Genomic DNA, 54,909 nt, shown 5'->3' on the forward strand with positions numbered 1-54,909 from the left:
ACGGTTTTCTTGATGCTCTTCTTTGCGTAGTAAGCATTTGTCAGCTTGACGATGTCAGTCTTGAGAGCAGTATTGGCGGCCATGGCACGTGTCCTTGTGTCAGAAAGGGATGAGAGGCCGTCTGTCCGGCTCCCACTCCATGCTGCTCCGGTGGCGCGCTCATCGGCGATATGCCGTTTGTCGTAGGTGCCTCAGGCAATACTCAGCCTGCGACCTTACTTGCCGACCGCCTGCCGATTCAGCGCCATCCCCTTCAAAACATTCAACGCCTGCGACAACGCGTAATCCTCGATGGCCAGCTTGCCATCATCGTCGGATGCGTTCTTGTCGTCCTTGGCAGCCTTCTCGTTAACGAGATGATTCGGCAGGTCCGCTTCCGAACCAATCAGCTGCGGCGCCGTGTCGCTCTTGTTCACCGCAAGATCGGCAAGCGGAATATCCGGCTTGATTCCTTCGGCCTGGATGGATGTACCGTTGGGCGTGTAGTAACGCGCGGTAGTGATCTTGACGGCGTGATCCTGATCCAGCGGCAGCACGGTCTGCACCACGCCTTTGCCGAAGGTGCGACGGCCCATGATCAGTGCACGATGGTTGTCTTTCAGTGCGCCGGAAACGATCTCCGCTGCGGAAGCCGTGCCGTTGTCGGTGAGGATCACCATCGGTGCGCCCTTGAGCAGGTCGCCAGGGTGCGCGTCGAAGTTGAGGTTCGCGTCCTGCAGGCGACCCTTCGTCGTCACGATGACGCCGGAGTCGAGGAACGCGTCGGCCACCGCGACGGCGGTGGTGAGCAGGCCGCCCGGATTCGAGCGGAGGTCGAGAACGGCGCCTCGGGGTGCGCCGTTCTTCTTGATGAAGTCGGCGAGCTTCTTGTCCATGTCCGTCGCCGTGTCTTCCTGGAACTGGCTCAGGCGAATATAGACGTAGCCCGGATCGAGCTGGCGCACCTTCACGCTGGTGACGGCGATGCGCTCGCGCACCAGCGGCATGTCGATCGGCTTGTCCGACTTCTCATGCAGGATGGTGAGGGTGATCTTGCTGCCGGGGTCGCCGCGAAGCTTCTTGAACGCTTCGTCGATGTTCTGGCTGTCGACGACCATGCCATCGACCTTGAGGATCGTGTCGCCGGGCTTGATGCCGGCGCGAGAGGCGGGCGTGTCGTCGATCGGCGAGACGATCTTCAGGTTGCCGTCCACCTGGAGCACCTCGATGCCGAGGCCGCCGTACTGACCGGTGGTGTCCTCGTCGAGTTCGTCGAGGCCTTCCTTGTCCAGGTACTCGCTGTGCGGGTCCAGATTCTGCAACATGCCGCTGATCGCGGCCTTCATGATGGTCTTGTTGTCGAGCTTCTCGACGTACGCCTGGCGCACGATCTGGTAGACCCGCGTGAAGTTGCGGATGTCGTCCAGGTCGACGGTGTCGTCCGCTTTGGCGGCCACCGCCGCTGCGGATGTCGAGGACGCTGCAGGAGCATCGGGTTGTTTGAGTGGCTTTTGCTGGGCCTGGGCGGCGGGTATCGCCACCACGGTGCCGAGGGCAAGCGCGAGGGCGAAACGAAGGGGGTGCTGGCGCATGCCTGTCTCCGGGGTCAATGCCGTTTACCGAGCCAGCCGCGCGCATCGATGGGTTTGCCACCCTGGCGCAGCTCGAAATAGGCGCCGTTGTCACCGGCGGGCGCCGCGGCCGTACCGACGGTTTCGCCAGCCTCGACCATGTCGCCCACGCCGTGCAGCAGCGTTTCGTTGTTGCCGTACATACTCATGAAGCCGTTGCCGTGGTTCACGATGATCATCATGCCGTAGCCGCGCAGGAAGTTCGCGAAGACGACGCGGCCACGCGCTACGGCCTTCACTTCGCTGCCGCGCGCCGCGACGATGATCACACCGCTACCGTAGGCGTGCACCGGACCGTTGGTCGGCCAGGGCAGGTTGCCGCGAAGGTTGCCCATGGGTGCGGCGGCAGGCGCGCCCTTCGGCGTGGGAGCGGGCTCGGCGGCCTTGGCCGCTTCGTCGATCACCTTCTGCAGCCGGGCGACCAGGGCATTCATGTCCTGCTCGTTCTGCTTGAGCGCGGCGATGCGCTGGGCCTGGTCCTTGAATTTGGAATCCGCCTCGACCACCAGTTTCTGTTGCTCGCTGCGTTGCTTTTCCAGTTCGCCGGTGCGCTTTTCGCGTTCGGCCCGGGTCGCCTCGAGCTTGTCCTGCTCGGCGGTGATGGCGGTTTCGACCTCCTGCAGGCGGGAAAGATCCGCGAGCAGGCCACGGATGCGCTCGACCCGGTTCTCCTGGAAGTAGCGGGAGTAGGCGAGGGCGCGGGAAATGCGGTTGACGTCTTCGTCGCCGAGAAGGAGTTGGAGGTCGGATCCGCGGCCGAGCGTGTACGTGGCCCGGAGCAGGTCGCTCAGCGCGCCCTTCTGCTGGTCGAGGCCGGCCTGCATCCCGGCCCGTTGGTCGTTCAGTTGGGCGAGGTCGCGCTTGCGCGCTTCCAGCTCCGTGTCCGTTTCACGAACGGCCTTGGCTGCGGCCGAGACCTGCTCGGCCTGCCTGGCCAGGGCGGCATTCGCGCTGTCCCGGGCGTTGGCGGTGTCCCGCTGGTCCTTGGTCAGGCCCTCGATCTCCTTGCGCACCCCGTCGAGCTTCTGCCGGGCGTCGTCCTGCTCGGACCGGGTCTTGGCGTCCTGTGCAGCGAAGGCGGGCGGTAAGGGAGCCGTGGCGAGGAGGATGAGGGTCAGGAGGAGGGGGAGGCGAGGGAGTGGGCGCATCGGGCGATTATTACCTATACGGTGGTGGAGCCGCCTGCCGGCGGTTCGCCGATGAATCGGCTCGTACGGGGCAGGGCCCGGTCCGGCCCATTCGTCGGGTTGCTGGCCTCGCCGTGGCTTGGCAGGAGCCGATTCATCGGCGATGGCTGGTATGGCCCTCAACCCGCCCCGTAGCCCGTTTCCACGAAGTGGTCTAGGCACGCGCGACGTAAGAATTCCGTTCGCTTTCCGTTTGGACGTCTGAACGCTTTGACGCAGCGCGACAAATATGACTAAAGTGGGCCGCAAGCCCCTTCGCGTGCACGTGATGGTCGACCGTTCCAGGTCGCGGGGCCACGTGCTCGCCAGATTTCCCAGCACAACCTTATGCCCCAGGAGGCGGATGGTGAAGCAAGGCACTCCGCGCCTCTACGACGAGGCGTTCGAACACGACAGCTGCGGCTTCGGCATCGTTGCGCAGATAGACGGCCATGCCAGTTCGGCACTGGTCGATACCGCCTTTTCGGCACTCGCCAAACTTTCGCATCGCGGCGGTGTGAACGCGGACGGCATCAGCGGCGACGGCTGCGGCGTACTGATTCGCCGGCCTGTCGAATGGCTGCGCGCGCTCGCGCGGGAATCCGGCATCGCGCTGGCTACGCACTTCGCTGCCGGCGTCGTCTTTCTCGATCCCGAAGGCGACGGCAGTGCTGCCGGCATACTCGAGGCCGAACTCGCCTCCGTGAATCTTCACGTGGCCGGCTGGCGCGATGTCGCCGTCGATACGGCGGCCTGCGGACCGCTGGCGGCCTCGTCCATGCCGCGCGTACGGCAGATTTTCGTCGATGCACCGGGCGACCTCACGACGGCGCAGTTCGAAGCTAAGCTATTCCACGCGCGTCGTCGTGCGGAGCTCGCGCTTGCCGGCGACACGCAGTTCTACGTGGTGTCGCTTTCGGGCGAGGTCGTCGGTTACAAGGCCATGGCTGCTCCGGGGCACCTGCGGGATGTCTACCCCGACCTGAAGCACCCGGCGCTCGTTGCCGACGCCGTGGTCTTCCACCAGCGCTTCTCGACCAATACCTCGCCGCAGTGGCGCCTTGCGCAGCCGTTCCGCCTGCTCGCGCATAACGGCGAAATCAACACCATCCGCGCGAATCGTCGCTGGATGCAGGCCCGCACGTCCGTCATGCGTTCTGAGCTGGTCGACCTCTCGGACATCGGTCCGCTGGTGCGGCAGAGCGGCTCGGACTCCGAGAGCCTCGATAACGCACTCGAAGTGCTGCTCATGGGCGGCATGGACCTGCTCACGGCGATGCGCGTGCTCGTGCCGCCGGCGTATTCGGCGCGCGAAGACATCGACGAAGACCTCGCCGCGTTCTATGAGTACTACGCGTTGCACAGCGAGCCATGGGATGGCCCGGCGGGCCTGGTCATGTGCGACGGCCGCTATGCCGCCTGCACGCTCGACCGCAACGGCTTGCGTCCGGCCCGTTGGGCACTCTCCGACGACAACCATCTCATCGTCGCTTCAGAAGCGGGCCTGTGGGATGTCCCGTCGGCTCGCATCGTTGCCAAGGGACGCCTTGCGCCGGGCGAGATGATCGCCGTGGATTTTCGCGAGCACCGACTCCTGCGTGATGCCGACATCGATGCGATCAATCGCCAGCGCGCGCCGTTCCGCGACTGGCTGCGCGATGGTGTCACCTATCTGGAATCCGATCTCATCGATCCCAGTCTCGCCGCCGAGCCGCTGCCTGCCGAGGAGCTGCGTCGCTACCAGAAGCTCTTCGGCCTCTCGCGCGAAGAATGCGAGTCGGTGCTGAAGGTGCTCGCCGAGACCGAAGCGGAAGCCACCGGCTCCATGGGCGACGACACGCCGATGGCCGTGCTGTCGCGACAGATCCGTCCGTTGTTCGATCGTTTCCGCCAGGGCTTCGCGCAGGTGACCAACCCGCCGATCGACCCCCTGCGCGAGCGCCTGGTCATGTCGCTCGTGACCCAGATCGGGCAGGAGCGGAACATTTTCGATCTCGGTCCCGAGAACGCGAAGCAGATCCTGCTCAATTCGCCGATCCTTTCGCAGCGCAAGCTGCGCCAGATCCTCGCGAACGCGGAGTATGCGGACACGCCGCGTTTCGACCTGATGTACGGCGCCGACGAGACGCTGGAACAGGCGCTTCTGCGTATCTGCGACGCCGTCGAAACGGCCGTGCGCGGCGGCGTGAAGATCGTCTTCCTGAGCGACCGCTATCCGCGTCGCGACCTGCTGCCGATCCACTCCCTGCTGGCGACGGGTGCCGTGCATGCGCGTCTGGTCGATCGTGGCCTGCGATGTCAATGCAACATCATGGTCGAGACGGCGACGCCGCGCGACCCTCACCACTTCGCCTGCCTGCTCGGCTTTGGCGCGACGGCGATCTATCCCTGGCTGGCCTATCAGAGCCTGTTCGACATGGGCCGCAGCGGACACATCCGCAACGGCGAAGGCGCGCCGCGCGAGATCGGTCGCAACTACCGTCGCGGCATCCGCAAGGGCCTGCTGAAGATCCTCTCGAAGATGGGTATCTCCACCGTCGCGGGCTACCGCGGTGCGCAGCTTTTCGAGATCGTCGGCCTGTCGCGCGACGTCGTGGATATCTGCTTCCCCGGCACGCCGTCGCGCATCGGTGGTTCGACCTTCGACGATCTCGAGAAAGAGCAGCGCCTTCTCGCCGCCGAAGCCTGGGATGAAGCGCACGCGCTTCGCGCAGGCGGGCTGTTCAAATACGTGCATGGCGGCGAGTTCCACATGTACAACCCGGACGTGATCGCCAGCCTGCAAGTGGCGGTGCGCACGGGTGACTGGGACGACTACGCGAAATACGCGCACTACGTGGATGCGCGTCCGCCCTCGGCGTTGCGCGACTTGCTCGTGCCACGTGAAGGTACACCTGTCCCGCTCGACGAGGTCGAGCCGGTGGAAAGTATCCTCAAGCGCTTCGACTCGGCCGGTATGTCGCTGGGCGCCTTGTCGCCGGAGGCGCATGAAGCGCTCGCCATCGCGATGAATCGTCTCGGTGCGCGCAGCAATTCCGGCGAGGGTGGTGAAGATCCCGCCCGCTACGGCACCGACCGCGCGTCGAAGATCAAGCAGGTTGCCTCGGGTCGCTTCGGGGTGACGCCGACCTACCTGGTCAATGCCGAAGTGCTGCAGATCAAGATCGCCCAGGGCGCCAAGCCAGGCGAGGGCGGTCAGCTGCCCGGCCACAAGGTGGACGCGACCATCGCCCGCCTGCGTTATGCCAAGCCGGGTATCGGCCTGATTTCACCGCCGCCACATCACGACATCTATTCCATCGAAGATCTTGCCCAGCTCATTCACGACCTCAAGGAAGTGAACCCGAAAGCACTCATCTCGGTGAAACTCGTCTCGCACGCGGGTGTGGGTACCGTCGCCGCCGGTGTCGTGAAGGCCGGCGCGGACCTGATCACGGTGTCGGGCCACGACGGTGGCACGGGTGCAAGCCCGCTCACCTCCATCAAATACGCCGGCACGCCGTGGGAACTCGGTCTCGCCGAAACACAACAGACGCTGCGCCTCAACGACCTGCGTGGCCGTGTTCGCCTGCAAACCGATGGCGGGCTCAAGACCGGGCTGGATGTGATCAAGGCCGCCATGCTCGGTGCGGAGAGCTTCGGCTTCGGCACGGGCCCGATGGTGGCGCTGGGCTGCAAGTACCTGCGTATCTGCCATCTCAACAACTGCGCCACCGGCGTGGCGACGCAGCACCCTGTGCTGCGTCAGAAGCACTTCCTCGGCTTGCCGGACATGGTGATGAACTACTTCCGCTTCGTCGCGGAAGACGTGCGTCGCCATCTCGCGCGCCTCGGTGTGCGCACGCTGGAAGAGCTCGTCGGCCAGAGTGGTCGCCTCGAGCAGCGCGATGGCGTGACGGCCGTACAGGACCGCCTCGACCTCTCGCCTCTCATCGCCGAGGACGGCATGGGCGAGAAGGTCGACTTCGCCTGCACGTTCGCACGTAATCCCATGCGCGATCCCGCCACGCTGGCCAGCCGCATCTCGGCCGATACGCGTGCCGTGGTCGCAGATGCGCTCGGCGGAACGTTCCGCTACGACATCGCGAACACGGACCGCGCCATCGGTGCGCGTCTTTCCGGGGACGTTGCGCGTCGCTGGGGCGATGTCGGCATGGTCGAGAAGCCGGTCCACCTGCACCTGACCGGCTCAGCCGGGCAGAGCCTCGGTGCATGGAACGCTTCCGGCGTGCATATCGACCTGACGGGCGAAGCCAACGATGGTGTGGGCAAGGGGATGGCCGGTGGTCGTCTCGTCATCCGGCCACCGGCGGACTCACCGTTCGCCAGCCAGGAAGCGTCGATCATCGGCAATACCTGCCTCTATGGCGCTACCGGCGGCGAGCTGTTTGCCGCCGGGCAGGCCGGTGAACGTTTCGCCGTGCGCAACTCCGGTGCGCTGGCTGTCGTCGAAGGCGCGGGCGATCATTGCTGCGAGTACATGACCGGCGGCGTCGTCGCGGTGCTGGGTCGCACCGGTCTCAACTTCGGCGCCGGCATGACGGGTGGCTTCGCTTACGTGCTCGACACCGAGCGCAACTTCGTCGACTGCTACAACCACGAACTCGTCGACATCGTGCGCATTTCGCACGAAGGCATGGAACATTACATGCAGCACCTGCGCCAGCTCATCGCCCGCCACGCCGAACTCACCGACTCCGCGTGGGGGCGCAAGGTCCTTGGCGATTTCCGCGGCCTGCTGCAGCGCTTCTGGCTGGTGAAACCGAAAGCCGCCAGCCTCGATGCCCTGGCCGAAGAACTCCGGAGTGCCGCATGAGCGCGAAGGACTTCCGTTTCCTCGAGGTACCCCGGCAGACGCCGCGCACCGTGCCCGTGGCGGTACGCGTGCTCGGCTACGGTGAAATCTCCGGCGAGTTCGCGCCATCGGAAGCGGCGGCGCAATCGGAGCGCTGCATCGATTGCGGCAACCCGTATTGCGAGCACGCCTGTCCGGTGCACAACTACATTCCGAACTGGTTGAAGCTGGTCCAGGACGGCCGCCTGTTCGAAGCCGCGACGCTCATGCACGAAACCAACCCGCTGCCCGAGATCTGCGGCCGCGTGTGCCCGCAGGATCGTCTGTGCGAAGGCGCGTGCACACTGGAGCAGGGTGATTTCGGTGCGGTAACGATCGGCAGTGTTGAAAAATGGGTCACTGACGAAGCGATTCGCCAGGGCTGGCGTCCTGATCTTTCGCGCGTCCGCGAAACCGGTCTGCGTGTCGCCATCGTGGGAGCCGGTCCGGCGGGCCTGTCTTGTGCCGACCGTTTGCGCCGTGCGGGTATCGCCGCGGATGTCTACGACAGCCAGCACGAAATTGGTGGCCTGCTCACCTTCGGTATCCCGCCCTTCAAGCTGGACAAATCCGTCGTGCGCACGCGGCGCATGGTGCTCGAGGGCATGGGCGTGCGTTTCCATCTCGGCGTAGAGATCGGCCGGGACATCGCCTTTGACGAATTGCTCGCCGACTACGATGCCGTGTTCATCGGCACGGGTGCCTACACCTATGTCGATGGCCAGCTCGAGGGGCGCGACCTCGGCGGCGTGCACGATGCGCTGCCCTTCCTCATTGCCAATGTCGAACGCCTGCTGCGCGACGAAGAACCTGCACCGGGCTATGACCTTGCCGGGAAACATGTCGTCGTACTCGGCGGCGGCGACACCGGCATGGACTGCAATCGCACGGCGATCCGCCTCGGCGCCGCTTCGGTCACCTGCGTTTATCGTCGCGACGAATCCAGCATGCCCGGCTCGCGGCGCGAAGTGGGTTACAGCCGTGAGGAAGGCGTGCGCTTCCTGTTCCAGCAGCAGCCCATCGCGCTGGTCGGCGAAGGCGGCAAGGTCACCGCGGTTCGCGTGGTCGAGACACAGCTTGTCGACGATGGCGATGGACGCCCGCGTCCACGCAACGTCGAAGGCAGCGAAACCGACCTGCGTGCCGACGTGGTGATCCAGGCCTTCGGCTTCCAGCCGAGCCCGCCTGACTGGTGCGATGCCTTCGGTGTGGATCGCGATCGCAGTGGTCGCATCGTCGCCGGTGGCGAGGGTCGCTTGCCCTTGCAGACCAGCAATCCACGCATCTTTGCCGGTGGCGATAATGTGCGTGGCGCCGACCTCGTGGTGCGCGCCGTCTATGACGGACGTGAAGCGGCCGGATCGATCGCACTGATGCTGGCGAATGCGAAGCTGGCGTTGAAGGTGGCGGTCTGATCGACCGCCCGGAGCCCGGCCGTTTCTGCAAAACCTTGCGGCAGCGGGTAGGGCACAATAGGTCCATGCTCCTCCGGGCCACTCCCCACCCATGTGCCTGATCGCCTTCGCCTGGCATGTCCATCCGCGCTGGCGGCTGGTGCTTGTCGGCAATCGCGACGAGTTCCACGCGCGTCCGACGGAGCCGCTCGCCCCGTGGGTTGAAGCACCCGATGTGATCGCCGGGCGCGATCTCGAAGCCGGTGGCACCTGGGCAGGCGTGGCGCCGCATGGCCGCGTCAGCGTCATCACCAACGTGCGCGACATGACGGCGGACCACAGCGGGCTGTCGCGTGGGCTGTTGGTGGCGGACTACCTCGGCTCCAACGTGCCCGCCCGCGCCCACGCGATCGAACTGATGTCCAGCGCCAAAGGCTACCGCCCCTTCAACCTGCTGACCTTCGACCACGACGATGCCTATTACCTGGGCAATCATCCGAACGCCCGGGCGCAGCGGGTCGAGCCGGGCGTGCACGGCCTGAGTAATGCGGACTTCAACGCCCCCTGGCCGAAGACGCAGGCCCTGGTCGAGCACCTCACGACCTGGGTGGCCAACGACACGGAGACCGATGTCGATGCGCTATTCCAACTGGTTGCCGACCAGGGTGCGTGGCCGGACGATGTCCTCCCCGATACAGGCGTCGGCATCGAACGCGAGCGATTCCTTTCCAGCGCCTTCATCGTCGGTGAGACCTATGGCACCCGCGCCAGCACGGTCATCCTGGTCGATCACGACGATAGCGCGGTGATCGCGGAGCGCCGCTTCGGCCCCCACGGCGTACCGCAGGGCGAGACCCGCTACGACGTCGCCCGCGCCTGACCGAAGCGGTTGTTGGCGTAGAAGCGAGAGTCTTTTGCCTGAAGGGCGATTGATCCACACCCTGCCAGCCCCGACGATGAGTGGGTCAGACATCGTTCCCCCCTCTTTCGGAGCTTTCCCATGAACATCGATCTCAGCAAGCGCAGCGCCATCGTCAGCGGTTCCACCGCCGGTATCGGTCTGGCCATTGCCACGGGTCTCGCGGCCGCCGGCGCCGAAGTGGTCGTCACCGGTCGTACCCAGGCCCGCGTGGACGAAGCCCTCGCCACCATCCGCAAGGACGTACCCAACGCGAAGCTCAAGGGTGTCGCTGCCGATCTGGGCACGGCCGAGGGCGCCGCCACGCTGATCAAAGCCGTGCCGGAGACCGATATCCTGGTCAACAACCTCGGCATCTTCGAGCCCAAGGGCTTCTTCGACATCGACGACGCGGAGTGGACGCGCTTTTTCGAAGTGAACGTGAACTCGGGCGTGCGCCTCTCGCGTCACTACGCCAAGGGCATGGCCGAGCGCGGCTGGGGCCGCGTGCAGTTCATCTCCAGCGAGTCCGCCGTGCAGGTGCCGGCCGAAATGGTCCACTACGGCGTGACCAAGACGGCGCAGCTGGGTGTCTCGCGCGGCCTGGCCGAGGTGATGTCGGGCACCGGCGTGACGGTTAACGCCATCCTTCCCGGTCCGACCCTGTCCGAGGGCGTCAGCGAATTCTTCGGCAAGATTGCCAAGGACCAGGGCAAGTCGCTGGAAGAGGTCGAGCGTGACTTCATCCAGACCCACCGCCCCACGTCGCTGATCAAGCGCCTTCTGAGCGTTGAGGAAGTGGCCAACGTGTCGGTGTACCTGGCCTCGGAGCAGGCGTCAGGCACGACAGGCGCGGCGATCCGCGTCGACGGCGGCGTGACCCGCTCGATTATCTGAACGCGCGCACCGATCGCCAGGGACGGCGATTGACAATAATGGACGTGATACCTAGATTGCCGCGATAGCCGACCTGGGATCGGCGCACAGGATCAAGGAATGTTCAGTGCTATCGCGGCGTTCGTCATCGCCTGCCTCATGCCGTCCTTCGGGCGGTGGTACGCGAAACGCCGGAAGAAGCGTCAGCCAACCGTACCGTAGAACGGCTCTCGTGCAGCCACGTACTTGTCCAGACGCATCGTCACTGTGGTTGGCTTCAAGCGCGGACCGCGGGCGAAAGTAGCAGGCCAGCACGGTGAAGATCATCGCCTCATGCAGCGGCCGGAAGTCCGCGGTGAACGGGCAGTTGATGAATACGCTGGTGAGGTCGCGGTCGATCCCTCGAGCCATGGTGGCTTACTTCCTGTTCGGCATTTTCCGCGACGTATCCGTCGTCGTCGAGGCGGACGATGGGGCCTTTGGCAGTTCACCGCGCATGTTTCAGCAGCTTCCCCGTCGCACTGGACTACGTCAGGCGCGGAGCTCAATGAGGAACATCTTGTCGCGCACCGGTCTTCGCATCCGTCGCGGAATGATCGGCTTAAGAAAGATCAGTCGAGGGCGCCGTCGACGTAGAACCAACGCCCGCCTTCGCGCACGAAACGGCTGGTCTCGCGCATGCGCTCCGCACTGCCACCGCCCATACGTAGCCGCGCCACGAACGCCACGATCGCCGTGTCCGGCGTCGGGTTTTCGTGGCGCTTCACGCTGAGACCCAGCCACGTCGGTTTGGGCGATTGCGTCGCCAGACCGAGTTCGACAGGTCGTGTGCTTTCGTGCCACGTCGCCAGCAGGTAGTCCTCGAGGCCGAGCACGTAGGCGCTATAACGCGACCGCATCAGCGCTTCGGCCGTCGGTGCCGCTTCACCGGCATGCCAGCGGCCGCAACAGTCCGCGAGGCTGGCGCCGGACCCACAGGGACAGGGTGTGGAGAGGGGCATCGGCAGGGCCACTGATTCGGGGACCGGCATCCTAGCAGGCAGCGGCCTTAGTCGATCTTGCCGGACACGATGAGTGGCGTGAGGTCGTAGCCCATCGCTGTGGCCTGTTTCTTCAATGACTCGAAGGTCGCCCGATCCATGCTGGGTTCGCGCGACAGGATCCAAAGATACTTCCGCCCCGGCTGGCCCACGAGGGCCCATCGGTAGTCGCTATCCAGGGCGAGCACCCAATAATCGGCCCAGACCATCGGCACCCACGACAGCCAGGCCGGGGCGAAGCGCACCTGCAGCTTGCCTCGGGCGAAATTGTCCGGGCGGCGAGCCACGCCATCGCTGGCGATGGTCTTCCCCTCAGCCGTGACGCAGGCGTTGTGTACGGCGACCGTGCCGTCCGGATTCGGCTCGTAGTGGGCGGTGACGTCGCGCTCGCATTTGCGCTGGAACCACATGGGCAGGCGGGCGATCTCGTGCCATGTGCCGGCGTAGCGGGCCAGATCGAGGTCGGGCACGGGCGCAAGGGGAACGGTGGCGACGGCGGTGGACGTGGCCATGGCCAGAGAAAGGGCGACGAAAAGATCGCGCATGGCGGTGCATTCCTGTGGAGCGGATTCCCTACGATGCCCTGCGGCGGTGAACTACAACTAAATCCTACGAGTTCCCGGCCGATAACGAGGTGGAGCCGACCAGAGACACCGCCGCAATGGGCCCCAAATCAACGCCCCGACCCCTATGGACCCGCCTGCGTGAGAACCTCACCTGGCGGCCGAAGGTCCATTTCGACCAGGAGTCAGGCGTTGTCGTGGTTCACTTGGGCCCGTTCCGTACGCGCGAGGTGGCGATGGAGCGGATCCGGCGCATCGAGGCTGGCAACCGGGACAATACGACGGCCGACACGGTGTTTGTGTTCTTCCATATCGACGGTGAGCCCGTGCTGGCGGTATCCGAGCTGGATAGCGGCTTCGCGGCCTTGGTCGCGGTGATGCGCGAGTACTTCCCGGGCATCGAGAAGTGGGAGGAGGGGGTGCCGCCGGCCCGCTTCCAGCTGGCCTCGGTAGAGTTGTGGAAGCGGCCAACGATCGATAGCGACCCGACCGACGACGATCCGCTCAGTCCGCCGCAGGCCTGACCCGGACGAGCAGGGCCGTGGCGTCTGCTGCTAGCGTGAGCTCGCCGACGCCACGCACGCTGTCGCCGGCATGCACGGGCCGCGTCGCGTTGCCATCGATATGCGCTTCGCCCCGCGCCAGATAGACCAGGGCGGTCTCGCTGTCGAGCGTCAACGTCATGGGCCCGCGCATCACCTCGATGACGCCCCGCATCGCACCACGACGCACCATCAGATTGAAATCTCGCGTCGCGCCGCCGGCCAGTACGACCTCGACGGCTGCCTCACCCGCGAAGGCAAACGGCAGGCAAGGCGTCGTCAACGCATGCTCGCGATCGTCATCCAGCCTCATCGTGAAGCCATCGCCCTCGAGCAGCACGATGGTCCGATCGATACCCGGAAAACGCGAGAACGGCGATGCCGTGTCGACGTCCGCAATGCTCACGCGCCAGACGAAGTCATCCATCGTCGCGCCGCCTGGTTCAACCGCGATCTCACGCGTGATACCCAGGCCGTTCTTCCACGGTACGGCCTTCAGCGCGGCAAAGGGAATGATGGTCATGCGACGCGCTCGATGTTGCGGGCGAACGGCGGCAGGGCGCGAAGCATGCCCGTGCCGTAGCGTTTGGTAATGACGCGGCGATCCAGCAGCACGATACGCCCGGTATCGGTCTCGGTACGGATCAGGCGGCCGCAATACTGGGTGAGGATGCGCGTGGCATCCGGCACGCTCACTTCGATGAAGGGATTGCGCCCGCGCGACTCCAGCCACTCCGCATACGTCGCGCCCACCGGGTCGGTGGGTACGGCGAAGGGCAACTGCGTCACGACCACGGTCTCGCAGAGCTTGCCCGGCAGGTCGAGACCTTCGCCGAACGAGGCGAGGCCGAACAGGGTGCTGCCCTTGCCGGCTTCGATGTCTTCACGGTGCTCGGCGATGAGTTGCGCCTTCGACAGCGAGCCCTGCGCGCGTACCTTGCGCACGAACTCGATCGGCAGGATCTGCAGCACGCGATCGAGCTTGGCACGAGAGGTGAACAGCACGAGGTTGCCAGCGTCCCAGTCGAGGTTCTTCGCCAGCCAGCCTGACACTTCGCGCGCATGGCCTTCGCGATCGTCCGGCATGGCGGTGAGTGCGGGCACGGTGAGCGTGGCCTGCCTTTCCAGGTCGAAGGGCGAGGGCAGGCTGAGCGTGAGGGCGTCGTTGGGCAGGCCGACCGAATCGGCGAAGCCGCGGAAGTTGCCACCCGCGCTCAGCGTGGCCGAGGTCATCACCACGGCCGAGGCGTTGTCCCAGAGCACGGTGCGCAGCAGGCCACCGGCCGACACCGCGGAAGCATGGCAGACGAGCTGCTGCTCGGGCGTCATCGTGACCCAGCGAGCAAGCGGTGGCGCGTTCTCGCGATCGTCGGTGGACCACGCATACCAGGTGCGTACCTGGCGATCGAGGCGCTCCAGCGCCACGCCGAGTTCGCGCGACAGCGCTTCCTGGGTCGGACCACCGGCCTCCATTTCCACCACGGTACGGCGGACCGTGCGCAGCCAGCGCTGGATGTCCTTGGTCACCAGGTGCAGATGCTCGGCGTGCATCTTCCAGTTCTCCGGAAGTTGGCCGAGCGAGGCACGGAACACGGGTTCGGTTTCGCTGGACGATGGCGTCCACGACATGCGGATCTCGCGCTCGATTTCCTCGAGCGCGCCGGACATCGTCACCAGCTTCTCGTCGCCCGCTTCGAGCGAGAGGTTGCCGATGCTTTCCTTGTCGGTCAGCGAATACGCGGCGTGGATCTGATTCTGCAGGCGGCCGATGCGACGCACGGCCGTGGCCAGATGCACGTCGGCGGCGCCACGGTCGATCGCCTTGGCGGGCACGTGGTGTGCCTCATCAAAAATGTAGAGGGTCTCTTCCGGCTTGGGCAGGATCACGCCGCCGAAGGTGTCTTCGTCCCGCGGCATCGTCAGGTCGGCAAGCACGAGGTCCTGGTTGGCGACCACGATATCGGCCTCACCGATGAGCCGGCGGGCGACGAAGAACGGGCAGACCGCGAAAGCACCGCACTTGCGACCCGTGCAGCCGCCCGCGCTCGTGGTCACCATGCCGCGCACCAGGTCCGACAGCGGCTCGGGGCTGGTGTCGATATCGCCATTCCACTCGCGCGATTCGAAGGCCTGGCTGAGTTTCGCCACGGCCTTGGTATCGCGCTCCGCCGGCGGACGTGCCCAAAGCGCGACGTCGGCGTCGAACTCGAAGCCCCCCTGGGCCGTCGGCTCCGCACCGGCCATGCGCAGATTGCGCGGGCACAGGTAACGGGCGCGGCCCTTGGCCAGGGCGATCTTCGCCTCGACACCGCAAAGCGTCAGGTACTGGGGAATGTCACGCTGGACCAGCTGTTCCTGCAAGGCCACCGTGGCGGTGGCGATCACCAGCTTCTTCTTCTGGGCGCGAGCGACCTCCAGGCCGGCGATGAGGTAGGCCATGGACTTACCGGTACCGGTCGGCGCCTCGATCACGGCCGCGCCGCCGGGCTCCGCCAGTGCCTTGGCCACCTCGGCGATCATCTTCAGCTGCGAGGCACGCCCGCGGAACCCCGCAAGGCCGTCCTTCAGCCGCGTATACGCCGCGCGGATCGCGGCTTTGGTGTCGTCGGTGAGCATAACCGACCAAGGTTACCTCATACCCGTCTCACCTCACGACGCTCAGGCGTGTCGGTTGATGCCGACGGGAGGCACCGGGGTACCAGCGACAAGGCCGGCGACGACGTAGGTGTGTTCTTCCCATGTGCCGTCGGCTTGCTGGACATGGATTTCGACCGGGCGACCCAGGCTGTCGGACAGTCCGGGGGCCAGCGCCTCTGCGGCGGCGATCGCCATGGGCTGCGAGGCGTAACGGCCGAGGGGCATGGAGGCACGGCGTACGATCCACGGTCCCTGTGTCGATTCGCTGTACGGAATAAACAGTTGGGCGGAGCTCGAAGCCATGGGAACCCTCGCTATCGGTGGGAAGACCTGAGATGGGTAGACCTGACGAAACGCGCCCCGGGGCGCTGAGTCCACGCTACGCCGCCCCGCCGAAAAAACCCGTTAACCCTTGTCGCGCAAGGTCTTGCGGGCGACTTCCTTGCGCCGGAAACAATACGGGGCATGCGAGTTGATCAGGCCGGTGGCCTCCAGCCAGGCGAACACGATGGTCGGCCCGACGAAGGTGAAACCGCGCTGGCGCAGGGCCTTCGAGATGTCCGCCGAGAGAGGGCTGTTCGGCGGCACCGGGCCTTCCCAGGCGATCGGCGCGCCACCCACGACATCCCAGCAGAACCGGGAAAAATCCTCGCCCGCATCGCGCATGGCGAGGTAGGCCTTCGCGTTGTTGATCGCAGCGCCGATCTTGCTGCGTGAGCGGATGATCCCGGCGTCGCCGAGCAAGCGGGCGACATCGTCGGCGCCATAGGCGGCCACGCGCTCCGGATCGAAGCCGTCGAAGGCCCGTCGGAACCCGTCCCGGCGAGCGAGGATGGTGCGCCACGACAGGCCGGCCTGGAAGCCGTCGAGGATCAGCTTCTCCCATAGCTTGCGTCCGTCGCGCTCAGGCACGCCCCACTCGGTGTCGTGGTAGGCGCGCATGAGCTCGTCGGACTCGCCCCAGGCACAGCGGGTCTTGCCATCGGTCATGCGTTGAAACCGAGGTAATCCAGTTTGCCGATAGCCACGCCGTTATTGCGGAGGATGTCGTACGCGGTCGTCACGTGGAAAAAGAAATTGGGGATGGCGAAGGTCAGCAGGTACGACGCGGCGGTAAAGCTGTGTTCGGTGTCCTTGAACTTGCGCGTCAGGGGGCGCGTTTCGCCGGCCTCGATGACGGCACGGTCCACCGATTCGATCCAGGCCACCGTGCTGTCGATACGTTTGCGCAGATCGGCGAAGGTGGTCTCGTTGTCGTCGAAGGACGGCGGCTGCACCTCGCCGATACGGGCGATGGCGAACTTGGCCGTGTCGCTGGCGCGCTGCACCTGACCGGCAAGGGTCAGCATGTCCGGGGCGAGACGGGCGTCGATGAACCGGGCGCCATCAGGCTGGGCCTCGGCCTTGTCCAGCAGTTCGGCCAGCACGCGGAAACCACGGATGAAGACAGGTACTGACGCGTCGTAAGCGGAAATGGTCATGGCGGGCAGGGCCTCTGGGTTGGGCAATCCGCTTCGATCTGGGGGTGGCAAGGGCATCCGACAAGGCAGGCAGTCTTCGCCCAATCGGTCTACCATCGGCCGCCTTACCCATCGATCCGCGGGTCCCCATGTCGCCAGTCCAAGCCACGACTTCCTCACCCGATGCCATTGTCTCGGTGCGCGGGTTATCCAAGTACTACAAGAGCGGCCTTCGGGCGCTCAACAAGGTGGACCTCGAGATCCGCCGTGGCGAGATCTTCGCCCTGCTCGGCCCTAACGGTGCCGGTAAAACCACGCTCATCAGCATTATCTGCGGCATCGCCAATGGTAGCGAAGGCAGTGTGCATGTCGATGGCCACGACATCGTGCGCGACTACCGCGCGGCGCGTGGCCTGATCGGCCTGGTGCCGCAGGAGTTGTCCACCGACGCCTTCGAGACGGTCTGGGCCACCGTGAAGTTCAGTCGCGGCCTGTTCGGCAAGGCGCCGAACCCGGTGCATCTGGAACGCATCCTGCGCGACCTGTCGCTGTGGGAAAAGAAGGATTCGAAAATCATGGCGCTCTCCGGCGGCATGAAACGACGCGTCCTGATCGCCAAGGCGCTCGCCCACGAACCGCGCGTGTTATTCCTCGACGAACCGACGGCGGGTGTCGATGTGGAACTGCGTCACGACATGTGGGAGATGGTTCGTCGCCTGCGCGAGTCGGGCGTCACCATCATCCTCACGACGCACTACATCGAAGAAGCCGAGCAGATGGCCGACCGCATCGGTGTCATCAATCGCGGCGAGATCGTGCTGGTGGAAGAGAAGCACACGCTGATGCAGAAGCTGGGCAAGAAGCAGCTCACGCTGTCCTTGCAGAGCCCGCTCGAATCCGTACCGGAAGGCCTGCGCGAATGGCCGCTGGAACTGTCAGGCGACGGCCAGTGCCTCACCTATACCTTCGATACGCAGGGCAACGACACCGGTATCGCGATGCTGTTGCGCAAGCTGGGCGAGCTTGGTATCGACTTCAAGGACCTGCACTCGAGCGAGAGTTCGCTTGAGGATATTTTCGTTAGCCTGGTGAGGGGCGGCGTATGAACATCCATGCGATCCGTGCCATCTATCGCTTCGAAATGGCTCGCACCTTCCGCACGCTGATGCAAAGCATCGCGTCGCCCGTGCTGTCGACGTCGCTGTACTTCGTGGTCTTCGGCGCGGCGATCGGTTCGCGCATGGGCGCAATCGGCGGGGTCAGCTATGGCGCCTTCATCATTCCCGGCCTGATCATGCTGTCGTTGCTCAACGAGAGCATTTCCAACGCATCGTTCGGCATCTACATGCCGAAGTGGGCCGGTACGATCTACGAGCTGTTGTCGGCGCCCGTGTCGTATGTGGAAGTGGTGATCGGTTACGTGGGTGCGGCGGCGACCAAGTCGGTGATCCTCGGCCTGCTTATCCTGCTGACGGCGCGTTTCTTCGTCGCCTACGAAATCCAGCACCCGTTCTGGATGCTCGCCTTCCTGATCCTTACCGCGGTGACCTTCAGCCTGTTCGGTTTCATCATCGGCCTCTGGGCGGACGACTTCCAGAAACTGCAGGTGGTGCCGTTGATGGTGATCACGCCGCTCACCTTCCTCGGTGGCAGCTTCTATTCGATCAACATGCTGCCGCCCGTGTGGCAGAAGATCACGCTGTTCAACCCGGTGGTGTACCTGGTCAACGGCTTCCGATGGAGCTTCTACGGACAGGCCGACGTGAACGTGCTGGTGAGCGCCGGTGCGACGGTAGGCTTCCTGCTGGTCTGCCTCGGCGTGGTCTGGTGGATCTTCCGCACCGGCTGGAAGCTGAAGGCATAAACAAAATGTAGGAGCCGATTCATCGGCGATCCCGCGGTTGCGGGGAAGGGTGCCGCTAGCACCCAATCGCCGATGAATCGGCTCCTACAAGGAGCACGAGCGGACGCTTTACGGCTTGCCGATGAAGTCGCTCTTGCCCAGCACGACGCCGACGCCGCGCAGGATGGCGTACGCCGTGGTGCTGTGGAAGTACACGTTCGGCAGGACGAAGCCCAGCAGGTAATCCTGGCCGCGGAACGTCTGTTCGCCGCTACGCGACTTCAGAACCACCACGCGCTCTTCGCTGCCATCGATCTGCGCCGGGGTGTACGCCTGAAGCTGCGCGATCACCGTGGCGATGCGCGTCTGCAGTTCCTCGAAGGTGGTCTCGTTGTCTTCCATCTTCGGCGGCTCGACGCCGGCGAGGCGGGCGCCTGCACCCTTGGCCATGTCCGTGGCGATCTGCACCTGGCGGATCAGCGGGAACATGTCGGGGGTGATGCGCGTGTGCAGCAGCACGTCCGGTGCGATGTTGCGCTCGGCGGCGTGGGCAGCACCCTTGCCGAGAATGGCGGAGAGGTTGTTCAGTGCGCGCACGAGGACGGGCACGCAGGTCTGGTACATGGAAATGGACATGGAGGGACTCTTGTCGTGGGTAGCGGCCGGTTGGCCGCGGCGGCGTAGTTTGCGGGTTCGTTGGCGGCGCGTCGACGGGGTCTACGGGTACGATGTCGCCATGAGTCCTCCCGAACCGAATGAAGGCCCCCGCAGGTCCCTGCTCAGGCTGATCCGGCTGGGTCGGGCCCAGGCCGCGCTGGACCGCCTCGCCCGCGACATGCCCCTGCACCGTCGCGTGAGCCAGGGCCTGATGATGGCGGTGAAGGTGCTGGCGGCATCTCTGCTGGCGTACGCCATCGGCCACGCATTGCACACGGAGCAGGCCTTCTGGGCGGCGATCACCGCGATTGCAGTGACCCAACCCAACTTCGGCGACACCCGTGGCGCCGCGCGTGACCGCTGCCTCGGCACCGCCATCGGTGCGGCCGCGGGCCTACTCGGCCTGTGGATCGGCGGCCCCGGCGAGATACTCTCCTATGCACTGGCCGTGGGTCTGGTGACGCTGGCCTGTTGGACCGCCGGCGCGGGTCCTGCGGCACGCCTGGGCGGCATCACCGCGACCATCGTCCTGCTCGTGCCCAGCCAGGGGCCGTCGTGGGAAATCGCGTTCTATCGTGTCGGCGAAGTGGTGCTCGGAACGCTATGCGCGATCGCCATCGGCTGGCTTGCCTCATTCATTGAAACGCGTGTCATGCGTGACCAGGAGAAAGCGCCCGATGCTCAGGCCTAAACACCGCGAACACCACCGGCTGGATCGCATCGGCTGGCTGCGCGCCGCGGTACTCGGCGCGAACGACGGCATCCTGTCGACGGCGAGCCTGCTCGTCGGCGTGGCGTCGGCGCAGGCGACGTCGGGCAGCGTGTTGCTCGCTGGCGTTGCCGGACTCGTTGCCGGCGCGATGTCGATGGCGGCGGGTGAATACGTCTCCGTGCGTTCGCAGGCAGACAGCGAACAAGCGGAGCTGGACTTGGAGTCGCGCGAACTGCTCGAGGATCCCACCGGCGAACACAAGGAGCTCACCGAGATTTACGTGCGACGTGGCCTCGAACGGACGCTGGCTCACGAGGTGGCGGAACAACTGATGCGTCACAACGCCCTGGAAGCCCACGCGCGCGACGAACTCGGGCTTTCCGTTACGACGGCGGCGAAGCCACTTCAGGCGGCAGCAGCCTCGGCGGTGAGTTTCGCGGCGGGCGCCATCCTGCCGATTCTTGCGGCGGTGTGGTCACCCAGGGAGCGACTGGCGCTGATCACCGTCGGCGTGTCGCTCCTCGCACTCGCGTTTCTCGGTGCGATCTCCGCGCGGCTTGGCGGCGCGAACCTGCCACGCAGCGTCGCGCGTATCGTCTTCTGGGGTGCGCTGGCGATGGCTTCATCGGCCGTTGTCGGCCGACTCTTCGACGCGGCGGTCTGAGCGGTCTTAACCCGAGACGCAGCGGTTGCGGCCACCGTTCTTCGCCGTGTACAGGGCGAGGTCGGCGCGATCGAACACGGTCTGCGGCGTGTCGCCCGGCTGGAACTGGGCCAGGCCGATGGAGGCAGTCACACGCACCGGCTGGCGGCTGGCGTGGAAAGCGAGGTGCTGGATCTTGCCGCGCAGGCGTTCGCAAACCTGCATGGATTCGGCCTCGTCCGCACCATCGAACAGCACGATGAACTCCTCGCCACCGTAACGCGCGACGAAGTCGCAGGGACGCACGTGCTTGAGCAGCGCCTGGCCGATGATCCGCAGCACGGCATCGCCGGCGGTGTGGCCGTAGGTATCGTTGATGCTCTTGAAGTGATCGATGTCGATGGCCGCGATGCTTAGCGGACGCGTCGTGGTCTGCCAGCTTTCGAAAGCGGCCTCGATGCGCTTCTCGTAAGCGAGGCGGTTGGGCATGCCGATCATGGTGTCGGTCTGCGCCAGTTCGTGCTCGCGTTCCAACGAACGCTGCAAGGTGTTGCGTTCGGTTTCCAGTTGCTCGATACGCTGGCGCATGCGTTCGGCGCGGTCGCGGTACGCGGTGAGACGCGACCCTTCGCGGTCGCGGAACTCGCTGAAGCACTGCGCAATGGTTTCCAGACAGCTGTTCACCCGCTCGCGCAGGTCGTGCACGTCGTCGTATTCGAGCGCGGCCTCGCTGAGCAGGCGCATCTCGTGGGCGACCGATGCATCCAGCGCCTGGCCATTGGCTTCGCCGGTGGACTGGTCGGCCAGTTCGCGCGACATGTACTGGCTGAGTTCGTCGAGCCGGCTGGTGACGTGGCGAAGCACGCCTTGCAGGGCATCGATCTCGCGCTGGAGGCCGAGGCGCTGTTCGTTGATGAGATCGGCAAGGCGATCGCCGCAGGTGGCGAGGGCGACCAGGTCGCCCGCATCGGCCACGTCGTGGCGCAGTTCGTTGGCACGGTCAGCCAGGCGTGGCAGCACGATGATGCGATCGACCAGGCGACTCAGCGCGGACTGCACCGACGAACCATGCTCCGTGCGCGTCGGGCGGGTGATCGCGATCGAACGTTCAGCGAGCGTGCCGCGCGGGCGGGCGCCCAGGTTGTTCATCGCCTCGGTCAGGCCGTTGACAAGGGGCTCGAGGGTCATCGCGTCCATCGGGCCCTGCAGGGCACCGGACAGACGTTCGATGTGGGGATCGACCTGGTCATGGGCGCCGTGCGCCGCGCGACCGAGACAACCGACGAGCTGGCGCAGCAGGGACTCGGCGGTCCGCCACTGTGCTTCTTCACGGCTCAACCGATCGACGGCCTCGTGATACTTGCTTTCCCAGACCTGGTTGTCCAAACGCACGCCCCAACGGTCGCGTTAACTGCCGAATACGTGCGCCATACTACGAGAAATCACGGGGGTTAGCTCGGCAATTCGGCGTTCGGCCCGGTGGTTCGCTCAACCGGTGCGGACCGAAAATCCTCGCGCTTGAGCCGGGGCGCCACGATGGGCACCGTCAGCATGGTGCTCGCCACCGCCATGAGCAGCAGAGCGGTGAAGGTTTCGCTGGTGATGATGTGGCGGTCGAGCAGCACGTTGACGAAGATAATCATGATCAATGCCTTCGTCTGCAGCAGCCACCCGACGGTCCATGCGTCGCCGCGCTTCCAGCCGAGCAGTTTTCCTGCCACACCCACCCCCGCGAGTTTGCCCACCACGGAAGCCACCAGCAACAACGCCGCGGCGACGAACACCGCGGTGCCGCCGAACTGCCAGTTCGTGCGCAGGCCGGTGGAAAGAAAATAGACGGGCATGACGACGAGTAATACGTTGTGCCGAAGCCCGTCGAGGCGTTCGAGGCTGAACCACTCGCGCTCCATGACGGCTCCGGCGAGGAACGCACCGACCATGAAATGCAGGCCGCACCAGTCGGCGCCATAGCCACAGGCAGCGAGCCAGACGAGGCCGATGAAGTAGCGGTCCATCTCCGTCACGCGTGCCATGAGGCGACGGAAGAGCCACGCCGCCACGGCGAAGATGGCCAGGAAGGCGAGCTGGTGACCGACGCGCTGCCAGTCCAGCAGGATGATCGCGAGAACGGCCCAGATAGCGAGGTCGTCGAGGCTGGCATAGCGCAGTACGCGCTGGCCAAGCGGCTCGCGCAGGATGCCCATCTTCTCCATCAGTAGGATGAGAATGGGCAAAGCAGTCACCGCGCAGGCCATGCCGATGCCGAGGACAAATTGCCACGTGCTCGCCGACTCGCCCATCCAGCCTGCCCGCCACGCCAGCATGCCGATGGCGGCAAGGCAGCCGGTGAGCAGTGGCGCACCCAGGGCGAACGCGGCCGTCGTGCCGCATTCTCGGCGTTGCTTCCATACCTCGCGCAGATCCAGCTCGATACCGGCGATCCAGACGAAGATCATCACCGCCCACCAGGCGATGCCGTTGAGCGCCGCGATCACCGGCGGCGCGAACACGGTCGCGTAGTAGCCGGGAAAGATTTTTCCGAGCACCCCAGGCCCGAGCAGAATGCCGGTGAGGATCTGCACCACCACCAGCGGTGCCCAGTAGTCGGTTCGAAACACGCGCCAGATCAGATACGGCACGCCAAGGATGATCGTCATCGCGATCAAGAACAGTTCCGTCGTGCTCATTCGCTCTCCCCAAGCCCCGGCAGAGCGTACAGGACCGCACACTCTTACGAACACCACCCCAGCTCACCGGCGGCCGGCCGGGCACGCGCCGATTTATCGGCGATGGCTGCTCGCCGCCTCGCTCAACGATAACCGCAACGCCCGCGCCATCGGCTCGACGTCCCCCTCCACCACCGTCCACACCGTCGCCCCCTCCAGCCGCGCGATCGCATCCCCCGCCAGCTCGCGCGCACGCGCCTCACCCACCGACGGTGCCAGCAATGCCGCCAGCCTGTCGCGCTGTCCGGTGAAGAACCCACGCACCGCTTTCGCCGCGTCCGGGGTATCGGGTCCCGATGCGCCATAGGCCAGATGCAAGCCGACGCAGCGGGTCTCCGCCGACAAGCCACGGGCGATCCGTTCCAGCACCACGCCATAGGCGGCGAGAGGATCGGCTTCCGGCAGGTCAACGAACAGTTCGTCATTGGTCAGGGTGAGTACTTCGGGTACCAGGGCTTCCTTGGTCGGGAAGCGCGTGTACAGGCTGGCCTTCTTCAGGCCGACCTTCGTGGCGAGGTCCTGCATGGAAGCGCCGTCGTAGCCGTGATGTCGAAACAGCTCCCGTGCCTCGCGCACGATCGAACCCAGGCTTGCTTTCATCGAATCTTCCTCATAAACTACCGACCGGTCGGATCTATTTTAACAGATCGGCCCTCGAAGTTCATTCCCCCCGGAGACCCGCCATGAATGCTCCCGCTCCCGTCCTTCCGACCGTCCGCTACCGCAGCCAGGCCGTCGGCAACGTCGATGTCTTCTACCGGGAGGCCGGCCCGGCCGACGCTCCGGTGATCCTGCTCCTGCACGGGTTTCCGACCTCCGGCCACATGTTCCGCGACCTGATTCCGCTGCTGGCCGACCGCTACCGTGTGATCGCCCCTGACCTTCCGGGCTACGGCCAGACGAAGGCCCCGAAGCGGGGCGACTTCGACTACACGTTCGACAACCTGGCGCAGGTCGTCGGTGGCTTCGTCGATGCGATCGGCCTGACCAGCTACGCGCTCTATATCTTCGACTACGGCGCGCCAACCGGCCTGCGCCTGGCACTCGCCCACCCGGAGCGGGTCACCGCGATCATCACGCAGAACGGCAATGCGTACCTCGACGGCTTCAGCGCGGGCTGGGAGTCGTGGCAGCGTTACTGGCGCGAGCCCACGCCGGCAAACCGGGAGGCCACCCGCGACGCGCTTGCGCCGGAAACCATTCGCGACATCCAGTACGGCACGGGCACCGATCTGAGCCGGTTGTCGCCGGATGGCTACACGCTGGATATCGCCTATATGGGCCGCCCCGGCGCCGACGAGATCCAGCTCGACCTGATCCTCGACTACCGCAGCAACGTCGCGCTCTACCCGGATTTCCAGGCGTATTTTCGCGCGCACCAGCCGCCGCTACTGGCCGTGTGGGGCAAGCACGATCCGTTTTTCATTCCGCCCGGCGCCGAGGCCTATAAGCGTGACCTGCCGGAGGCAGAGGTGCACTTCCTCGACACGGGGCACTTCGCACTGGAGACCCATGCGAACGAGATCGCCGGTTACATCCGTGACTTCCTCGGTCGCAAGCTGAAAGCCTGAGGTAGGTCGCCGCCGTCGCCTTCACATCGGCGGCTGCGAGAGTTCCTTCGCATTGAGATAGCCGTCATTGTTCCGGTCCAGTTTGTGGAACTGGTGGATCAGGTTGCGCTGGAACGCGTCGAGATGGATCGGCCGGGCGCCGGGCCGCATGGGCCCGTCGTTCGCGTCGATCACGCCGTCTCCGTTCACATCCATGCGCAGGAAGCCCTGGCTCATGTAGCGAACGTACTCCGCCTCGTCGATCCGGCCGTCACCGTTCGCATCCATCCGCTGGAGGTATTCAGCGGGAGTGCGCGGATAGTCCTGGGCGGATACCGCGCTGGCGAAGAGCGTGAAAGCCACGAAGGCGTATGGACGTCGATTCATGGGGCGGGAGTCTGCGCGATCGCCCCGCGTTTGTCGCCTCATGCGTCGTGGGAGTACCTTTGGCTTCTTACCCTCCAGCCAAGGGAACGCCGATGATCTACGACAGCATTCTCGACACGATCGGCCGCACGCCGATCGTCCGCCTTCATCGCCTGGCGCCTTCGCACGTCACGCTCTACGCCAAGGTCGAGTCGTTCAATCCGGGTGGCTCGGTCAAAGATCGCCTGGCCATCGCGGTCATCCTCGATGCCGAACAGAAAGGCCTGCTAAAACCCGGCGACACGGTCGTCGAGGCTACCTCGGGAAACACCGGCGTCGCCCTGGCCATGGTCTGTGCGGCGAAGGGCTACAAGTTCGTCGCAACCATGGCGGACAGCTTCTCAGTCGAGCGTCGCAAGCTGATGCGCGCCTATGGCGCCCGGGTGATCCTGACCCCCGCCGCCGAACGGGGTAGCGGGATGGTCCGCCGGGCCGAGGAACTTGCCGCGAAGCACGGCTGGTTCCTGCCGAGGCAGTTCGCCAACCCGGCCAATCCGGCATACCACCGCAGCACCACCGCGTCCGAGATCCTGCAGGACTTCGCCGGCCGTCGCCTCGATGCCTTCGTCACGGGCTGGGGCACCGGCGGCACGCTCACCGGCGTCGGCGAGATGCTCAAGCTGGCCCGTCCCGACACGAAAATCGTCGTCTCCGAACCAACGGCCGCGCCGCTGCTTGCCGACAAACCCTGGTCGCCACACAAGATCCAGGGCTGGACGCCGGACTTCGTGCCCGAGGTCCTCAATAGGAAGGTCTTCGACAGCAATATCCCGGTAGACGAGGTCGTGGCCCGCGACACCGCGCGCCGGCTGGCGAAAGAAGAGGGTCTGTTCGTCGGTGTTTCGGCGGGTGCCACGGTGGCCGCCGCGCTCGCTTTTGCCGAAGGCGCTGCCAAAGACAGCGTCATCCTGGCCATGCTGCCGGACACGGGTGAGCGCTACCTGTCGACCTTCCTGTTCGAGGGCGTGGAAGAAGGGTCCGACACCGAATGGCTCGAAAGCCTCGGGTGATCGCCCGGTCGCAGCGGCGGTCCCGTTAATCGCTCCGAACGGGATCGCTGCATTGCCATCACATCGTGGTCGTCACGGTAGTCGCCTGAATTGAAGAGGAGACCCCCATGACCTTTTTGCGCCGCAAGACCATCAGCGAGGAGCTCCTCGCGCAAGCCCGGCAACTCTCGCAAGACTACACACCCCGCGATGCTTACGATCTGGCGCGGGGTTACGCGCGTGACTACGCCGGACGTGCCGGCACGCTGGCCAGCCAAGCGTTGACGACGACCAAAGCGCTGGCCATTAGTGGCCGGGCCGGAAGGAACCGTATGAGACTGGGCATCGCCATCGGTGTCGGTCTTGGCGTGAGTGCGCTCGCCACGGCATGGTTGCTCGCCCGCCGGAAGGCACTTACGCAGGACGAGTACGACGAGCACGACCCCACGCGTTACCGCCCCACCAACGCGAGCGGCGATGCACTCGATGGCACGGGCGAGGACAACCCCGTGCCAGGCGAGACGGGACTGTACTGAGACCGTCGCTTCCGGATTCAGGCGGCCGCAGCAGGCCGCCTGCGCAACACGGCCAACGGCTGCGCCCACGTCGCTCCCGGCCGCCGCTTGCTCGTCACCAGCGTCAGATCCGATGGCTGGAACACATTGACGTTATGCGTGGCCGGCGTGGTCAGGATGTACTGGGCTCGCGTGGATTTGAGGAACGCACCCACCTTGTCGATGTTGAAGATATCCAGATGCGCGAAGGGTTCGTCGATGAAGACGAAGCCGCCGGGACGATCTTCGTCGCGCATCAGCGCCACCAGCAACAGCAGCGATTTCATCACCTGCTGGCCGCCGGACGCCTCGCCGTCGTCCATGCCGATCCAGCCCTTCTTGTCGAACTCGAAGCGCACATGCAACGCCGCCGACGCGAGCGTGAGGTCGTCGTTGCTCAACTCCGGGAGCTCGACGTCCACGCCGATGCCCGCCAGTTCGGCGAGTACCTTGAGGTTCTTTGCGTAGCGCCGGACCGTGTTGCGCAGGACCTGGATGTACGCGCCACGTGCTTCGTGCGTGATACGCGAGGCGCGCTCAAGGTGGATGCGGCGCTTCTCGAGATCGAGCTTGAGACCGTCGTGGTCAGTCCACAGCTTCTCGCGCAGCGCGACGACACTGGCATCCTGCTCCCAATGGCCTTCCTCGAGACGACGCTCGATGCGTTCGATCTCGCGGCGCACGGAAGAAGGCGATTCGTAGCGTTCGCGCAACGCGGCCATGGCGGCGCGACTGCGGTGGGCGAGGCCGACATGCGCGCGTTTGGCACGGAAGGCCTTGAGGCGATCGATCTGGTCGTTGCGCAGCTGATGGTGTTGGCGCACGGCATCGGCAAGCTGGTTCTGCACGACCCGCTGTTCGCGGGCGGCGTTGTCACGTGCGTTGGACGTTTTCAGTCGTCTGTCGCGCACGGCCTCGTAGTGGTTCTCGGCAGCCACATGGCTGTCCGCCGTGCGCTGCACGTCTTCTCGCAGGCGCATCTGCTGCTCATGCGCTTCGCTGAATTCGTCGGCGCGGTCGGCGAGCTGGCTGCTTGCACTGGCACCGCGAAGCACGCCTTCGGCATCGGTCGCGCGGGCCAGGGTTTCCTTGCGTTCGCTCGCGATGTCGCGAAGGCGGCTTTCGATCTCGCGCAGCTTCGCCTCGCCATCGCGCAACTGTCGGTCACGCGCGCCGGCACCGAAGTACATATCGTCGACACCGAGGTGTCGGCCGCCGCGACGTTCGCGGAAGTAACCCTGCGGGGTGATCCAGTCCTGCTCGCGCCCGAACGCCGAACCGTCGGCGATATCCTCTACGCGGCGTATGCGATCGAGGTTGCGCAGGAGCCAATCCGGCGCCGCGGCGGAGAACTCGACGACCTCGAGAAGGGAGCCACGCGCGGCCTTCTCCGCGGGTGCGCGATCGGCCACGACGAAGTGCTTGTAGCGATGCTGCTCACCGAGCTTCCAGGCCTTCTCGCGGTCGCGCGGATCGTCGAGCAGGACCACATGGCGATAGCCCGCCAGCACCGCTTCCACGGCCGGCTGCCAGCGCGGTTCGACGATCTCGACAATCTCGCTGAGCATGCTGTGACGGATGCCCGCGCCTTCGAGTGCGCGGCGGAAGTCGGCCTCGAAATCGGGCGTGTAGCGGCGGCCGCTACGCCATGCCGAGAGCTGGCTGGTGAGCGTGGTCAGCTGCTGGCGAAGCGTGGTCTCTTCGCCTTGAAGCGCATTGACACGTGCGCGGGCATCGCGTGCCACATCGGCCAGGCGCTCGTGATCGGCGCCGCCTTGCGCGGCGACCATCTCACGCAGGCGTAGCTCCTGCTTGATCAGAAGATCGTTCTGGGCGAGCTCGGCGCGAGCGGCATCGAGGCTCTTCTGGGTCTGTTGCCGGGCGAGATCGGCCTCGTGCTGCTCGCCGCGAAGGGTCTCTCCACCCGCATCGAACTCACCGAGCTGGCGCGTGAGTTCGGCATCGCGCGCTTCGAGTTCGCCGACACGACGCTTGACGCCGGTCAGCGGGGGTCGCGCACCGCGGATGCCGGCGCCAAGCTCGGCGAGCTCGGTTCTCGGCAGGATGTCGGCAACCAGGTCGACGCGCTCGCTCTTGAGTGCATTCCATTCCTGGAACGAACGCGCGCGGGCCTCGGCTTCCTGCAGGCTTACGCCGATGAGGGAAAGCTGGTGCTCGAGGCCGTGCTGTTCGCGGTCGGCCTCGTTCTGCTCGTTGCGCGCACGCTGGTAGTCGTCGAGCACGGCCTTGTCGCCGAAGACATCGAAGACCAGGTCCAACAGTGCTTTCGGTGGCATCTGGCAGAGCTTGTCCGTCGCACCCTGTTCGAGGGTGAGCACGCGACGGATGGCCTGTGACAAGCCGGCGCCTTCGAGACGCACGCGATACTCGCGCAGTCCCAGGAAGTCGTTGCGGGCCTCGATTTCCTCCACGCTGACATCGCCGCCGACCACGGCATAGTGTCGCGTCCACTCGCCACCTTTCTTCTGAATGCGGCAGGCTAGGGTGACCTCACGGTCCATCAGCGGGAAGAAAGGGCGCTCGCCGCTCGGCCCCGGCGTGTTGCCGACACGGGCGCGCAGCCAGGCGAAGGGCTTGCCGTTGTGGCGCAGGTAGCTCTTGTAGTCGCGATTGCCCGCGCAGTCGATGGTGAGCAGGGTGCGCAACGCATCGAGCAGGGTCGTCTTGCCGGAGCCATTCGGCCCGACGACGGTGACGATGTTCGTGTCCAGCGGGAGGACAAAGCGCTGCCAGTAATCCCAGTGGACGACCTCGAGGCTGCGGAAATCAAACATCGGCGTTTTCCTCGATTTCGTCCATGGGCTCTTCGTCGTCGTCCAGGTCGTGCACCGGAGCGGACGGCGGGCGCGATGCGGCTTCCGCCAGCAGGTCGCCGAGAGCGCCATCGAGGATCCGCCGTGCGGTGCGCTCGTAATCGAAGGCGAGGTCGAGAAGCGGACCTTCGGCGACCTCACCCTTGCGGCGGATGATGAAGCCGAGTCGATTGAGCGTACCCAGGTTGAAACCGACGCGTGTCTTGCCGCCGAGCTTCTCGCCGAAGTCGGCGAGCAGGGTGCGCTCGGCGATCACCGGCGACACCGTAGGGTCTCGCGGAATAGGCTTCTGCTCGGCGAACATCTGGCTCTGCGATGCGGCGGCTTCGACATCCTGGCGCTCGACCTGGCGCTGCCGCTTCGGCAACACGATCAACGCCCAGATGACGACGAGCAGCGCGACACCGTCGCGGTCCAGCTGCAAGGTGTTGGATATCCAGCTGTCGCTGCCACCGAAGACGGCGCGCTCGCTCTTCCTTGCCACGGCAAGGCCGATGTAGGCGGCATAGGGATGTTCGCGGAGTTCGAGCCCGACCGACTCAAGCCGGCGGTCGAGTTCCTCGCGAAAGGCTTCGTCAAGCAGGGCTTTGCGAGCCTGCACGTCGTCGCGCGGTAACCAGCGCTGGGCGAGCAGCCGGGTAACCAGGGTGGCGGTTTCATCATGCATCGGTGGTGTCCTTCGCGACGGTTCGCGGACGCAGGCGTCCTGCGCTCACCAGCGCGATCTGTGGCAGGTCGGTTTCGATCAGGGTCGGTTCGATCTCGAGCGCGAGGGGCAGGCGCGCAAGATCGGCCGTGCCGCCTTCGAGTGCCGCCGATTCGGGGTCGCCGAGCAGGCCGAGCAGGGAAAGGCGATACGCGGACAAGGCATAGTCGTCGCCGATCAGCGTATCGGCGAGTTCGCGCGGGCTCACGATGGCAGCGAGCTCGGCATGCCAGTCTTCGAGGAAACGCAGGTCTTCCTCATCCATCGGCAGATCGGCGGTGTCCGGTGGTTGTTCGGCGCCAGGGAGTGCCGTGCTTTCGGCGGCGAGACGTTCGCGCTCGAGCAGTTCGAATTCCGCCACGTCCAGGGCGATCTGGTCGTGGATGAAGGACGCCGGCAAGGGCATCAGCAGCTGACCGTCCTCGAAGGCGGCGAGTGCGTCGACATCCAGCGCGCGCAGCCAGCCGACGAGGTCGGACGAGGACAGGCCCGTACGTCCGAGGTGCACGCGGTGCTGGTCGATCTTGTTGAGTTCGCGCTGGAAGATACCGGCCTGGCGCAGCAGGGCACTCTGCGCACGACCCACGGCCTGGGCGAGCCGATGCGCCGCCGGTTCCAGTTCCTCCTTCTCGGTGATGCCGGCAACGACTTCGGTGCCTTTCTCGACCCACGTCCAGACTGAATCCAGGCGTTCGGCGGCGCGGCGGATCCGGTGTTCGGAACCCGAGAGAACGGCGCGATCGAAGTCTTCCTTCAGTTCGCTCAGGCGCGACAACAGGTGACCGAGCTCGTCCACCGACACACGGCCGACGGCCTGACCCGCGGCGAGCTGCGCCGTGAGGTAACCGAGGCCGTCGTCATCGTCGTTCTCGAACTCCAGCATGACGGCGAGCGCGGCCAGTGCCTTGCGACCGAGGGGGCCGACGCGATAGCGCTGTGTTTCACCGTCATAGACGAGAAGCTCGTGATCCTTCAGTCGCTGGACCACGGTTTCCAGTTTCACCGCGTCGACAAAGGCGAGATGGTCGCGAATCTCCTGCGGCGTCCACTCCGGGGCATGCGAGCGTGCGCCGAGTGTGCGCAACACCAGCAGGCGCAGCAGCACCTGGGCCTCGCTGCCGTGGAACAGGGCGGAAAACGCACGCAGCAGGCCTCGCCCGCGCAACAGCGGGAAGACGGCAGGAAGGTCCTCGGCGACGAAGCCGTCGCGGAAGAGATCCTGCAGGCGTTCGTCGTGGAGGGTGGTGTCGGTCGGTCCGCTCAACGTCAGCGACGGTCGACGCCGACGAAGCGAAGAAACTCGCCTCGTGTGCGGGGATCTTCGCGGAAGCTGCCCAGCATCTGGCTGGTCACCATGGAGACGCCACGCTTGTGCACGCCGCGGGTGGTCATGCACTCATGGCTGGCATCGATGACCACACCGACGCCGCGGGGGCGCAGGGTGTCTTCGATGCAGTGAGCAATCTGCGCGGTGAGCTTTTCCTGCACCTGGAAGCGGCGGGCGAAGCCGTCGACGACGCGGGCGAGCTTGCTGATGCCGACGACGCGGTCGGTCGGCACGTAGCCGACGTGGGCGCGACCGATGATCGGGGCCATGTGGTGTTCGCAGTGGCTTTCGAACTCGATATCGCGAAGGACGATCATCTCGTCGTAGCCTTCGACTTCCTTGAAGGTGCGGCGCAGGTATTCGGCGGGGTCTTCGTCGTAACCCTTGAACCAGTCCGAGTAGGCCTTGACCACGCGCTTGGGCGTATCCAGCAGGCCCTCGCGCTTGGGATCCTCACCCGCCCAGATCAGGAGCGTGCGTACCGCTTCTTCGGCCTGTTCACGGGTGACCGGACGGGACTTGGCGTCGTCGCTCATCGGGAGGGATTCCTTGGGCTGCAAACGCTCATTATAAGGAATGTAGGAGCCGATTCATCGGCGATGGGTGCTCGCGGCCATCAGTCCTCGGACTGATCGGGCGTGGCGTCGGCCTCGGTGTCGTCGAGATCGGCCGGCAGCTCCAGTAAGGCTTGTGACTGGTCGCCGGTCAGCGACTCGACGCCGCGAAGCTTGCGCTCGATGGCGCGTGTCCGGGTGCCGGCGCTGTCGATGCTGTTGCGCACCGTATCCAGCTGCTTGCGGGTCTTTTCCAGCACTGTGCCGAACTTGCTGAACTCGTTCTTGACCGCGCCCAGCACCTGCCACACCTCGGACGACCGCTTTTCGATCGCCAGGGTACGAAAGCCCATTTGCAGGCTGTTGAGCAGGGCGGTGAGCGTGGTGGGACCGGCGATGGTGACCCGGTAGTCGCGCTGTAACTGATCGGACAGCCCTGGTCGACGGATTACCTCGGCATAGAGGCCTTCCGTGGGCAGGAACAGGATGGCGAAGTCGGTGGTGTGCGGCGGAGCCACGTATTTGGTGTGGATTCGTTTGGCCTCTTCACGCACACGCAGTTCGAGCGCTTTGCCGGCGACGAGAACCCCTTCGGCATCCGCGGCGTCCTGGAAGTCGAGCAGGCGCTGGTAGTCCTCGATCGGGTACTTGGCGTCGATGGGCAGCCAGACAGGGGTGCCGTCTTCGGTGCCGGGCAGGCGGATGGCATATTCGACTCGGTCGGCGGAGCCGGGAACCGTGGCGACGTTAGCGGCGTACTGCTCCGCCACCAGGATCTGTTCGAGCAGGGCGCCGAGCTGGACTTCGCCGAAGGTGCCGCGAGTCTTCACGTTCGTCAGCACGCGCTTCAGGTCGCCGACGCCCGCGGCCAGGGCCTGCATCTCGCCGAGGCCGCGCTGGACGGCTTCAAGGCGCTCGGAAACGAGCTGGAAGGACTGCCCCAGGCGGGTTTCCAGGGTGGACTGCAGCTTCTCGTCCACGGTGGCGCGCATCTGTTCGAGCTTGGCCGCGTTGTCCTGCTGGATGGCCGCCAGGCGGGCCTCCAGGGTGGCGCGGATCTCGCCGAGACGCTTCTCGTTGTCGGTGGTCAGGGCGGTGAAGCGCTGGTCGAGCAGTTCGCCGAAGTGCTTGAGCGTGAGCGCGGATTCTTCGCGGGTCTTGCGTGAGTCATCGGCCAGGCCCTGGCGCAGCGACTGCAGGCCGGTATCGGTGCGCTCGGTCAGCTGGTCGAGGCGGCGTCCGAAGCCTTCGATGCGCTCGTGCTGCCGCTCGGCGGCCAGCTGCATCTGCTCCTGAACGTGCGCGCGGAACTGGTTGAAGCTCTCGCCGAGCTCGCCACGGCCGGCACGCTGTTCGTCGCGCAGCACGCCTTCGAGCCGGCGGGTGTCTTCGCGCAGGGCGTCGAGGCGGCCGGCGTTGCCGTCGTCGTGTTTTCCGCGGGAAAGCAGGACGAGAAGAAGAGCGATGCAGGCAATGGCCAGCACCAGGAGGACAATGAGGAGGATGCTTTCGAGCGTCATGGGGCGAGAGGGTACACCGGCTTGTGTGGGAGCCGGCTATGCCGGCGATGGGCGCTGCGGCTAAACCGCTCCGTTGGCTTTTCGCCGCTGAAGCGGCTCCCACATGGCTGCGATCGCCGATGAATCGGCCCTACAGAGGGTAGGGCAGTCTCGCGCCGGACCGTCTCAGAGTTCGCGATTGCCCACGATGACGACATCCGCCGGGCGCTTCGCGAACAGGCCCACGGCGACGACGCCGACGATCTGGTTCAGCGTGGCCTCGAGTTCCACGGGTTGGGTGATGTGCCAGTTGTGCACATCGAGGATCCAGTTGCCGTTATCGGTGACGACACCATCGCGCCACACCGGCTGACCGCCGAGGGCCACGATCTCGCGGGCCACCAGGCTGCGCGCCATCGGAATCACCTCGACCGGCAGGGGAAACTTGCCGAGGACGTCCACCTGTTTGGTGGAGTCGATGATGCAGACGAACTTGTCGGACGCGGCAGCCACGATCTTCTCGCGAGTGAGTGCCGCACCACCGCCCTTGATCAGGCGCCTCTGCGGATCACACTCGTCGGCCCCGTCGACATAGAGGTCGAGGCGGCCAGCGGCATTGAGATCGAGGACATCGAAGCCGAGTTTGCGCAGGCGATCGCTGGAGGCTTCCGAGCTGGATACCGCGGCCTTGATCTTGTCGCGGAAGGGCGCGAGCGCGTCGATGAAGAAGTTCACCGTGGAGCCGGTGCCCACGCCGATGATGCCGCCCTTGAACGTGCCGTTTTCGACGTAACGATGCACCGCAGTCTCGGCGGCAAGGCGCTTTTCGTTGTCCTGGCTCATGGCTTTTCCAGCGTAAGGATGAAATCCCAGTCGCTCTTGGCGACCGGCATGACCGACAGCCGGTTGCCTTTGCGCACCAGCGGCATGTCGGCGAGTTCGTCGCGGTTCTTCAGTTCTTCGAGCGAAATCGTGCGTGCGAGCTTGCGCTCGAACTTCACGTCGATAAGCATCCATCGAGGTTCCTCGCGGGTCGCTTTCTCGTCGTAATACTTCGATTTCTTGTTGAACTGGCTCTCGTCCGGATAGGCCGGTGAAGCGACGGACGCTATGCCGACGATGCCGGGGACATCCGTGTTCGAGTGGTAGAAGAAAATTTTGTCGCCGACCTTCATGCCGTCGCGCATGAAGTTGCGCGCCTGATAGTTGCGAACGCCATCCCAGGGTTCGCTGCCTTTACGCTTCAGGTCGTCGATGGAAAAAGCATCCGGCTCGGATTTCATGAGCCAGTAATTCATAGGGCGTTGCCCGTGCAGTCGATCAGCTCTTTGTCGGTCGCGATGTAGTCGAGCGAGATGTCCCACTCGGCGGTCGTGATCGCGTCCAGTTCCTGGAAGTGGTAGCCGACGCCGACCAGCAGGGGCTGCGCCGGGCGTTGCTGGCCGTGCAGGAACTCGAAGCTGCGGTCGTAGTAGCCGCCACCGAAGCCGAGGCGATTGCCCTTGCGATCGAAACCCAGCAGGGGTACCAGCACGAGGTCCAGCTTGTTCGCCTCGACGATGCGCTCGGAGGCCTTCGGCTCGGGAATGCCCATGTCGTTGGATTCGACGTCCTCGCCCGTGGTCCACGGGGCGAAGGTCAGGCGGCGCTTGCCACCCGATTTGGTCACGATCGGCAGGTAAAAGGTCTGGCCGCGCTCGGCGAGCGGCGCAATGGCCATGTTGAGCGGGAGCTCGCCACCGGTCGCCCAGTAGCCCGCGACGTGCTTGTCGGTGAGGAATTCGGGCAGCTGTTCCAGCGAATGGCGCAGGCCCTGGGCCGCCGCAACGCGCTCGGCCGGCTTCAGCTGGCGTCGGCGCTGGACGAGGTCGGCTCGAAGTTCGCGTCTCTCGGGAAGCTTTGACATGGGGGGCTCAGCTGAACGGCACGGTCGAAGGTTGCCGTCGAGCCGCCCCAGCCGGTGCCGCGACAGGGGCGCTGACCGGCCCTGCGGCCGATCGGCTGATTAAGGAGAGGCGTTCTCCGCGATGCCGCTGCGCACCAAACGACCTTGATCCAAAGGATCAGGTGGGAGAGCCACGCAGCATTTAGGCTTTCCGCACGAAGGCGGACATGCACAACAGCCACGAATAGCCGACCCGGGGTCGTATGTAGGAACAAGGCAAATGTAAAGTGCGCTGGCGAACACCGCAGGGAACGCCTGCCGCTATTTTACCGGTGCGTCGAGCAGACCATCAAGCTTCTTGCGAAGGGAAGCCAATCCGTCGGTCAGCACCTGTTCCTGCGACTCGTGCTCCTTTCTGAGCGAAAGCAGCTCGTGGGCGATGCTGACGGCCGTCAGGACGGCGATCCGGTCGAAACCGGGGGCCTTGGCATTGGCTTTGAGCTCGCGCATCTTGCCGTCGAGAAACTGGGCGGCGGCGATCAAACCGGCCCGTTCCTCCGGCGCGCACGCGATATGGAACTCGCGGTCGAGGAGGCGGAGGGATACCGGTTCGCTGGCGGTGGCATTCATGTGACAGATCAGCCCGTGTTCTCGAGCGCCTTGAGGCGCTGGATCATCGCTTCGACGCGGCCGCGCGCCTGTTCGTTGCGCGCCATGAGTCCCGCCCGTTCGTTGGCCAGCTGTTCCTGGCTATGCCGCAGGCTGCGGTTTTCCTCGTTAAGGCGGCGAACGGTATCGACGAGCCGGTCGAGCGTCGCGCTCAGGGCTTCCACTTCGGTCTTGAAGGCGTCCGGGTTCGTCATGCGCGGACTATAACAGGACGTTCGCGCTTGTCGGCAGGGGGTGATGGCACCTGTATTAGACTGCGTAGCAAAGTTATCGAGGAGTACCCCCATGTCCGCCAATCAGACCGTCGATCCCGAAGAGATCGCCGAACTCATCGGGCGCTGCAAGCTGGCCATGTCGGTGAGCGAATTCCATGGCGCCCTGGTGGGTTACATCAGCGCCGGTGGCCGTTTCCCTCACGGGTCGGTGCTGGCGGCGCTCGAACTCGAGCCCGACCAGGCACCTACGGCGGAAGAGCAGGCCATGCTCACCCGGCTCCGTCACCAGACCGAAGAATGGCTTGCCGACCTCGACCTGACCTTTTCGCCCTGGTTACCCGACGACGACGCGCCGATCCACGAGCGTGCGGAGGGTCTGAGCGAGTGGGCCGAGGGCTTCCTCGGCGGTTTCGGCCTGGGCGGTTCGCCCGAAACCAACAAAAGCATGAGCGAAGAAGCGCGTGAAGTGCTTACCGACATGGCGGGTATCGCCACGACGGAGTTCGAGTTCGACAAGGACGATGACGTCAACGACGAAAACCTGACCGAAATCGAAGAGTACGTCCGCACCGGTGCCCTGCTGTTGCACGCCGAATTCAGTCGCGTATCACGACCGGCCAGCGACACCCTGCATTGATCGCGCCCGCGGAGTACGCCCGGCGCCGCCGGGAGCTGATGCGCATGGCGGGCGAAGATTCGGTACTGATCCTCGCCGCCGCTCCCGAGCGCATGCGCAACGCCGATGCCCCGTGGCCGTACCGGCAGGACTCCGATTTTCACTACCTCACCGGCTTCGGCGAACCCGAAGCCGTGCTTGCCCTGTTGCCGGGCCGGGCCCATGGCGAAACCGTGCTGTTCTGCCGGGAACGCGACGCCGAGCGCGAGCGCTGGGACGGGGAGCGCATGGGCACGGATCGTGCCGCACGCGAACTTCGCCTCGATGACGCCTTTCCCATCGACGACATCGACGACATCCTGCCCGGGATGATCGAGGGCAGGGCGCGGGTGTACTGCCACTTCGGCCAGGAGCCGGATTTCGACGCCCGCCTGCTTGGGTGGATCCGCCGGCTGCGTACCGCGCGTGGCGGCGGCGTCGTGCCGAAAGACCTGGTCGCGCTGGGGCATTTGCTGCACGACCTGCGCCTGTTCAAGTCGCGCGACGAACTCGCCCTGATGCGACGCGCTGGCGAAGTCGCCGGCGCGGCCCACATCGCCGCCATGGCGTTGGCACGCCCCGGGGCAGCCGAATACGAAATCGAAGGCGAGATCCTTCGCAGCATCCGCAGCCAGGGCGCGGTGCCGGCGTTCCCGCCGACCGTCGCCGGTGGCGCCAACGCCTGCATCATGCATTACCAGGCGAATCGGGCCACGCTCAAGGACGGCGAGCTGCTCCTGATCGATGCCGGCGCCGAGGTGGACTGCTACGCCTCGGACATCACGCGTACGTTCCCGGTCGGTGGGCGTTTCACCCCGGCCCAGCGCGCGCTCTACGACATCGTCCACGAGGCGCAGCTCGCCGCGATCGACGCGGTGCGCCCGGGGCTCTCGTTCGGCGCGGCACACGACGCCGCTGTCCGCGTTATCGCCGAAGGCCTCTGCGCCGTCGGCATCCTCAAGGGCGGCGCCGACCGGGCCATCGCCGAGGGAAGCTACAAAACCTACTTCCCTAGCAAGACCGGCCACTGGCTCGGTCTCGACGTGCACGACGTGGGTGATTACCGCATTGACGGCGAGCCGCGCGTGCTCGAGGAAGGCATGGTCGTCACCGTCGAACCCGGCATCTATGTCCCGCCGAACGACAAGGCCGTCGACGAGCGCTGGCGCGGCATCGGCATTCGCATCGAGGATGACGTGGCCGTGACCAAGGGTGCACCGGACGTGCTGACCGCGATGGTCCCCAAATCCCCCGGCGCCCTGGAGCGCTGAAGGCACCGTCCCCCTGGCGTCTCTATGCCCGGTAGGAGCCGATTCATCGGCGAATCGGGTGCTCGCGGCAACCCGGCCCGCTACCGCGGGATCGCCGATGAATCGGCTCCTACTCAAGCGGGGTTCGGCTCTTCAGACCTTGAGGTAAATGCCGCGCTTGTCCATCCAGCGGACGACCAGCCACCAGATGGCGACGAAGACCACGCCCCAGGCGGCCGAAGGCGCATAGGGGCCGAAGAGCGGCGTCATCCAGGAAGCGAAGGCCCACTGGTACAGGGGCGCGGTGACCCCGAGCGCGATCAACAGGTAGACCATCAGCCCGGAGCCCGCATAAGCGGCGATCGCATTGACACCGAAAGCGCGTCCTGGAGGTTTCCAGCCGCGCAGGTCGACCAGTACGTGAAAAAGGGCCAGCAACGCGAAGGACCACCCGCCTGTCCACAGCACGTAGCTCGGCGTCCACAGGTTCTTGTTGAACGGCCACAGCGGCTGCAGCAACCAGCCCGTCACGGCGCAGATGACGGCGGCGATAATCAGCCAACGCGTATCGCCTGCGCGAAGCCACGCCCCTGCACGCATGCCAAGCAGCGTGGTCGCCAGCGCGGGTAGCGTAGCCAACAGGCCTTCGGGATCGTGGCCGCGCCCCGTGGCGGGGTCGGTGATGTAGACGAAGTGTCCGAACACGGTCGTATCGACGCGGCTCACGACGTTGATCCAGGGATCGAGCGAGCCCCCGGCCAACAGCAACACCCCGTGCCCCACCAGGAGCGCGATGCCGATGGCATCCCGCGTGCGCGGCCGCGTATCAACGGCGAGCAACGCCGCCGCGGCGAAACAGATGCCGATCCGTTGGAGCACGCCGGGAATCCGCAGATGCGCCTCCGGGATCGCAACCCACGCCATGAGGTTCAACAGCAGGCCCAATCCGACGATGCGCGCAGCGCGGCGCAACGCCGCATGCCGAATCGGTGCACGTTCCGCACCGGCCTCGATGCGTGGCACGATGGCCAACGAGACCGACACACCCACGATGAAGAGAAAAAGGGGAAAAACGAGGTCGGTCGGCGTGCAGCCGTTCCACTCGGCGTGCTCCAGAGGCCACCACACATGGCCCCAATCGCCCGGATCGTTGACCAGAAGCATCGCCGCAACCGTCATTCCACGTATGACATCGACTGAGGCATAGCGCACTTTATTCAAGGACATCCCGGGGATAGGCTTAGGCTGGAAGAGGAAACCGAAGGATACGCGGTCAGCCGGTTGCGACAATCGGCCATGGATCGCGCTCGTCGTCCCGGGCATACGATGTCCGGCAGATGGTCAGGGAATCGAGGGAGTCGCACCGATGGTTGTGGAGGTTGCACCCGGGCGCCGCCGCTGGCGCGACAAGAAGCCCCTGCCGAGGCTGGCCCTCGAGCTGTCGTTGATCGTCGTCGCCAAGCTCGCCCTGCTCATGCTCATCTGGTACGTGGCCATCCGGCCGTTACCCCGCGCGGACGTCTCGCCCGCCGGTGTCGGAAGGATGCTCGCGCCCGCTTCCGCCTCTACCCAGGGATCCCAGCCATGATCGTCGACCCCGATGTCGTCGGCCTGTCGCGCCTGCAGTTCGCACTGACGGCGCTGTATCACTTCCTCTTCGTCCCGCTCACGCTCGGTCTCGCTTTCATGCTCGCCATCATGGAGAGCGTGTATGTGATGACCCGCCGCGAAGTATGGAAACGCATGACCCAGTTCTGGGGCGTGCTGTTCGGCATCAACTTCGCTATGGGCGTGGCCACGGGCGTGACCATGGAGTTCCAGTTCGGGACGAACTGGGCGTACTACTCGCATTACGTCGGTGACATCTTCGGCGCGCCGCTGGCCATCGAAGGGATGATGGCCTTCTTCCTCGAGGGCACGCTGGTCGGGTTGTTCTTCTTCGGCTGGGATCGCATCTCGCCGCTGAAACACATGCTGGTGACCTGGTTCCTCGCGTTGGCGACTAGCCTCTCCGCGCTGTGGATTCTCATCGCCAATGCGTGGATGCAGAACCCGGTCGGTGCCGCGTTCAATCCACAGACCATGCGCATGGAGGTCACTTCGTTCAAGGAAGTGATCTTCAATCCCGTCGCGCAATCCAAGTTCGTGCACACGGTGAGCGCGGGTTACACGATGGGTGCCATGTTCGTGCTGTCGATCAGTGCGTGGTATCTCTTGCGCGGCCGTAATGTGGATTTCGCCAAGCGCTCGATGACGGTGGCCGCCAGCTTTGGTCTCGCCGCCTCGCTGTCGGTCGTCGTGCTGGGCGACGAGTCCGGTTACACCGTTTCCGAGAACCAGAAGATGAAGATGGCCGCGATCGAGGCCATGTGGGAGACCGAGCCGGCGCCGGCCTCGTTTACCCTTTTCGGCATACCGGATACGAAGGCGCGAGAGACGCACGCTGCCATTCGCGTGCCCTGGGTCATGGGCCTGATCGGCACGCGTTCCATCGATCAGCCGATCCCCGGTATCGCCGCGCTGGTCGACGACGCGAAGATTCGCATCGCGGACGGTATAAAGGCCTATGACGCCATGCTCGTGTTGCGAGAGAACAAGGGCGACGAGCAGGCGAAGGCCATTCTCGCCGCGCATGACAAGGACATGGGCTACGCGCTTCTTCTGAAGCGCTTCATGGACGATCCACGAAAGGCCACGCCAGCGGATATCCAGAAGGCGGCCGATAGCACCATCCCGAATGTGCCCGTGCTGTTCTGGTCGTTCCGCATCATGGTGGCCTGCGGCATGTACTTCATTTTCCTGTTCGCTTATGCGTTCTGGCGTTCCACCCAGCGGCGCCTCGACGGCCGCGGATTCCTGAAGGTGGCGCTATGGAGCCTGCCACTGCCGTGGGTCGCTGCGGAACTGGGATGGATTGTCGCCGAGTACGGGCGGCAGCCGTGGGCGATCGAAGGCGTCCTGCCGACGGCGCTGGGTGCTTCTTCGCTGACGGCGGGGCAGGTCTGGATTTCGCTCGGCGGGTTCGTGTTGTTCTACACGGCGCTGGCGTTTGTCGATGGCTACCTGATGCTCAAGTTCGCCCGCAAGGGACCGGACGGCCTCGGCATGTGGCCGAAGCGACCGGACGCCATTCCCGTCACCGCGCAGACGGTCTGAGGAGAACGCCATGTTCGATTACGAAACACTGCGGGTGATCTGGTGGGCGCTCATCGGCATCCTGCTGATCGGCTTTGCGATCATGGACGGCTTCGACTTCGGGGTGGCCGCCTTGCTGCGCATCCTTGGCCGTGATGAGCACGAGCGAATCGTTCTGCTGGAGACTATCGAGCCTACCTGGGAAGGTAACCAGGTGTGGTTCATTCTTGGCGGCGGTGCGGTGTTCGCCGCGTGGCCGCTGCTTTATGCAGCGTCGTTCTCCGGCCTGTACGTGGCGATGTTCGTCCTGCTTGTCGCCTTCATCATTCGTCCGGTCGGCTTCAATTTTCGCGAGAAGGTGGACGATCCGCGTTGGCGGGCTGTGTGGGATACCTGCCTGATCGCATCGGGTGTGATCGTTATGCTGGTCTGCGGGGTGGCCTTCGGTAACCTGTTCCTCGGCCTTCCTTTCCACTACGACGGCGATCTGCGGATGACGTGGGACGGCAGCTTCTTCCAGCTGTTCCGGCCGTTCGCGCTGCTTTCCGGGCTGGTGAGTCTCAGCATGCTGCTCGCGCACGGTGCGAGCTGGGCGGCGATGAAGGCCGATCACGTGATCGCGGAACGCGCGGCGAAGGTCTCGCGCATGGCTTCCGCGGTGTACATCGTGCTGTTCGTGCTCGCAGGCATCTGGCTGGCTTACGGCATTCCGGGCTACGCCGTCTCCGGGCCGGTGGTGACGGACGCCATGTCCAATCCGATGAACAAGCAGGTTGCCGTGGGCGGGACCTGGTTCGCCAGTTACCTCATGCATCCGTACTTCTGGGCAGGTCCTGTCGTTGCCTTCATCGGCGCCCTCGGCTTGCAGCTATTCGTCGGAAAGCGCGGCTTCAAGGGTTTCTTCTGCAGTTGCCTTGCAGTAGCCGGCACCATTCTCTCCGCGGGGTTCGCACTGTTCCCCTTCCTCATGCCCTCGGCAGCCGACCCGACCTCGAGCCTCACGGTATGGGATGCGTCGTCCAGCCGCGGCACGCTGCTGATCATGCTCGGTGTCACCGTCGTCTTCATTCCGCTGATCCTGCTCTACACCGGCTGGGTCTACCGCGTCATGCGCGGCCGGGTCACCCTCGAACACGTGCGCAAGTCGCACAGCATGTACTGAAGGAGCAATAGAGCCATGTGGTATTTCGCCTGGATACTAGGCCTCGGCCTGGCCGCCGCCTTCGGCATCCTCAACGCGATGTGGTACGAGGTGCATTCGGATGACGAGGCGGCGATGAAGCGCGATCCAATGCCCAAACACGAGGGGCCGTGACCAGCCGAAGCCCGCTTCGCAATGAACATCGCTACCCTCAGCCTGGTCTTCCCGGTGATCCTCGGCATCCACAACGCGGAGGAATACCTGCGCTACGGCGATTTCGTTCGCGACTACCACGGCCGTGTCGCTGCCCGATTCCTGGGCCGCCCCGTCATTCGCAACGCTGGTGTGCTTCTTACGCTGGTCGCCGCGGTCGTCTGTCTTCTCGCCTGCTTATCTCAGAACGAGGTGTTCACCGAGATCTTCGTGGTGGCGACATTTGCGCTCACGTTGAACGCGCTAGGTCACATCGTCATGTCGCTCAGGCGGAGGTCAATCACGCCCGGAACCGTTTCTGCGGTCCTTCTGGTGCTTCCCTACTCTGTCTTGGTAATCATCGTGCTTCGCGCGTCGTCTGACACATCGTGGGGCTCCATACTTCGCATGGCGGGGTTTGGGATGCTGCTGATTCCGCTTGCTGTCGCCGTGTTCTTGCTGCTTGGCTATGCCACGTGGCTGCTTCAGCGGCGACTCCGCGGCGAGGCAGAGGCGTGAGGTACCCCGCTCGGTAGGAGCCGATTCATCGGCGATCCCGCGGCAGCGGGGCAGTGTGCAGCGAGCACCCAATCGCCGATGAATCGGCTCCTACAGAAGCGACGGCAGGCAGCGTCAGATTAGCGCGAAGGCATCGCGCGTCAGGTTCTCGGGCTCATCGGTGGTGCAAACCACGTCGTCTTCGATGCGGATGCCGCCGTACTTGCGAAACGCGTCGACCTTGGCCCAGTCGATGTCGTTGGAGAACGGCTTGTTCTTCAGCTCGGCCAGCAGCATGTCGATGAAGTAGATGCCCGGCTCGATGGTGACCACCATGCCGGCCTCGAGGTTGCGCGTGAGGCGCAGGTAGGGATGGCCCTCCGGCTTGGCGATGGTGCCACCGGTTTCGCCGGCGGCGAAGCCGGCCACGTCGTGCACCTGCAGGCCGATGCCGTGGCCGAGGCCGTGCGGGAAGAACGCGGAGGAGACGCCGGACTCGACGGCACTTTCCGCGCTCATGCGAATGAAGCCATGTTCGCGCAGCACGCCGGCCAGCACGTGGTGGGCATGCACGTGCAGTTCGGGGTAGCTCTGGCCTGCGCGCACCTTCGACACGAACGACTGCTCTGCCGCATCGACCGAATCGATCAGCGCCTGGAACTCACCGAAGTTCTTGCCGGCATACGTACGCGTGATGTCGCTCGCGTAGCCGGAGGCACTCGCGCCCGCGTCGATCAGGAAGGAGCGGCTTTCGGCCGGCGCCTTGCGATCGAAGTTGGTGTAATGCAGCACGGCACCGTGCTCGTTGAGTCCGACGATGCTGGCATACGGCAGTTCCGCATCGATCTGGCCGACGGCCTTCAGGTAGGCGAAGTGAATGCCGAGTTCGCTCTCGCCGTTGCGGAACGCCTGCTCGGCTGCGCGGTGACCCCGCGTGCCGCGGCGGCTGGCTTCGCGCATCAGTTCGATTTCGTAGGGCGTCTTGAACGCGCGGTGATAGTGCAGGTGGTCTATCACCGCCGGCGGATTGTTCGCGCAGACCTCGTCCAGCGCGCAGTACTGGTCGCCGATGATCGCCGAGCGGGCGAGCGACTGCGGCAGTTCGGCGATCGCATCGGCCGGCTTGCGCACGACGACGATGTCGAAATGATCGACCCAGTAGCCCGACGGTGCCTCCGGCACCACGTGCCAGTAATCGCGCGGCTGCAGGAAGATCAGCTTGGGCTTCTCGCCCGGCGTGTAGACCAGCCAGCTGCCCGGCGCGTCGACCAGCGGCAGCCAGTGCTTGAAATGAGGATTGGCGATAAAGGGGTAGTCCTGGTCGTCCAGGAACTTGGTGATCGGTCGGCCGGCCGGGACGACAAGGTGGTCGAAACCGCCGCGCGCCAGCGCGGTGTCGGTGCGCTCACGCAGGGTGGCGAGGTGCTGCGGGTAGAGCGCGGCCAGCGCGTCGTTCATCGTCGATCTCCGGGGCAGGGGAATGGGGCAAACGCCAATGGTGCGCCTCGACGACCCGGTAGCCAAGCCTTGGCAGGAGCCGATTCATCGGCGATGGGTGCTCGCGGCGACCTGGCCTGCTGCCGCGGGATCGCCGATGAATCGGCTCCTACAGGGGTCGAGCGGCGGCGCCACGGCCCCTGGCGGCGGTGCCGGGGCCCGGCGGCACTACGCCTTGGCGTAGACCACGGCGAAATCGCCGGCCACGTCGCCCAGGCGCTGGCGCAGCAGGGTGGCGGAGTGGTCGTGGTCGCCGTCGGTCAGGCTGCGCAGATGCGCGCCGTACAGGGTGATGGCGAAGTGGCCCACGGCGAAATCATGGGCGGGGGAGCGCCACAGCGTGAGCGGCGTCCAGGCGGCGCAACCCGGGCAGGCTACGTAGGCGGAGTTGGGCGCGTCGCACCACACCGCGAGGGCTTCTTCCAGCGCTTCGCTGCCCTCGTCACCCGGGGCCAGGGGCTGACGGCATTCCGGGCAGCGGATGGTGAAACTGCCGTCGTAGCGGCAGAAAATGCCGTTTTCCGGGCCGCCCTCGATCAGATGCGAACCGCCGTGTTCATCGTCCCGCCAGCGGTGGCTGCTGGCATGCAGGCCGATGGCATAGACGCCGGTTTCCTCGGTCAGGCGTTCGTCGAGCACGCGAAAACGCGGCTCGCTTTCCACTTCGTAGACCGACGAGATCGTGCCGTCGCCGACCAGCCGCAGGTAAAGGCCGGTCGCGGCGGCCGCGGCGTCGTCGCGTTCAAGGTCGGTGTCGACCAAAATAGTAGTGGCATCGCTCATGGTGGGCGATGGTGATCCCCTGTGCGGTGCGTCGTAAAGCATGGTCGCGACCTCCCGTTCAGTCCGGCGGCGGACCGATCCATTCGTCGATAGCGCGAACGTCGTCGTCGCTGGCCGCCACGATGCGGTAGCCAGCCCAGAATTGCCCGGCGGAAGCGGCGGGTTCGTGCCACTGCTCCTGGATACCGATCTCGACCCGGTGTTCGCGGTGCTGGGCGTCCGGCAGGGTGAAGCTCACCTGATGCACGGCGCCGCTACGTGGGGCCTGCGTCGCCAGCACCATCATGCCGGTGGCGGAAAGATTGCCGAGTTGGCCGATCACCCGCTCGGTCATGCCGTCCACGATGGGCATGGGCGAGGTGACCCGCTTGCGCGGCGCGCGGCGTTGTTCGAATTCGCGGCTCATGCGTGGCCTGCCATGCGTGCTTCGTGCAGCCCGTCACGGCGCAGGCTGCGCGCCACGGCCTGCCAGGCGCGATCGATGAAGGACATGCGCTGTTCCCGCCATTCGCGAGCCTCGCCCGTCGCGATAAGGCGGGCCAGGCGCGTGAGGTCGATATCGTCGGTGCGGCTACCGCGTTGGTTGACGAACAGGCAACGCCCGGTGGTGGGTGAGAACCAGGCCAGCTTGCGCCGGCTGAGGTTGCCGTCCTCGTGGACGAACTCGAACCAGGTGCCGAAGCGCAGCGTGACGAAGCCGTCGTACACGGCCCGCGCGGCGGAATCGAGCGGCGTTGGTTCGACCGGCTTCACCGGCTCGCCGTGAGCCGTGCCTTCGCCCAGCCTCGGGCGCTGTTTCAGGCGCAGGGCGACATCGGTCGGGGTGAGTGCATCGTCGGTCTGCGTGGCCGGGCTTTCGAACAGGCCGGCAGCCACCTGGGCGGCTTCGGAGGGATGCATGCCCAGGTGTTCGAGACCACGTTCCACCTCCACGCGCAGCTTCTGCACGTCGGCGATAGGGCGGCGCCCAAGGAGCTGATCGGTCACACCCAGGCAGTGGAGGAAGGCTTCGCCCGTCTCGCCGCCACGAAGAATGTGCAGGGCGAGCACGTCCGCCCAGGTCCGTTCCAGCAGGATGCGCAGGACACCGCGTGGCGCCGCACCGCTGCCAAGTCGCTCGCCCATGATCTCGGCGGCGCGCTGGCGCGCGCGCTCCAGGCGGTCGCGACCTTCCATCGCTTCGATCTGCCGGCGCTCGGCCACGTGTGCCTTGCGCGACAGCTGGGTGATCTGTTGCTCGATCTCCGAACGCCAGGCGGGATCGATCACCTGGGCGTGGCTGGCCTCGACCACCAGGCGTTCGAGCCGATCGATCAGTGCCGCGTCCGGTTCGCCTTCGGCCGGATCGAGCCAGTGGTGAGCGGCCTCGCTGACGGTATCGAGCAGCTGGCGTGCCGGATGTTCAGGGCGGTCGAAGAAGCCGCGGTCGTTCACGGCCGCTCGGAGCATCGGCCACTGGAGGCCGCCGAGCACGGCGCGACCCGGGCTCGCGGTGCCGAGTTGCTGGCCGAGGTTCTGGAACAGCATGGCCGTCAGTTCCACCGTATCGCCCTGCTCGAGGGTGAGTTCGGCGGGCGGCGAGCCGACGGGCCGGCCACGATTGAGCTGGCTGAGCAGTTCGTCGCGCAACGCCTGGGCGCTGCGGATCTCCCTGTGTGCGGCGTCGGCGACTTCGGAGACATGGCCCTGCAAGGCGAAGAGCGCGGTCTGCAACTCGTCCTCGGAGACCAGCCGGTCGGGCGCGAAGCCGGCACCGCGACCCTGGGTGGCCACGCGGCTGGCCAGCAGGTCGCGCAGGCTTTCGAGCACGCCGATGTGACCTTCACTGGTGGCGCTGACCGGTGCGGCTTCGTGACTGCTGCCGCCCGCGCCCGTGCCGCCCTGGACACTGCTGCCCGTGGTGGCCGCCGGCGCCGATGCGTCTCCCGGCCGCCCGCGACGCTCCGCCGCCGGTGGCGCGGAGACGCGAACGTTCGGGTAGACGCGGAAACCGGGAAGGATGCCGCGCGTCCGGTAATGCTCGTTGAGCGCGCCGTAAAACGCTTCGCTATGGCCGAGCACATGGGTGTCGACGGCGTGGAACAGCAATAACCGATGCGCACTGGTCAACGGCAACGGTGCGACCGCCGCCTCCAGGGCAGCGGTGAGCGCACGCGGACCAGCCGGCAACGCCTCACCTTCCAGCGGCGGGGTACCCGCAAGCACGGCCATGCGGTAACCCAGTTCGAACAGGCTGCTGGCGCTACGCGCTTCACCGCGTGCGGCCATGCTGCTCAGCGCATCCGTCTGCTCCTGCTCTTCGGGATCCACCAGGCTCAGGTTCATGCCCAGGCCGAGGTGTTCGCCCGTGGCGGATTTACCGTCGACGTTTTCGCCCAGATGACGGAAGCGCTCGGACAGGTGCGCGGCAAAGCGTTGGCGAAATGCCGGCCCCTCACGCTCGACGATGTTCCGGCTTTCGAAACATTCCTGCTGCTCGAGGTGATTACGGGTGTTCTCGGCCGTGGCGAACAGGCGCTGGTTGAAATCGCGCAGGGATTCACGCAGGGGCATGTCCAGCCACGTCAGGCACAGCGACAGACCCTGCTGCGCCTCGCGCTCCGCGCGTGGCGACAAAGCAATGGGGGCCTGACCCATTCTGCCGTGTGGGGGCTGCATTCCTGTGCTCATCTAGTTGGTTTCTCCCCTGCCTGATGCCGAGTTTAGGCGTCCGAACCCTATGGGCGCCAGCGGGATGCCGGTCGGCTTACGGCTTAGAGCGGATGGACTAGGGGCGGAAACGGCAGCAATCAGCTCATGAACGCTTCGATCACGTTGTTGAGGAAGCGTTGGCCCAGCGCCGTGGTCCGCAGCACGGCCGGATCGTCGACCAGCCAGCCACGTGCGATGGAGGCGGCCCGGGCCGGAGCGATCGCCTCCGCGGACAGGCCCGTCCGCTCGGTGAAGTCCGCCGCGGGCACGCCATCGATCAGGCGCAGAGCATTGAGCATGTACTCGAAAGGCAGGTCGTCCGTGCCGACGAGGTTATCGCCACCGATCCGGCCTGGTTGACCGGAGGAGGCGAGGTAAGCCGCGGGCAGGCGGGTCTTCCAGCGGCGATGGACGCCGGTGGCGTCCGTGATCTTGCCGTGGGCTCCGGCGCCGATACCGAGGTAGTCGCCGAAACGCCAGTAATTCAGGTTGTGCGCGCATCGGCGACCGGGCGCCGCATAGGCTGAGACTTCGTACTGGCCGTAACCGCCCTCGGCCAGGCTCGCTTCACATGCCTCCTGGATCGCCCACGCCGCGTCGTCGTCGGGTAGCGGGGGAGGATTCGCGGCGAAGGCCGTGTTCGGTTCCAGCGTGAGCTGGTAATGCGAGATATGCGTTGGCACCAGCGCCATGGCCCGCCGCACGTCGTCGAGCGCGCCCTCGAGCGTCTGTTCCGGCAAGGCATACATCAGGTCGATATTGATGTTGTCGATGCCGGCGTCCCTGGCCTGTCGCACGGCATCTTCCGCCTCGTGGGCGGAGTGGATACGACCCAGGCGATGCAGTTTGTCGTTGTCGAAGCTCTGCACGCCGAACGAAATGCGGTTCACGCCGGCGGCGAGATAGCCGTCGAAACGCCCGTGTTCGACCGTGCCGGGATTCGTCTCCAGGGTGATTTCCGCGTGGGTGGCGAAGGCCAACCGTCGCCGGGCGCCGTCGAGAAAGCGGCCGACCAGCTCGGGCGCGAACAGGCTCGGCGTGCCGCCACCAAAGAAGACGGTCTCGACCGGACGCCCGCCGATGGCCTCGCCGAAATCGCGCAGGTCGGCATCGAGATCCGCCAGCAACACGTCCACATACTCGGCATAGGCGGGCGTACCGCGGACACCATGCGAATTGAAGTCGCAGTACGGGCATTTGCGCACGCACCAAGGCATGTGGACGTATAACGACAGCGGCGGCGGGACGAGAATCATGACAGCTCGGCGAAGCGCGCCTTGAGCACCTCGAGCGCCTGGCCGCGATGGCTCAGGCGATTTTTAAGGGCGGGATCCAGCTCGGCGGCGCCTAGGTCGTGACCGGCGGGAAGGAACAACGGGTCGTAACCGAAACCGCCTTCGCCTCGCGGCGCTTCGAGGATGCGGCCGGGCCAGCGTCCTTCGGCGATGAGCGGCGCCGGATCATCGGCGTGGCGGAGCACCACCAGCACGGCGATAAAATACGCACCGCGTTTTTCCGTCGGCACGCCGGCGAGCTCGTGCAGCAGTTTGGCATTGTTCGCTGCGCTGTCGCCGTGCTTGCCCGCATAGCGAGCGGCATAGAGACCGGGCGCGCCGCCCAGGAAATCCACGCAGATGCCCGAGTCGTCGGCCAGCGCGGGCATACCTGTCACGCGCGCCGCGTGGCGCGCCTTGATCAGTGCGTTCTCGACGAAGGTCAGCCCGGTTTCCTCGGCGTCGCTGACGCCCAGCGCCGTCTGCGGCACGAGCTGCACACCGCTGCCGGCGAGCAGTTGTTCCAGCTCGACCACCTTGCCCGCATTACCTGAAGCCAGTACGAGGCGCATCGCTCAGAGCCCCTCGGCCGCGAATTCAGGCGCGTAGTCCACGCGTCCGCGATAGCCGGTCAGGCCATCGATCGTAAGCGGCAGCACCTGGAAGGCATTGCCGCCTTCGTAGGCATCGCGCAGGTCGTGCGCGGAGGCCTTGGCGAAGCCGAACTGGGTGTAATAAGCGGGCGAGCCGAGAACGAAGACCGCGCGCGCATCCTGCACGAAGCAGGCCCCGATCCCTTCTTCCACCAGGTCATGGCCGATGCCCTGGCGCTGATGGTCCGGATGCACCGCGACCGGCGCCAGGCCGAGCGACTTGCCGTCGTCGCCTTCTTCGATCGTCACGGGGGAGAACAGCACGTGGCCGACCACGGTGTCTTCCTCATCCACGGCGACCAGTGAAATCGAAGCGCGACCAGCCGCGACCAGCCGGCGGACCAGGTCGGCCTCGGCATCGCGCCCGAAAGCGACGCGATGGATCTCGACGATGGCGTCCAGATCGGCGGCCGTGGCGGGGCGAACGTCTGTCACGGCATGCTCTCCAAGGCAGCGCGCTGGGCGATGACCAGATCGTTGATGCCCTTGGCGGCCAGGTCCATCAGCGCGTCCATTTCCTCACGACGGAAGGCGTGGCCTTCGGCCGTGCCCTGCACTTCGATGAAGCCACCACCATCGTTCATGACGACGTTCATGTCGGTATCGCAGTTGGAGTCCTCGGCGTAGTCGAGGTCGAGCACAGGCACGCCGTTATAGATGCCGACGGAAACCGCCGCGATGGCACCGAGGATGGGATTGCGCTTGATGGCGTTGCGCTTGGTCAGCGTGGATACGGCATCCACGAGCGCCACATAGGCGCCCGTGATGGCTGCCGTGCGGGTGCCGCCATCGGCCTGGATCACGTCGCAATCGAGCGTGATGACCCGCTCGCCGAGGGCAGCGCGGTCCACGCAGGCACGGAGGGAGCGGCCGATCAGGCGCTGGATCTCCATGGTGCGGCCGCCCTGGCCACCTCGGGCGGCTTCGCGCTGGGTGCGGTCCGTGGTGGCGCGGGGCAGCATGCCGTACTCGGCCGTGACCCAGCCCTCACCCTTGCCGCGCAGCCACGGTGGGACGCGCTCTTCGACCGAGGCGGTGCACAGCACCTTGGTGTCCCCGAAGGACACCAGAACGGACCCTTCCGCATGGCGGGTGTAGTGACGTTCGATGCTGACGGCGCGCAGCTGGTCGGCGGCGCGGCCGCTCGGACGGGAAAAAGTCATGGATAACCTGATTTGGGCGCGGACGGTGGGTCAGTTTACCATTGCGGTCTTCCCCGCCGCGTAAGCGAGCCATCCATGATCCGCAGCATGACCGCGTACGCCTCCGCCGAGAGCGCTGGCCCCTCCGGCACCCTCACCTGCGAACTGCGCACCGTGAATCACCGCTACCTCGAGATCAGCCCCCGGCTGCCCGAGGAGCTGCGCAGCTTCGAAAGCGCCCTGCGCGAGCGGATCGGTGCCCATCTGTCCCGCGGCAAAGTCGATCTCACGGTGCGCCTGCGCAGCGAATCCGGGGCCAGCGATGGCCTGCAGGTCAACGCCCAGATGCTCGCCCGGCTCTCCGAGCTGGCGCTGGACCTCGAGCAGCGCTTCCCGCGCATGTCAATCGATTTCACCGACCTGCTCCGTTTCCCCGGCGTGCTGCGCCAGGCGGAAACGGATGCCGACGCCCTCCAGGTCGCCCTGATCGAGGTGCTCGACCGGGCGCTGGTCGCCCTCAACGACACCCGGGGCCGCGAAGGCACCAAGCTGGGCGAGCTGCTGGTCGAACGCCTGAACGGCATCGAGAAGATTGTCGGCGATGTACGTGGATGGCTGCCCGAGATCCAGGCCGCCCTGCGCGCACGCCTCGAAGGCCGGTTGGCCGATATGCGCCAGCCCGTGGAGCCAGGTCGCCTCGAGCAGGAGCTCGTGCTTCAGATCACCCGCATCGACGTGGACGAGGAACTCGACCGCCTGGCCACGCACATCTCGGAAGCCCGCCGCGTGCTGGCGCTGAAGGAGCCCGTGGGTCGCCGCCTGGACTTCCTCATGCAGGAGTTCAACCGCGAGGCCAATACGCTGGGTTCGAAGTCCGTGGATTCGCGTACGACCAATGCCGCCGTCGAACTGAAGGTGCTGATCGAGCAGATGCGCGAGCAGGTTCAGAACATCGAGTAACGATCGGGAGCCGCTTCTAGTCGAAGCGGTGCACGAACCCCACCTGGAAGCCGCCCGGCAACATGCTGAGGATGAAGGGCGAGTTCCGGCGTGAAGACCAGATGCCGAAGCCGGTGCCGATCGCCGCGCCCGCGAGTACGTCGGTTTGCCAGTGACCCCGGGTCTTCATGCGCGCGACCATGTCGTAGGCAGGAAGCAGGGCGAGGGCGTAGACCATGGGGTTGTCTTCGCCGTAGCGGACGATGAACGGCGTGACGGCCGCCGAGATGAGGGTCACTTCGCCGCTCGGGAAGCTGTTGTTCTTCTTTCCACTGGAAAAGAACTTGTCCGGGTCATCCGTCTCGGAAGGACGTTGTCGCCGGAAGCCCAGCTTGAGCACGTCCGTCGTCGCACTGGCCAGGACCACCGAATCCACCGAGCGCCAGAGCGTGTCGCCAAACTCGCTGTTGTCGCCCAGTAGCAGGGCGCCGCCGAAAACCGTTACGGCAGTCGCGCCCGCGAGGATCTTCTGGTTGCTTCGTTTCCATATACCGCTGTTGTCGTAATGGAGACGATGATCGATCCCTAGTGGCCCACCGCCGGCGGTTGCGGAGGCGGATGCGGTCAATGTGAACAGGAATACCCACGTTTTCAGTGCCATGGCCCCGTCTCCCCGAGAAGTCGGCTGACACGCCGACTTAACAGGAGTCTAGGCATACAAGCTTACGGATACCTGATCTATTATCCGGCCCATGACCACATCACAGTCCTACCCCATTGGCACGCCCGGGCAACCCTGGGGCGCTCCCGAAGTCGCCGGCTGGCGTTCGCGCCAGGTAAAAAGCCGTAGCTACGCCGACGATGTCGTGACAGCAATCGACGCGCTGCGTCACCGCTTCGACGTCAGTGGTTACGGCGTGCTGGATTACGTGGAAGGGCAGTATCCCTTGCTCGCGATCCGGAGCCGGGAATGGCGCGATGACCTTCCCGTTCTACTGGTAACGGGCGGCGTGCATGGGTACGAGACCAGCGGTGTCGAGGGTGCGCTTCAGTTCGTACGCGACCACGCCGACGACTATGCCGGCCGCGCCAATGTGCTGGTGCTGCCGTGCGTCAGCCCCTGGGCCTACGAGCGCGTCCAGCGCTGGAATCCGGACGCCATCGATCCGAACCGCAATTTTCGCGAAGACAGTCCGGCCGCCGAATCGGCAGCGTTGGTAGGTCTTCTGGCACCACTTGCCAATAAGGTGCTCGTGCATATCGACCTGCATGAAACCACCGACTCGGACGAGTCGGAATTCCGCCCGGCGGTCGCGGCGCGTGATGGCAAGGAATACGAGCCCGGCGAGATTCCGGACGGATTTTACCTCGTAGACGATTCGTTCAATCGCCAGCCAGAGTTCCAGGAGACGGTTATCGAAGCCGTGGCGAAGGTCACCCATATCGCGCCTGCGGATGAGCACGGTGAGATCATCGGATCACCGGTCGTTGCGCACGGCGTCATCGAATACGACCTGAAGAAGCTGGGTCTGTGCGCTGGCATCACCAATGCGCGTTACGTCACGACGACCGAGGTCTATCCGGACAGTCCTCGCGCTACACCGCAGCAGTGCAACGATGCACAGGTGGCGGCGGTGCGGGCGGCGTTCGATTACGCCCTGGCGTATCCGGAAGGCTAATCCGTTCCGGTGACAACGGGAGGCCGCCGGCCGGTCGCGTCGCTCCTCGCCCGGGAGCGCGATGCGACATCGGGCTCGATCGCACGGGCGGCGGCAGGCCTGACACGCCCTTTCAGTACGTCATGCTCGATCCGGCGCACTACTTCGGCTCCGTTCGCAGCAAATGCCCCCGCGCCCATCGTGCGTTCCACATACTCCCTCGCGTTCTCGCCGAAGACTTTCAGCATCTCCGGGCGCGCGATGAAGCCCCGTATCGCCGCGCCGATGCCGCTGACGATATCGCCTCCGAGCAGCGCGCCGGTTCGACCGGGCTGGACACTTCGGCGCAGCTCGCCCACCGGCGTCGCGACGATCGGTAAACCTGCCGCCATGGCCTCATGCGCCCCGATGCACATGCCCTCGTAAACGGAAGGCTGAACGTACAGGTGCAGGCTTTGCAGGTAGGCAGGAATGTCGGAAACCCAGCCGACCAGCCTGACCTTGTCCTGCAAGGCGAGCGACGTAATAAGGTTCTGCAGATCGTCGCGAAGCGGTCCGTCGCCCGCAATCGATACGTCGAGCCGATCGTAGA

At 65.4% G+C, this 54,909-nt stretch carries 58 protein-coding genes and 1 other RNA gene (2 of these 59 cut by a window edge); 21 read left to right on the forward strand and 38 right to left on the reverse strand.

The features are described from left to right. From HB634_RS16250 to HB634_RS16260, 3 genes are all read right to left on the reverse strand, one after another. On the reverse strand, positions 1–83 hold the 5' portion of the coding sequence (locus tag HB634_RS16250) for a hypothetical protein (RefSeq protein ID WP_213949319.1). The gene continues 223 nt to the left of window position 1, outside the view; the window shows 83 of its 306 coding nt (coding positions 1–83); it begins with the start codon at positions 81–83; its stop codon lies off the left edge, out of view. Positions 84–215: 132 nt separating this feature from the next. After that, complete coding sequence (locus HB634_RS16255) at positions 216–1,571, reverse strand: S41 family peptidase (RefSeq protein ID WP_063571188.1); 1,356 nt, start codon at positions 1,569–1,571, stop codon at positions 216–218. A 14-nt stretch (positions 1,572–1,585) separates the two neighbouring features. Continuing rightward, complete coding sequence (locus HB634_RS16260; protein WP_213949321.1) at positions 1,586–2,758, reverse strand: peptidoglycan DD-metalloendopeptidase family protein; 1,173 nt, start codon at positions 2,756–2,758, stop codon at positions 1,586–1,588. 382 nt (positions 2,759–3,140) lie between these two features. Here HB634_RS16260 and gltB point away from each other — a divergent pair, with 382 nt between their 5' ends. The 4 genes from gltB (at position 3,141) to HB634_RS16280 (ending at position 10,799) form a co-directional block, all read left to right on the forward strand. Further along, the gene (gene gltB, locus HB634_RS16265; RefSeq protein WP_213949323.1) at positions 3,141–7,592 is read left to right on the forward strand and encodes a glutamate synthase large subunit; all 4,452 of its coding nucleotides are present in this window, start codon (positions 3,141–3,143) and stop codon (positions 7,590–7,592) included. Next, on the forward strand, positions 7,589–9,025 hold the full coding sequence (locus HB634_RS16270) for a glutamate synthase subunit beta (RefSeq protein ID WP_213949326.1): 1,437 nt from the start codon (positions 7,589–7,591) through the stop codon (positions 9,023–9,025). The genes gltB and HB634_RS16270 overlap by 4 nt, the downstream gene beginning before the upstream one ends. A 91-nt stretch (positions 9,026–9,116) precedes the next feature. Then, on the forward strand, positions 9,117–9,884 hold the full coding sequence (locus HB634_RS16275; protein WP_213949328.1) for an NRDE family protein: 768 nt from the start codon (positions 9,117–9,119) through the stop codon (positions 9,882–9,884). A 120-nt stretch (positions 9,885–10,004) separates the two neighbouring features. Then, positions 10,005–10,799 (forward strand): SDR family oxidoreductase, encoded by a 795-nt coding sequence (locus HB634_RS16280; RefSeq protein WP_107915744.1) that lies wholly within the window; start codon positions 10,005–10,007, stop codon positions 10,797–10,799. Positions 10,800–10,850: 51 nt separating this feature from the next. Here HB634_RS16280 and HB634_RS16285 read toward each other — a convergent pair whose 3' ends face one another. From HB634_RS16285 to HB634_RS16295, 3 genes are all read right to left on the reverse strand, one after another. Then, positions 10,851–11,189, reverse strand: coding sequence for a hypothetical protein (locus HB634_RS16285; protein ID WP_213949330.1), 339 nt, complete (start codon positions 11,187–11,189; stop codon positions 10,851–10,853). Between the two features lie 200 nt (positions 11,190–11,389). Beyond that, entirely contained in the window at positions 11,390–11,779 is a 390-nt protein-coding gene (locus HB634_RS16290) for a YchJ family metal-binding protein (protein WP_213949332.1), read from the reverse strand. A 47-nt stretch (positions 11,780–11,826) separates the two neighbouring features. Then, complete coding sequence (locus tag HB634_RS16295; protein ID WP_213949334.1) at positions 11,827–12,363, reverse strand: lipocalin family protein; 537 nt, start codon at positions 12,361–12,363, stop codon at positions 11,827–11,829. A 215-nt stretch (positions 12,364–12,578) separates the two neighbouring features. Between HB634_RS16295 and HB634_RS16300 the strand changes: the two genes are divergently transcribed. After that, on the forward strand, positions 12,579–12,905 hold the full coding sequence (locus tag HB634_RS16300) for a hypothetical protein (protein WP_213949336.1): 327 nt from the start codon (positions 12,579–12,581) through the stop codon (positions 12,903–12,905). Here the strand turns inward: HB634_RS16300 and HB634_RS16305 are convergent. The 5 genes from HB634_RS16305 to HB634_RS16325 all read right to left on the reverse strand — a co-directional run bounded on the left by HB634_RS16305 (position 12,886) and on the right by HB634_RS16325 (position 17,041). Continuing rightward, on the reverse strand, positions 12,886–13,446 hold the full coding sequence (locus tag HB634_RS16305) for a HutD family protein (protein WP_213949338.1): 561 nt from the start codon (positions 13,444–13,446) through the stop codon (positions 12,886–12,888). The genes HB634_RS16300 and HB634_RS16305 overlap by 20 nt on opposite strands. Then, the gene (gene dinG, locus HB634_RS16310; RefSeq protein WP_063573846.1) at positions 13,443–15,539 is read right to left on the reverse strand and encodes an ATP-dependent DNA helicase DinG; all 2,097 of its coding nucleotides are present in this window, start codon (positions 15,537–15,539) and stop codon (positions 13,443–13,445) included. Before dinG ends, HB634_RS16305 begins: the two co-directional genes overlap by 4 nt. Positions 15,540–15,581: 42 nt before the next feature. Further along, positions 15,582–15,863, reverse strand: a complete 282-nt coding sequence (locus HB634_RS16315; protein ID WP_213949340.1) for a DUF2188 domain-containing protein — start codon at positions 15,861–15,863, stop codon at positions 15,582–15,584. A 102-nt stretch (positions 15,864–15,965) separates the two neighbouring features. Continuing rightward, a complete protein-coding gene (locus HB634_RS16320; RefSeq protein ID WP_213949342.1) occupies positions 15,966–16,550 on the reverse strand; it encodes a DNA-3-methyladenine glycosylase I in 585 nt (194 codons plus the stop codon). Then, positions 16,547–17,041, reverse strand: a complete 495-nt coding sequence (locus HB634_RS16325; RefSeq protein WP_213949344.1) for a DUF1993 domain-containing protein — start codon at positions 17,039–17,041, stop codon at positions 16,547–16,549. Before HB634_RS16325 ends, HB634_RS16320 begins: the two co-directional genes overlap by 4 nt. A gap of 128 nt (positions 17,042–17,169) precedes the next feature. Between HB634_RS16325 and HB634_RS16330 the strand changes: the two genes are divergently transcribed. After that, a complete protein-coding gene (locus tag HB634_RS16330; RefSeq protein WP_063572863.1) occupies positions 17,170–18,126 on the forward strand; it encodes an ABC transporter ATP-binding protein in 957 nt (318 codons plus the stop codon). Next, positions 18,123–18,884: an ABC transporter permease gene (locus HB634_RS16335; RefSeq protein ID WP_063572864.1), complete on the forward strand. Its 762-nt coding sequence runs from the start codon at positions 18,123–18,125 to the stop codon at positions 18,882–18,884. Before HB634_RS16330 ends, HB634_RS16335 begins: the two co-directional genes overlap by 4 nt. Before the next feature lie 108 nt (positions 18,885–18,992). On the opposite strand, the gene HB634_RS16340 is transcribed toward HB634_RS16335, so the two are convergent. Then, the gene (locus HB634_RS16340; RefSeq protein ID WP_063572865.1) at positions 18,993–19,499 is read right to left on the reverse strand and encodes a DUF1993 domain-containing protein; all 507 of its coding nucleotides are present in this window, start codon (positions 19,497–19,499) and stop codon (positions 18,993–18,995) included. 100 nt (positions 19,500–19,599) lie between these two features. On the opposite strand from HB634_RS16340, the gene HB634_RS16345 reads away from it, so the two are divergent. Then, positions 19,600–20,211 (forward strand): FUSC family protein, encoded by a 612-nt coding sequence (locus HB634_RS16345; RefSeq protein ID WP_082879194.1) that lies wholly within the window; start codon positions 19,600–19,602, stop codon positions 20,209–20,211. Further along, positions 20,198–20,896: a VIT family protein gene (locus tag HB634_RS16350; protein ID WP_063572866.1), complete on the forward strand. Its 699-nt coding sequence runs from the start codon at positions 20,198–20,200 to the stop codon at positions 20,894–20,896. The genes HB634_RS16345 and HB634_RS16350 overlap by 14 nt, the downstream gene beginning before the upstream one ends. Before the next feature lie 6 nt (positions 20,897–20,902). Here the strand turns inward: HB634_RS16350 and HB634_RS16355 are convergent, their stop codons facing one another. The 3 genes from HB634_RS16355 to HB634_RS16365 form a co-directional block, all read right to left on the reverse strand. Further along, a complete protein-coding gene (locus tag HB634_RS16355) occupies positions 20,903–22,267 on the reverse strand; it encodes a GGDEF domain-containing protein (protein WP_213949346.1) in 1,365 nt (454 codons plus the stop codon). Positions 22,268–22,326: 59 nt separating this feature from the next. Next, entirely contained in the window at positions 22,327–23,562 is a 1,236-nt protein-coding gene (locus tag HB634_RS16360) for a cation:proton antiporter (RefSeq protein ID WP_213949348.1), read from the reverse strand. Between the two features lie 93 nt (positions 23,563–23,655). Continuing rightward, complete coding sequence (locus HB634_RS16365; RefSeq protein WP_213949349.1) at positions 23,656–24,201, reverse strand: TetR/AcrR family transcriptional regulator; 546 nt, start codon at positions 24,199–24,201, stop codon at positions 23,656–23,658. Positions 24,202–24,284: 83 nt separating this feature from the next. Between HB634_RS16365 and HB634_RS16370 the strand changes: the two genes are divergently transcribed. Beyond that, a complete protein-coding gene (locus HB634_RS16370) occupies positions 24,285–25,172 on the forward strand; it encodes an alpha/beta hydrolase (RefSeq protein WP_063574062.1) in 888 nt (295 codons plus the stop codon). Between the two features lie 21 nt (positions 25,173–25,193). Here the strand turns inward: HB634_RS16370 and HB634_RS16375 are convergent, their stop codons facing one another. Beyond that, positions 25,194–25,538: a hypothetical protein gene (locus tag HB634_RS16375; RefSeq protein WP_063574061.1), complete on the reverse strand. Its 345-nt coding sequence runs from the start codon at positions 25,536–25,538 to the stop codon at positions 25,194–25,196. Positions 25,539–25,630: 92 nt separating this feature from the next. On the opposite strand from HB634_RS16375, the gene cysK reads away from it, so the two are divergent. Further along, positions 25,631–26,587, forward strand: coding sequence for a cysteine synthase A (gene cysK, locus HB634_RS16380; RefSeq protein ID WP_213949350.1), 957 nt, complete (start codon positions 25,631–25,633; stop codon positions 26,585–26,587). A 107-nt stretch (positions 26,588–26,694) separates the two neighbouring features. Then, positions 26,695–27,102, forward strand: a complete 408-nt coding sequence (locus HB634_RS16385; RefSeq protein ID WP_213949351.1) for a hypothetical protein — start codon at positions 26,695–26,697, stop codon at positions 27,100–27,102. Positions 27,103–27,119: 17 nt separating this feature from the next. Here the strand turns inward: HB634_RS16385 and HB634_RS16390 are convergent, their stop codons facing one another. The 11 genes from HB634_RS16390 to HB634_RS16440 form a co-directional block, all read right to left on the reverse strand. Continuing rightward, complete coding sequence (locus tag HB634_RS16390) at positions 27,120–29,915, reverse strand: AAA family ATPase (RefSeq protein ID WP_213949352.1); 2,796 nt, start codon at positions 29,913–29,915, stop codon at positions 27,120–27,122. Next, positions 29,908–30,621, reverse strand: coding sequence for a hypothetical protein (locus HB634_RS16395; RefSeq protein ID WP_063572931.1), 714 nt, complete (start codon positions 30,619–30,621; stop codon positions 29,908–29,910). Before HB634_RS16395 ends, HB634_RS16390 begins: the two co-directional genes overlap by 8 nt. Further along, on the reverse strand, positions 30,614–31,924 hold the full coding sequence (locus HB634_RS16400) for a hypothetical protein (protein ID WP_213949353.1): 1,311 nt from the start codon (positions 31,922–31,924) through the stop codon (positions 30,614–30,616). The genes HB634_RS16395 and HB634_RS16400 overlap by 8 nt, the downstream gene beginning before the upstream one ends. Positions 31,925–31,926: 2 nt before the next feature. Next, positions 31,927–32,523, reverse strand: a complete 597-nt coding sequence (folE, locus tag HB634_RS16405; RefSeq protein ID WP_063572933.1) for a GTP cyclohydrolase I FolE — start codon at positions 32,521–32,523, stop codon at positions 31,927–31,929. Between the two features lie 80 nt (positions 32,524–32,603). Continuing rightward, positions 32,604–34,061, reverse strand: coding sequence for a DNA recombination protein RmuC (rmuC, locus tag HB634_RS16410; protein ID WP_213949354.1), 1,458 nt, complete (start codon positions 34,059–34,061; stop codon positions 32,604–32,606). A gap of 165 nt (positions 34,062–34,226) precedes the next feature. Then, positions 34,227–34,883 (reverse strand): ribose-5-phosphate isomerase RpiA, encoded by a 657-nt coding sequence (rpiA, locus tag HB634_RS16415; protein ID WP_213949355.1) that lies wholly within the window; start codon positions 34,881–34,883, stop codon positions 34,227–34,229. Then, complete coding sequence (locus HB634_RS16420; RefSeq protein ID WP_213949356.1) at positions 34,880–35,338, reverse strand: EVE domain-containing protein; 459 nt, start codon at positions 35,336–35,338, stop codon at positions 34,880–34,882. The genes rpiA and HB634_RS16420 overlap by 4 nt, the downstream gene beginning before the upstream one ends. After that, complete coding sequence (locus HB634_RS16425; protein ID WP_213949357.1) at positions 35,335–35,946, reverse strand: 5-formyltetrahydrofolate cyclo-ligase; 612 nt, start codon at positions 35,944–35,946, stop codon at positions 35,335–35,337. Before HB634_RS16425 ends, HB634_RS16420 begins: the two co-directional genes overlap by 4 nt. 109 nt (positions 35,947–36,055) lie before the next feature. Continuing rightward, positions 36,056–36,239, reverse strand: a non-coding RNA gene (gene ssrS, locus HB634_RS16430) — 6S RNA. A 7-nt stretch (positions 36,240–36,246) separates the two neighbouring features. Beyond that, complete coding sequence (locus HB634_RS16435) at positions 36,247–36,555, reverse strand: cell division protein ZapA (RefSeq protein WP_046967972.1); 309 nt, start codon at positions 36,553–36,555, stop codon at positions 36,247–36,249. An 8-nt stretch (positions 36,556–36,563) separates the two neighbouring features. Beyond that, the gene (locus HB634_RS16440; protein ID WP_063574137.1) at positions 36,564–36,788 is read right to left on the reverse strand and encodes a TIGR02449 family protein; all 225 of its coding nucleotides are present in this window, start codon (positions 36,786–36,788) and stop codon (positions 36,564–36,566) included. A 91-nt stretch (positions 36,789–36,879) separates the two neighbouring features. On the opposite strand from HB634_RS16440, the gene HB634_RS16445 reads away from it, so the two are divergent. Next, a complete protein-coding gene (locus tag HB634_RS16445; RefSeq protein WP_063574088.1) occupies positions 36,880–37,446 on the forward strand; it encodes a UPF0149 family protein in 567 nt (188 codons plus the stop codon). Continuing rightward, a complete protein-coding gene (locus tag HB634_RS16450; RefSeq protein WP_213949358.1) occupies positions 37,443–38,735 on the forward strand; it encodes an aminopeptidase P N-terminal domain-containing protein in 1,293 nt (430 codons plus the stop codon). Before HB634_RS16445 ends, HB634_RS16450 begins: the two co-directional genes overlap by 4 nt. A 132-nt stretch (positions 38,736–38,867) precedes the next feature. On the opposite strand, the gene HB634_RS16455 is transcribed toward HB634_RS16450, so the two are convergent. Then, positions 38,868–39,941, reverse strand: coding sequence for a heparan-alpha-glucosaminide N-acetyltransferase domain-containing protein (locus HB634_RS16455; protein ID WP_213949359.1), 1,074 nt, complete (start codon positions 39,939–39,941; stop codon positions 38,868–38,870). 139 nt (positions 39,942–40,080) lie between these two features. Between HB634_RS16455 and cydP the strand changes: the two genes are divergently transcribed. The 5 genes from cydP to HB634_RS16480 are packed head-to-tail and all read left to right on the forward strand — an operon-like array spanning position 40,081 to position 43,701. Continuing rightward, a complete protein-coding gene (cydP, locus tag HB634_RS16460; RefSeq protein ID WP_063573152.1) occupies positions 40,081–40,302 on the forward strand; it encodes a cytochrome oxidase putative small subunit CydP in 222 nt (73 codons plus the stop codon). Continuing rightward, a complete protein-coding gene (locus HB634_RS16465) occupies positions 40,302–41,870 on the forward strand; it encodes a cytochrome ubiquinol oxidase subunit I (protein ID WP_213949416.1) in 1,569 nt (522 codons plus the stop codon). Before cydP ends, HB634_RS16465 begins: the two co-directional genes overlap by 1 nt. A 10-nt stretch (positions 41,871–41,880) precedes the next feature. Then, complete coding sequence (gene cydB / locus HB634_RS16470) at positions 41,881–43,011, forward strand: cytochrome d ubiquinol oxidase subunit II (RefSeq protein WP_213949360.1); 1,131 nt, start codon at positions 41,881–41,883, stop codon at positions 43,009–43,011. Positions 43,012–43,026: 15 nt separating this feature from the next. Further along, positions 43,027–43,164 (forward strand): cytochrome bd-I oxidase subunit CydX, encoded by a 138-nt coding sequence (gene cydX, locus HB634_RS16475; RefSeq protein ID WP_213949361.1) that lies wholly within the window; start codon positions 43,027–43,029, stop codon positions 43,162–43,164. 21 nt (positions 43,165–43,185) lie between these two features. Next, a complete protein-coding gene (locus HB634_RS16480; protein WP_213949362.1) occupies positions 43,186–43,701 on the forward strand; it encodes an HXXEE domain-containing protein in 516 nt (171 codons plus the stop codon). A 114-nt stretch (positions 43,702–43,815) separates the two neighbouring features. Here HB634_RS16480 and pepQ read toward each other — a convergent pair whose 3' ends face one another. The 8 genes from pepQ to rph form a co-directional block, all read right to left on the reverse strand. Then, positions 43,816–45,138: a Xaa-Pro dipeptidase gene (gene pepQ / locus HB634_RS16485; RefSeq protein ID WP_213949363.1), complete on the reverse strand. Its 1,323-nt coding sequence runs from the start codon at positions 45,136–45,138 to the stop codon at positions 43,816–43,818. Between the two features lie 207 nt (positions 45,139–45,345). Beyond that, entirely contained in the window at positions 45,346–45,960 is a 615-nt protein-coding gene (locus HB634_RS16490) for a hypothetical protein (RefSeq protein WP_213949364.1), read from the reverse strand. Positions 45,961–46,018: 58 nt separating this feature from the next. Next, entirely contained in the window at positions 46,019–46,366 is a 348-nt protein-coding gene (locus tag HB634_RS16495) for a PilZ domain-containing protein (RefSeq protein WP_213949365.1), read from the reverse strand. Continuing rightward, positions 46,363–48,618, reverse strand: a complete 2,256-nt coding sequence (locus HB634_RS16500) for a DUF1631 family protein (RefSeq protein WP_213949366.1) — start codon at positions 48,616–48,618, stop codon at positions 46,363–46,365. Before HB634_RS16500 ends, HB634_RS16495 begins: the two co-directional genes overlap by 4 nt. 131 nt (positions 48,619–48,749) lie before the next feature. Then, the gene (hemW, locus tag HB634_RS16505) at positions 48,750–49,907 is read right to left on the reverse strand and encodes a radical SAM family heme chaperone HemW (protein WP_213949367.1); all 1,158 of its coding nucleotides are present in this window, start codon (positions 49,905–49,907) and stop codon (positions 48,750–48,752) included. After that, positions 49,904–50,497 carry an RdgB/HAM1 family non-canonical purine NTP pyrophosphatase gene (gene rdgB / locus HB634_RS16510; RefSeq protein WP_213949368.1) on the reverse strand — a complete coding sequence of 198 codons (594 nt, stop codon included), beginning with the start codon at positions 50,495–50,497 and terminating at the stop codon, positions 49,904–49,906. The genes hemW and rdgB overlap by 4 nt, the downstream gene beginning before the upstream one ends. 3 nt (positions 50,498–50,500) lie before the next feature. Continuing rightward, positions 50,501–51,013: an N-acetyltransferase gene (locus tag HB634_RS16515; protein ID WP_213949369.1), complete on the reverse strand. Its 513-nt coding sequence runs from the start codon at positions 51,011–51,013 to the stop codon at positions 50,501–50,503. Then, positions 51,010–51,741 carry a ribonuclease PH gene (rph, locus tag HB634_RS16520; RefSeq protein WP_213949370.1) on the reverse strand — a complete coding sequence of 244 codons (732 nt, stop codon included), beginning with the start codon at positions 51,739–51,741 and terminating at the stop codon, positions 51,010–51,012. Before rph ends, HB634_RS16515 begins: the two co-directional genes overlap by 4 nt. A 75-nt stretch (positions 51,742–51,816) precedes the next feature. Here rph and HB634_RS16525 point away from each other — a divergent pair, with 75 nt between their 5' ends. Next, on the forward strand, positions 51,817–52,680 hold the full coding sequence (locus HB634_RS16525) for a YicC/YloC family endoribonuclease (protein ID WP_213949371.1): 864 nt from the start codon (positions 51,817–51,819) through the stop codon (positions 52,678–52,680). Between the two features lie 16 nt (positions 52,681–52,696). On the opposite strand, the gene HB634_RS16530 is transcribed toward HB634_RS16525, so the two are convergent. Next, entirely contained in the window at positions 52,697–53,320 is a 624-nt protein-coding gene (locus tag HB634_RS16530) for a phosphatase PAP2 family protein (protein WP_213949372.1), read from the reverse strand. A 91-nt stretch (positions 53,321–53,411) separates the two neighbouring features. On the opposite strand from HB634_RS16530, the gene HB634_RS16535 reads away from it, so the two are divergent. Then, complete coding sequence (locus HB634_RS16535; RefSeq protein WP_213949373.1) at positions 53,412–54,338, forward strand: M14 family metallocarboxypeptidase; 927 nt, start codon at positions 53,412–53,414, stop codon at positions 54,336–54,338. Here HB634_RS16535 and HB634_RS16540 read toward each other — a convergent pair. Further along, positions 54,335–54,909, reverse strand: the end of a protein-coding gene (locus tag HB634_RS16540) for a glycosyltransferase (RefSeq protein WP_213949374.1). Its footprint extends 925 nt past the window's final position; the window shows 575 of its 1,500 coding nt (coding positions 926–1,500); its start codon lies beyond the right edge, outside the window; the stop codon is at positions 54,335–54,337. The two genes, HB634_RS16535 and HB634_RS16540, sit on opposite strands and share 4 nt — an antisense overlap.

The sequence above is a fragment of the Luteibacter sp. dw_328 genome (genome assembly GCF_018449605.1).
Taxonomy (GTDB): Bacteria; Pseudomonadota; Gammaproteobacteria; order Xanthomonadales; family Rhodanobacteraceae; genus Luteibacter.

Excerpts from the sequence above, each read along its gene's own strand:
- HB634_RS16330 (WP_063572863.1), top strand. The coding sequence starts at position 17,170 with ATGTCGCCAGTCCAAGCCACGACTTCCTCACCCGATGCCATTGTCTCG.
- HB634_RS16440 (WP_063574137.1), bottom strand. The coding sequence starts at position 36,788 with ATGACGAACCCGGACGCCTTCAAGACCGAAGTGGAAGCCCTGAGCGCG.
- rmuC (WP_213949354.1), bottom strand. The coding sequence starts at position 34,061 with ATGACGCTCGAAAGCATCCTCCTCATTGTCCTCCTGGTGCTGGCCATT.
- HB634_RS16390 (WP_213949352.1), bottom strand. The coding sequence starts at position 29,915 with ATGTTTGATTTCCGCAGCCTCGAGGTCGTCCACTGGGATTACTGGCAG.
- cydX (WP_213949361.1), top strand. The coding sequence starts at position 43,027 with ATGTGGTATTTCGCCTGGATACTAGGCCTCGGCCTGGCCGCCGCCTTC.
- HB634_RS16335 (WP_063572864.1), top strand. The coding sequence starts at position 18,123 with ATGAACATCCATGCGATCCGTGCCATCTATCGCTTCGAAATGGCTCGC.
- HB634_RS16345 (WP_082879194.1), top strand. The coding sequence starts at position 19,600 with ATGAGTCCTCCCGAACCGAATGAAGGCCCCCGCAGGTCCCTGCTCAGG.
- HB634_RS16425 (WP_213949357.1), bottom strand. The coding sequence starts at position 35,946 with ATGTCAAAGCTTCCCGAGAGACGCGAACTTCGAGCCGACCTCGTCCAG.
- rdgB (WP_213949368.1), bottom strand. The coding sequence starts at position 50,497 with ATGCGCCTCGTACTGGCTTCAGGTAATGCGGGCAAGGTGGTCGAGCTG.
- HB634_RS16315 (WP_213949340.1), bottom strand. The coding sequence starts at position 15,863 with ATGGCTTCGAGCTCCGCCCAACTGTTTATTCCGTACAGCGAATCGACA.
- HB634_RS16385 (WP_213949351.1), top strand. The coding sequence starts at position 26,695 with ATGACCTTTTTGCGCCGCAAGACCATCAGCGAGGAGCTCCTCGCGCAA.
- HB634_RS16290 (WP_213949332.1), bottom strand. The coding sequence starts at position 11,779 with ATGCCCCTCTCCACACCCTGTCCCTGTGGGTCCGGCGCCAGCCTCGCG.
- hemW (WP_213949367.1), bottom strand. The coding sequence starts at position 49,907 with ATGATTCTCGTCCCGCCGCCGCTGTCGTTATACGTCCACATGCCTTGG.
- HB634_RS16420 (WP_213949356.1), bottom strand. The coding sequence starts at position 35,338 with ATGAATTACTGGCTCATGAAATCCGAGCCGGATGCTTTTTCCATCGAC.
- HB634_RS16525 (WP_213949371.1), top strand. The coding sequence starts at position 51,817 with ATGATCCGCAGCATGACCGCGTACGCCTCCGCCGAGAGCGCTGGCCCC.
- pepQ (WP_213949363.1), bottom strand. The coding sequence starts at position 45,138 with ATGAACGACGCGCTGGCCGCGCTCTACCCGCAGCACCTCGCCACCCTG.
- HB634_RS16395 (WP_063572931.1), bottom strand. The coding sequence starts at position 30,621 with ATGCATGATGAAACCGCCACCCTGGTTACCCGGCTGCTCGCCCAGCGC.
- HB634_RS16490 (WP_213949364.1), bottom strand. The coding sequence starts at position 45,960 with ATGAGCGATGCCACTACTATTTTGGTCGACACCGACCTTGAACGCGAC.
- HB634_RS16435 (WP_046967972.1), bottom strand. The coding sequence starts at position 36,555 with ATGAATGCCACCGCCAGCGAACCGGTATCCCTCCGCCTCCTCGACCGC.
- HB634_RS16535 (WP_213949373.1), top strand. The coding sequence starts at position 53,412 with ATGACCACATCACAGTCCTACCCCATTGGCACGCCCGGGCAACCCTGG.
- HB634_RS16295 (WP_213949334.1), bottom strand. The coding sequence starts at position 12,363 with ATGCGCGATCTTTTCGTCGCCCTTTCTCTGGCCATGGCCACGTCCACC.
- rph (WP_213949370.1), bottom strand. The coding sequence starts at position 51,741 with ATGACTTTTTCCCGTCCGAGCGGCCGCGCCGCCGACCAGCTGCGCGCC.
- folE (WP_063572933.1), bottom strand. The coding sequence starts at position 32,523 with ATGAGCGACGACGCCAAGTCCCGTCCGGTCACCCGTGAACAGGCCGAA.
- HB634_RS16320 (WP_213949342.1), bottom strand. The coding sequence starts at position 16,550 with ATGACCGATGGCAAGACCCGCTGTGCCTGGGGCGAGTCCGACGAGCTC.
- HB634_RS16305 (WP_213949338.1), bottom strand. The coding sequence starts at position 13,446 with ATGACCATCATTCCCTTTGCCGCGCTGAAGGCCGTACCGTGGAAGAAC.
- HB634_RS16500 (WP_213949366.1), bottom strand. The coding sequence starts at position 48,618 with ATGCAGCCCCCACACGGCAGAATGGGTCAGGCCCCCATTGCTTTGTCG.
- HB634_RS16365 (WP_213949349.1), bottom strand. The coding sequence starts at position 24,201 with ATGAAAGCAAGCCTGGGTTCGATCGTGCGCGAGGCACGGGAGCTGTTT.
- HB634_RS16340 (WP_063572865.1), bottom strand. The coding sequence starts at position 19,499 with ATGTCCATTTCCATGTACCAGACCTGCGTGCCCGTCCTCGTGCGCGCA.
- HB634_RS16495 (WP_213949365.1), bottom strand. The coding sequence starts at position 46,366 with ATGAGCCGCGAATTCGAACAACGCCGCGCGCCGCGCAAGCGGGTCACC.
- HB634_RS16275 (WP_213949328.1), top strand. The coding sequence starts at position 9,117 with ATGTGCCTGATCGCCTTCGCCTGGCATGTCCATCCGCGCTGGCGGCTG.
- HB634_RS16350 (WP_063572866.1), top strand. The coding sequence starts at position 20,198 with ATGCTCAGGCCTAAACACCGCGAACACCACCGGCTGGATCGCATCGGC.
- HB634_RS16455 (WP_213949359.1), bottom strand. The coding sequence starts at position 39,941 with ATGTCCTTGAATAAAGTGCGCTATGCCTCAGTCGATGTCATACGTGGA.
- gltB (WP_213949323.1), top strand. The coding sequence starts at position 3,141 with ATGGTGAAGCAAGGCACTCCGCGCCTCTACGACGAGGCGTTCGAACAC.
- cysK (WP_213949350.1), top strand. The coding sequence starts at position 25,631 with ATGATCTACGACAGCATTCTCGACACGATCGGCCGCACGCCGATCGTC.
- HB634_RS16270 (WP_213949326.1), top strand. The coding sequence starts at position 7,589 with ATGAGCGCGAAGGACTTCCGTTTCCTCGAGGTACCCCGGCAGACGCCG.
- HB634_RS16285 (WP_213949330.1), bottom strand. The coding sequence starts at position 11,189 with ATGGCTCGAGGGATCGACCGCGACCTCACCAGCGTATTCATCAACTGC.
- HB634_RS16370 (WP_063574062.1), top strand. The coding sequence starts at position 24,285 with ATGAATGCTCCCGCTCCCGTCCTTCCGACCGTCCGCTACCGCAGCCAG.
- HB634_RS16280 (WP_107915744.1), top strand. The coding sequence starts at position 10,005 with ATGAACATCGATCTCAGCAAGCGCAGCGCCATCGTCAGCGGTTCCACC.
- HB634_RS16480 (WP_213949362.1), top strand. The coding sequence starts at position 43,186 with ATGAACATCGCTACCCTCAGCCTGGTCTTCCCGGTGATCCTCGGCATC.
- HB634_RS16445 (WP_063574088.1), top strand. The coding sequence starts at position 36,880 with ATGTCCGCCAATCAGACCGTCGATCCCGAAGAGATCGCCGAACTCATC.
- HB634_RS16325 (WP_213949344.1), bottom strand. The coding sequence starts at position 17,041 with ATGACCATTTCCGCTTACGACGCGTCAGTACCTGTCTTCATCCGTGGT.
- cydB (WP_213949360.1), top strand. The coding sequence starts at position 41,881 with ATGTTCGATTACGAAACACTGCGGGTGATCTGGTGGGCGCTCATCGGC.
- HB634_RS16375 (WP_063574061.1), bottom strand. The coding sequence starts at position 25,538 with ATGAATCGACGTCCATACGCCTTCGTGGCTTTCACGCTCTTCGCCAGC.
- dinG (WP_063573846.1), bottom strand. The coding sequence starts at position 15,539 with ATGCTCACCGACGACACCAAAGCCGCGATCCGCGCGGCGTATACGCGG.
- HB634_RS16255 (WP_063571188.1), bottom strand. The coding sequence starts at position 1,571 with ATGCGCCAGCACCCCCTTCGTTTCGCCCTCGCGCTTGCCCTCGGCACC.
- HB634_RS16260 (WP_213949321.1), bottom strand. The coding sequence starts at position 2,758 with ATGCGCCCACTCCCTCGCCTCCCCCTCCTCCTGACCCTCATCCTCCTC.
- HB634_RS16360 (WP_213949348.1), bottom strand. The coding sequence starts at position 23,562 with ATGAGCACGACGGAACTGTTCTTGATCGCGATGACGATCATCCTTGGC.
- cydP (WP_063573152.1), top strand. The coding sequence starts at position 40,081 with ATGGTTGTGGAGGTTGCACCCGGGCGCCGCCGCTGGCGCGACAAGAAG.
- HB634_RS16530 (WP_213949372.1), bottom strand. The coding sequence starts at position 53,320 with ATGGCACTGAAAACGTGGGTATTCCTGTTCACATTGACCGCATCCGCC.
- rpiA (WP_213949355.1), bottom strand. The coding sequence starts at position 34,883 with ATGAGCCAGGACAACGAAAAGCGCCTTGCCGCCGAGACTGCGGTGCAT.